47 protein-coding genes, 7 tRNA genes and 1 riboswitch (2 of these 55 cut by a window edge) are annotated in these 57,671 nt (G+C 67.3%); of the genes, 18 read left to right on the top strand and 36 right to left on the bottom strand.

What is annotated here, in order from left to right:
• A protein-coding gene (locus GH2_RS11595) for a hypothetical protein (RefSeq protein WP_066167702.1) crosses the window boundary here: on the top strand, window positions 1-1,028 show its 3' portion. 172 nt of this gene lie to the left of the window's left edge; 1,028 of the gene's 1,200 nt are visible here — the last part of the coding sequence; its start codon lies off the left edge, out of view; the stop codon is at window positions 1,026-1,028.
• Between the two features lie 19 nt (window positions 1,029-1,047).
• Here GH2_RS11595 and GH2_RS11590 read toward each other — a convergent pair whose 3' ends face one another.
• Together GH2_RS11590 and ppgK are read right to left on the bottom strand one after the other, a co-directional pair.
• Complete coding sequence (locus GH2_RS11590) at window positions 1,048-2,427, bottom strand: RNA polymerase sigma factor (RefSeq protein ID WP_066167699.1); 1,380 nt, start codon at window positions 2,425-2,427, stop codon at window positions 1,048-1,050.
• A 188-nt stretch (window positions 2,428-2,615) separates the two neighbouring features.
• Window positions 2,616-3,422: a polyphosphate--glucose phosphotransferase gene (gene ppgK, locus GH2_RS11585; protein WP_066167696.1), complete on the bottom strand. Its 807-nt coding sequence runs from the start codon at window positions 3,420-3,422 to the stop codon at window positions 2,616-2,618.
• A 71-nt stretch (window positions 3,423-3,493) separates the two neighbouring features.
• Here ppgK and GH2_RS11580 point away from each other — a divergent pair, with 71 nt between their 5' ends.
• Window positions 3,494-4,378, top strand: coding sequence for an inositol monophosphatase family protein (locus GH2_RS11580; protein ID WP_066167694.1), 885 nt, complete (start codon window positions 3,494-3,496; stop codon window positions 4,376-4,378).
• A gap of 274 nt (window positions 4,379-4,652) precedes the next feature.
• On the opposite strand, the gene GH2_RS11575 is transcribed toward GH2_RS11580, so the two are convergent.
• Together GH2_RS11575 and cei are read right to left on the bottom strand one after the other, a co-directional pair.
• Complete coding sequence (locus GH2_RS11575; RefSeq protein WP_066167691.1) at window positions 4,653-6,020, bottom strand: HNH endonuclease signature motif containing protein; 1,368 nt, start codon at window positions 6,018-6,020, stop codon at window positions 4,653-4,655.
• 847 nt (window positions 6,021-6,867) lie between these two features.
• Window positions 6,868-7,548, bottom strand: coding sequence for an envelope integrity protein Cei (cei, locus tag GH2_RS11570; protein ID WP_066167688.1), 681 nt, complete (start codon window positions 7,546-7,548; stop codon window positions 6,868-6,870).
• A 304-nt stretch (window positions 7,549-7,852) separates the two neighbouring features.
• On the opposite strand from cei, the gene GH2_RS11565 reads away from it, so the two are divergent.
• Window positions 7,853-8,152, top strand: coding sequence for a DUF4193 domain-containing protein (locus GH2_RS11565; RefSeq protein WP_066167685.1), 300 nt, complete (start codon window positions 7,853-7,855; stop codon window positions 8,150-8,152).
• A 31-nt stretch (window positions 8,153-8,183) separates the two neighbouring features.
• Here GH2_RS11565 and GH2_RS11560 read toward each other — a convergent pair whose 3' ends face one another.
• Entirely contained in the window at window positions 8,184-8,711 is a 528-nt protein-coding gene (locus GH2_RS11560; protein ID WP_066167683.1) for a DUF3093 domain-containing protein, read from the bottom strand.
• Window positions 8,712-8,753: 42 nt separating this feature from the next.
• Here GH2_RS11560 and dut point away from each other — a divergent pair, with 42 nt between their 5' ends.
• Window positions 8,754-9,239: a dUTP diphosphatase gene (gene dut, locus GH2_RS11555; RefSeq protein ID WP_066167680.1), complete on the top strand. Its 486-nt coding sequence runs from the start codon at window positions 8,754-8,756 to the stop codon at window positions 9,237-9,239.
• A gap of 6 nt (window positions 9,240-9,245) precedes the next feature.
• Entirely contained in the window at window positions 9,246-10,142 is an 897-nt protein-coding gene (locus tag GH2_RS11550; protein WP_066167677.1) for a DUF3710 domain-containing protein, read from the top strand.
• Here GH2_RS11550 and GH2_RS11545 read toward each other — a convergent pair.
• A complete protein-coding gene (locus GH2_RS11545; RefSeq protein WP_066167674.1) occupies window positions 10,116-10,829 on the bottom strand; it encodes an alpha/beta hydrolase in 714 nt (237 codons plus the stop codon). The two genes, GH2_RS11550 and GH2_RS11545, sit on opposite strands and share 27 nt — an antisense overlap.
• Before the next feature lie 71 nt (window positions 10,830-10,900).
• On the opposite strand from GH2_RS11545, the gene GH2_RS11540 reads away from it, so the two are divergent.
• Window positions 10,901-11,275 carry an OB-fold nucleic acid binding domain-containing protein gene (locus tag GH2_RS11540; protein ID WP_066167670.1) on the top strand — a complete coding sequence of 125 codons (375 nt, stop codon included), beginning with the start codon at window positions 10,901-10,903 and terminating at the stop codon, window positions 11,273-11,275.
• 15 nt (window positions 11,276-11,290) lie between these two features.
• Here the strand turns inward: GH2_RS11540 and GH2_RS11535 are convergent, their stop codons facing one another.
• The 4 genes from GH2_RS11535 to GH2_RS11520 form a co-directional block, all read right to left on the bottom strand.
• A complete protein-coding gene (locus tag GH2_RS11535; RefSeq protein ID WP_066167667.1) occupies window positions 11,291-12,454 on the bottom strand; it encodes a globin domain-containing protein in 1,164 nt (387 codons plus the stop codon).
• The gene (locus GH2_RS11530; RefSeq protein ID WP_066167664.1) at window positions 12,451-12,957 is read right to left on the bottom strand and encodes an RrF2 family transcriptional regulator; all 507 of its coding nucleotides are present in this window, start codon (window positions 12,955-12,957) and stop codon (window positions 12,451-12,453) included. The genes GH2_RS11535 and GH2_RS11530 overlap by 4 nt, the downstream gene beginning before the upstream one ends.
• Window positions 12,958-13,103: 146 nt before the next feature.
• The gene (locus GH2_RS11525; protein WP_066167661.1) at window positions 13,104-13,766 is read right to left on the bottom strand and encodes a potassium channel family protein; all 663 of its coding nucleotides are present in this window, start codon (window positions 13,764-13,766) and stop codon (window positions 13,104-13,106) included.
• Window positions 13,767-13,768: 2 nt separating this feature from the next.
• Window positions 13,769-14,431 (bottom strand): potassium channel family protein, encoded by a 663-nt coding sequence (locus tag GH2_RS11520; protein ID WP_066167658.1) that lies wholly within the window; start codon window positions 14,429-14,431, stop codon window positions 13,769-13,771.
• A gap of 88 nt (window positions 14,432-14,519) precedes the next feature.
• Between GH2_RS11520 and GH2_RS11515 the strand changes: the two genes are divergently transcribed.
• The 3 genes from GH2_RS11515 (at window position 14,520) to dxs (ending at window position 19,870) form a co-directional block, all read left to right on the top strand.
• Window positions 14,520-16,643 carry an APC family permease gene (locus tag GH2_RS11515; protein WP_239588856.1) on the top strand — a complete coding sequence of 708 codons (2,124 nt, stop codon included), beginning with the start codon at window positions 14,520-14,522 and terminating at the stop codon, window positions 16,641-16,643.
• Window positions 16,640-17,908: a class I SAM-dependent RNA methyltransferase gene (locus GH2_RS11510; RefSeq protein ID WP_066167655.1), complete on the top strand. Its 1,269-nt coding sequence runs from the start codon at window positions 16,640-16,642 to the stop codon at window positions 17,906-17,908. The genes GH2_RS11515 and GH2_RS11510 overlap by 4 nt, the downstream gene beginning before the upstream one ends.
• A gap of 69 nt (window positions 17,909-17,977) precedes the next feature.
• Window positions 17,978-19,870, top strand: coding sequence for a 1-deoxy-D-xylulose-5-phosphate synthase (gene dxs / locus GH2_RS11505; protein ID WP_066167652.1), 1,893 nt, complete (start codon window positions 17,978-17,980; stop codon window positions 19,868-19,870).
• Here dxs and GH2_RS11500 read toward each other — a convergent pair.
• Both GH2_RS11500 and GH2_RS11495 read right to left on the bottom strand, forming a co-directional pair.
• Window positions 19,845-21,059: a ribonuclease D gene (locus tag GH2_RS11500; protein ID WP_066167649.1), complete on the bottom strand. Its 1,215-nt coding sequence runs from the start codon at window positions 21,057-21,059 to the stop codon at window positions 19,845-19,847. The two genes, dxs and GH2_RS11500, sit on opposite strands and share 26 nt — an antisense overlap.
• Complete coding sequence (locus GH2_RS11495; RefSeq protein ID WP_084247454.1) at window positions 21,056-21,697, bottom strand: DUF3000 domain-containing protein; 642 nt, start codon at window positions 21,695-21,697, stop codon at window positions 21,056-21,058. The genes GH2_RS11500 and GH2_RS11495 overlap by 4 nt, the downstream gene beginning before the upstream one ends.
• A 143-nt stretch (window positions 21,698-21,840) precedes the next feature.
• Between GH2_RS11495 and hemE the strand changes: the two genes are divergently transcribed.
• Genes hemE through hemQ form a run of 3 tightly spaced genes read left to right on the top strand, consistent with a single transcriptional unit; the run spans window position 21,841 to window position 25,019 of the window.
• Window positions 21,841-22,869 carry a uroporphyrinogen decarboxylase gene (hemE, locus tag GH2_RS11490; RefSeq protein ID WP_066167644.1) on the top strand — a complete coding sequence of 343 codons (1,029 nt, stop codon included), beginning with the start codon at window positions 21,841-21,843 and terminating at the stop codon, window positions 22,867-22,869.
• Between the two features lie 27 nt (window positions 22,870-22,896).
• Entirely contained in the window at window positions 22,897-24,285 is a 1,389-nt protein-coding gene (gene hemG, locus GH2_RS11485) for a protoporphyrinogen oxidase (RefSeq protein WP_066167642.1), read from the top strand.
• A gap of 38 nt (window positions 24,286-24,323) precedes the next feature.
• On the top strand, window positions 24,324-25,019 hold the full coding sequence (hemQ, locus tag GH2_RS11480) for a hydrogen peroxide-dependent heme synthase (RefSeq protein WP_066167639.1): 696 nt from the start codon (window positions 24,324-24,326) through the stop codon (window positions 25,017-25,019).
• A gap of 16 nt (window positions 25,020-25,035) precedes the next feature.
• Here hemQ and msrB read toward each other — a convergent pair whose 3' ends face one another.
• From msrB to GH2_RS11440, 8 genes are all read right to left on the bottom strand, one after another.
• On the bottom strand, window positions 25,036-25,464 hold the full coding sequence (gene msrB / locus GH2_RS11475; RefSeq protein WP_066167635.1) for a peptide-methionine (R)-S-oxide reductase MsrB: 429 nt from the start codon (window positions 25,462-25,464) through the stop codon (window positions 25,036-25,038).
• Between the two features lie 17 nt (window positions 25,465-25,481).
• Entirely contained in the window at window positions 25,482-26,714 is a 1,233-nt protein-coding gene (locus GH2_RS11470; RefSeq protein WP_066167632.1) for a glycosyltransferase family 87 protein, read from the bottom strand.
• 13 nt (window positions 26,715-26,727) lie between these two features.
• Window positions 26,728-27,495, bottom strand: coding sequence for a (2Fe-2S) ferredoxin domain-containing protein (locus GH2_RS11465; protein ID WP_066167628.1), 768 nt, complete (start codon window positions 27,493-27,495; stop codon window positions 26,728-26,730).
• Window positions 27,492-28,310, bottom strand: a complete 819-nt coding sequence (locus tag GH2_RS11460) for an ABC transporter ATP-binding protein (RefSeq protein WP_066167626.1) — start codon at window positions 28,308-28,310, stop codon at window positions 27,492-27,494. The genes GH2_RS11465 and GH2_RS11460 overlap by 4 nt, the downstream gene beginning before the upstream one ends.
• The gene (locus tag GH2_RS11455; RefSeq protein ID WP_066167621.1) at window positions 28,307-29,350 is read right to left on the bottom strand and encodes a FecCD family ABC transporter permease; all 1,044 of its coding nucleotides are present in this window, start codon (window positions 29,348-29,350) and stop codon (window positions 28,307-28,309) included. The genes GH2_RS11460 and GH2_RS11455 overlap by 4 nt, the downstream gene beginning before the upstream one ends.
• A 7-nt stretch (window positions 29,351-29,357) precedes the next feature.
• On the bottom strand, window positions 29,358-30,365 hold the full coding sequence (locus GH2_RS11450; protein WP_084247453.1) for an ABC transporter substrate-binding protein: 1,008 nt from the start codon (window positions 30,363-30,365) through the stop codon (window positions 29,358-29,360).
• Window positions 30,366-30,393: 28 nt separating this feature from the next.
• A riboswitch (cobalamin riboswitch) is annotated at window positions 30,394-30,577 on the bottom strand.
• Window positions 30,578-30,588: 11 nt separating this feature from the next.
• Complete coding sequence (locus tag GH2_RS11445; RefSeq protein WP_066167618.1) at window positions 30,589-32,175, bottom strand: alpha/beta fold hydrolase; 1,587 nt, start codon at window positions 32,173-32,175, stop codon at window positions 30,589-30,591.
• Between the two features lie 10 nt (window positions 32,176-32,185).
• Entirely contained in the window at window positions 32,186-32,947 is a 762-nt protein-coding gene (locus GH2_RS11440) for a dihydrofolate reductase family protein (RefSeq protein WP_239588809.1), read from the bottom strand.
• Window positions 32,948-32,991: 44 nt separating this feature from the next.
• Here GH2_RS11440 and zapE point away from each other — a divergent pair, with 44 nt between their 5' ends.
• A complete protein-coding gene (gene zapE, locus GH2_RS11435) occupies window positions 32,992-34,008 on the top strand; it encodes a cell division protein ZapE (RefSeq protein WP_066167609.1) in 1,017 nt (338 codons plus the stop codon).
• Between the two features lies 1 nt (window position 34,009).
• Entirely contained in the window at window positions 34,010-34,642 is a 633-nt protein-coding gene (locus GH2_RS11430; protein ID WP_066167605.1) for a Type 1 glutamine amidotransferase-like domain-containing protein, read from the top strand.
• A 39-nt stretch (window positions 34,643-34,681) separates the two neighbouring features.
• Here GH2_RS11430 and GH2_RS11425 read toward each other — a convergent pair whose 3' ends face one another.
• Window positions 34,682-38,101, bottom strand: a complete 3,420-nt coding sequence (locus GH2_RS11425) for a DUF499 family protein (RefSeq protein ID WP_066167603.1) — start codon at window positions 38,099-38,101, stop codon at window positions 34,682-34,684.
• A 70-nt stretch (window positions 38,102-38,171) separates the two neighbouring features.
• Window positions 38,172-40,931, bottom strand: coding sequence for a DUF1156 domain-containing protein (locus tag GH2_RS11420; RefSeq protein ID WP_066168393.1), 2,760 nt, complete (start codon window positions 40,929-40,931; stop codon window positions 38,172-38,174).
• A gap of 192 nt (window positions 40,932-41,123) precedes the next feature.
• Here GH2_RS11420 and GH2_RS11415 point away from each other — a divergent pair, with 192 nt between their 5' ends.
• A complete protein-coding gene (locus tag GH2_RS11415; RefSeq protein ID WP_157086074.1) occupies window positions 41,124-42,740 on the top strand; it encodes a DUF222 domain-containing protein in 1,617 nt (538 codons plus the stop codon).
• Between the two features lie 849 nt (window positions 42,741-43,589).
• Here GH2_RS11415 and GH2_RS11410 read toward each other — a convergent pair.
• A complete protein-coding gene (locus GH2_RS11410; protein ID WP_066167593.1) occupies window positions 43,590-47,078 on the bottom strand; it encodes a helicase-related protein in 3,489 nt (1,162 codons plus the stop codon).
• A gap of 53 nt (window positions 47,079-47,131) precedes the next feature.
• A complete protein-coding gene (locus GH2_RS11405) occupies window positions 47,132-47,728 on the bottom strand; it encodes a GNAT family N-acetyltransferase (protein WP_307825395.1) in 597 nt (198 codons plus the stop codon).
• A 100-nt stretch (window positions 47,729-47,828) separates the two neighbouring features.
• Between GH2_RS11405 and GH2_RS11400 the strand changes: the two genes are divergently transcribed.
• Window positions 47,829-48,707 (top strand): DUF4261 domain-containing protein, encoded by an 879-nt coding sequence (locus tag GH2_RS11400; protein WP_066167590.1) that lies wholly within the window; start codon window positions 47,829-47,831, stop codon window positions 48,705-48,707.
• 25 nt (window positions 48,708-48,732) lie between these two features.
• Here GH2_RS11400 and GH2_RS11395 read toward each other — a convergent pair whose 3' ends face one another.
• The 7 genes from GH2_RS11395 to GH2_RS11365 form a co-directional block, all read right to left on the bottom strand.
• Window positions 48,733-49,557, bottom strand: a complete 825-nt coding sequence (locus GH2_RS11395; RefSeq protein ID WP_239588810.1) for a DUF4261 domain-containing protein — start codon at window positions 49,555-49,557, stop codon at window positions 48,733-48,735.
• Window positions 49,558-49,708: 151 nt separating this feature from the next.
• Window positions 49,709-49,780: transfer RNA gene (locus tag GH2_RS11390), tRNA-Val, on the bottom strand.
• A gap of 20 nt (window positions 49,781-49,800) precedes the next feature.
• Window positions 49,801-49,874 (bottom strand) — tRNA-Cys (locus GH2_RS11385).
• 11 nt (window positions 49,875-49,885) lie between these two features.
• Window positions 49,886-49,958: transfer RNA gene (locus tag GH2_RS11380), tRNA-Gly, on the bottom strand.
• 275 nt (window positions 49,959-50,233) lie between these two features.
• Window positions 50,234-50,308, bottom strand: a tRNA-Val gene (locus GH2_RS11375).
• 24 nt (window positions 50,309-50,332) lie between these two features.
• Window positions 50,333-50,406, bottom strand: a tRNA-Cys gene (locus GH2_RS11370).
• Between the two features lie 14 nt (window positions 50,407-50,420).
• Window positions 50,421-50,493: transfer RNA gene (locus GH2_RS11365), tRNA-Gly, on the bottom strand.
• A 279-nt stretch (window positions 50,494-50,772) separates the two neighbouring features.
• Here GH2_RS11365 and GH2_RS11360 point away from each other — a divergent pair.
• Window positions 50,773-50,844 (top strand) — tRNA-Val (locus GH2_RS11360).
• Window positions 50,845-51,235: 391 nt separating this feature from the next.
• On the opposite strand, the gene GH2_RS21620 is transcribed toward GH2_RS11360, so the two are convergent.
• The 5 genes from GH2_RS21620 to GH2_RS11345 all read right to left on the bottom strand — a co-directional run bounded on the left by GH2_RS21620 (window position 51,236) and on the right by GH2_RS11345 (window position 56,831).
• Window positions 51,236-51,856, bottom strand: a complete 621-nt coding sequence (locus GH2_RS21620; protein ID WP_157086073.1) for a hypothetical protein — start codon at window positions 51,854-51,856, stop codon at window positions 51,236-51,238.
• Window positions 51,853-52,857, bottom strand: a complete 1,005-nt coding sequence (locus GH2_RS11355; RefSeq protein WP_372434539.1) for an alpha/beta hydrolase — start codon at window positions 52,855-52,857, stop codon at window positions 51,853-51,855. Before GH2_RS11355 ends, GH2_RS21620 begins: the two co-directional genes overlap by 4 nt.
• A gap of 89 nt (window positions 52,858-52,946) precedes the next feature.
• A complete protein-coding gene (locus GH2_RS21615; RefSeq protein WP_157086072.1) occupies window positions 52,947-53,090 on the bottom strand; it encodes a hypothetical protein in 144 nt (47 codons plus the stop codon).
• A 184-nt stretch (window positions 53,091-53,274) separates the two neighbouring features.
• Window positions 53,275-55,062, bottom strand: coding sequence for an ABC transporter ATP-binding protein (locus GH2_RS11350; protein WP_066167581.1), 1,788 nt, complete (start codon window positions 55,060-55,062; stop codon window positions 53,275-53,277).
• Window positions 55,059-56,831, bottom strand: coding sequence for an ABC transporter ATP-binding protein (locus GH2_RS11345; RefSeq protein WP_066168383.1), 1,773 nt, complete (start codon window positions 56,829-56,831; stop codon window positions 55,059-55,061). Before GH2_RS11345 ends, GH2_RS11350 begins: the two co-directional genes overlap by 4 nt.
• A 129-nt stretch (window positions 56,832-56,960) precedes the next feature.
• On the opposite strand from GH2_RS11345, the gene GH2_RS11340 reads away from it, so the two are divergent.
• Window positions 56,961-57,671, top strand: partial view of a glycosyltransferase 87 family protein gene (locus tag GH2_RS11340; protein ID WP_244885369.1) — the 5' portion only. 612 nt of this gene lie beyond the right edge of the window; only the first 711 of its 1,323 coding nucleotides appear in the window; the start codon lies at window positions 56,961-56,963; its stop codon lies beyond the right edge, outside the window.

The following is a 57,671-nucleotide window of genomic DNA, read 5'->3' as shown; positions in this document are numbered from 1 at the left end:
TGGGTACCTGGGGGTGGGTGGAGTTCGGGCGCGATGACGCCGTCGTCGGGTTCGTGCTCGCCGTCGTGATGATGATCGCGGCGGGCGTGCTCCTCATGGCGACGCGCTATCGGACGCCCAGACTCGGGATCCAGCTCAATCCGACCCACGCGATGGTGGGGAACTGGCCGCGACGCACCTATCAGTTCCCGCGAACCGCCATCACGCGCGTCACCCTGAGCGAGCACCCGTGGGACGGGGAGACTCGGGGCGCGGTGCCTGATCATGATTTCCGGCGGGCCGGTCGGCACTTCGTCGAGATCGCCGTGCGCAGCGGTGAGGTGTTCTGCGTCGCCGTCGACAATCACAACAATCCGGTCCACGACCACATCATGCGCGAACTGGGTCTTGAGCAGCGCGCGACGGTCGAGGCGACCGTTCACGATTCGCCGACGCGTCCTGCACCGACGTCCGACGAGAAACTGTGGGAGGCGGCGCAACGCACCCATGACGAGCTGCTGCTCGCCTATCTCCCGTACGAGACCGAGCCGATGACAGTCATGCGCTATCCAGCGCTGAGCGACATCACGCATCCGGCGACTGCCCGCTTCCACGAGTCGCTGGGGGAGGCGAACGCGTTGCGCACCGACACCATGCCGACCGATCCGGCCTTCGCTGCGGCGTATCGCGATGCGGTGAGACGTCTCGCCGTCGACTGGGCGACGGCTGAGCGTTCTGCGAAACGCGAGGGCACCAGCTACCTGGACCCGAGCGATCGGCGCAAGCTGGACTTGGCGGCCAAACTTCTGCGGCATGCCGAGGGCACGGCCGAACCGACAGAACGTGCGGCGTATCTGCGGCAGATGAAGGCGATCATGGACGAACTCGTCGACACCGGAGCCCTGTACGCCCCACCGCGCATCGTGGCGGCGATCGACGCGGCCGCGACGCGCGCGATCGAGGCCGCCGAGCGCTACCGTGCAGAGAACCCGGGACACCGCGACGCGCGCGATGTCCCGGGTTCTTCCGACGGTGGGGCCGTCGAGTGAACCGACGGCGAAGTCCGAACTAGTCCAGGTAGTCGCGCAGGACCTGCGAGCGGCTCGGGTGGCGGAGCTTGCTCATGGTCTTCGACTCGATCTGACGGATGCGCTCGCGGGTGACGCCGTAGACCTGGCCGATCTCGTCCAGGGTGCGCGGCTGACCGTCGGTCAGGCCGAAGCGCAGCCGCACGACGCCTGCCTCACGCTCGGACAGCGTGTCGAGCACGTCCTGCAACTGGTCCTGCAGCAGGGTGAAGCTGACGGCGTCGACGGCGACGACTGCTTCGGAGTCCTCGATGAAGTCGCCGAGCTGACTGTCGCCCTCGTCGCCGATGGTCTGGTCGAGCGAAATGGGCTCGCGGGCGTACTGCTGGATCTCCAGCACCTTCTCCGGCGTGATGTCCATTTCCTTGGCGAGCTCTTCCGGGGTCGGCTCGCGGCCGAGGTCCTGGAGCAGCTCGCGCTGGATGCGGCCCAGCTTGTTGATGACCTCGACCATGTGGACCGGGATGCGGATGGTGCGCGCCTGGTCGGCCATGGCGCGGGTGATCGCCTGCCGAATCCACCAGGTGGCGTACGTCGAGAACTTGTAGCCCTTGGTGTAGTCGAACTTCTCGACCGCGCGGATCAGACCCAGGTTGCCTTCCTGGATCAGGTCGAGGAACGCCATGCCGCGGCCGGTGTACCGCTTGGCCAGCGAGACGACGAGTCGCAGGTTGGCCTCCAGCAGGTGGTTCTTGGCGCGGTTGCCGTCGCGCGAGATCCACGACAGGTCGCGACGCTGGGCCACCGACAGCTTCTCGCCGGACTCCATGACCCGGCGCAGACGCTCGGTGGCGAACAGCCCGGCCTCGATGCGCTTGGCGAGTTCCACCTCCTCCTCGGCGTTGAGGAGGGCCACTTTGCCGATCTGCTTGAGGTACGCGCGGACCGAGTCGGCGGACGCGGTGAGCTCGGCGTCCTTGCGCGCCTGACGGAGTGCTTCCGACTCGTCTTCGTCCCACACGAAGTCGGGCTTCGGCTCGTCCTTCTTCTTGGTCGACTTCGCCGCGGCCCGGCCCTTGGCCGGCGCGGGCTTCTCGTCCGCGTCGTCGTCATCATCGTCGACGACCAGGTCCTCGTCGGCGAGGTTGATCTGTGAATCGTCGACGTCGTCGAGACCCTCGCCCTGCTCGGTCTCGTCGGCATCCACCGACGGGTCGGCAGCCTTGGTGCTCGCGCGCTTGGCGGCGGTCTTCTTGGCAGCCGTCTTGCGCGCGGTCTTCTTCGCCGCGGTCTTCTTGGCGGCAGCCTTCTTCGCTGGCGCCTTCTTGGCCGGTGCCTTCTTGGCGGGCGCCTTCTTGGCGGCGACCGGCACGTCTCCGGTGGCTTCAGCTGCTACGTCGGTGGAATTGGTGGTTGCCACTTACAACCTTTCGACAGAAATCACGGGCGGCACGGCAAGGCACGTGTCGTGGGGACACGTCGCCGTGGGCGAAGGGGCTTGAGAGCTTCGGTGCGGGACCGATGTGTTCCATTGTAACGACAACGTTGCCGAGAGCACATGCGCCTACCGGTTCTGGTCCGTCAGAACAAGCCCGAATCCAGCAGAAATCAGAACGAAAGGCCCTCGTCGACGGCGATCGCCGCACCGACGATCCCCGCGGTGTTGCGCAGTTTCGCTGCGACGACCGGCGTCTGGTTGGTCAACAGCGGAATCCATTGATCACCCTTGCGGCTGATGCCGCCACCGACGATGAAGAGCTCGGGGGAGAAGATCGCCTCGTAGTGGTGCAGGACCTTCGAGACCTTCTTGCTCCATTTGGCGAGTGTCCACCCCTTGTCGTCGCGGACCTTGGCCGACGCCTGATGCTCGGCTTCCTTGCCGTCCACCTCGAGATGGCCGAACTCGGTGTTGGGAATCAGCGTGCCGTTGTAGATCAGGGCCGATCCGATGCCGGTACCGAACGTCAGCAGAATGACGGTTCCCTCAGAGGTGTCGGCGCCGCCTCCGAAGCGATGCTCGGCGATACCGGCCGCATCGGCGTCGTTGAGCACCGAGACGCGGCGGCCGCCGAGCCGTTCGCTGAACAGCGCCGTGAGGTCGGTGCCTTTCCAACTGTCGTCGATGTTGGCCGCCGAGCGCATGACGCCGTTCCGGACCACCCCGGGCACGGTGAGCCCGACCGGACCGGTCCAGCCGAAGTGCTCGACGATTTCGGCACACGCGTCGGCGACCGCGGCCGGTGTGGCGGGCTGCGGGGTGGGGATGCGGTGCCGGTCGCCGACGAACTCGCCGGTCCGCAGGTCGACCATCGCGCCTTTGACGCCCGAGCCGCCGATGTCGATGCCGAAGCCCGTGTGCGACGAAGGACTGGGGGAATGATCGGAGGCCAACACAGTGACCCGTGCGTTGGACAATGGTCCGCCTTTCTCAGCAGGTGGAAGCCGTGACGACGATCCGACTTGGAAGGTCACTCTAGACTTTAAGCGTGAGGTCTCCTGAATATTCTGCTGCGCCCACCGAACTCGCAACTATCGCCGTCCGCGTCGCCGAGCGAGCCGCCGAGCACGTTCGCGACCGACGCACTGAACTCTTCATGCCGACCGGCACCCGGACCGCCGATGACGCGGTGTCGTCGAAGTCGACTCCGACCGATCCGGTGACCGTCGCCGACACCGAGACCGAAATCCTCATCCGCGACCTGCTGCACCGGGAGCGACCGTCCGACGAGGTCCTCGGCGAAGAGGCGGGCGGATCCGTGGCAGTGCCGAGCGGGGTGCGATGGGTCGTGGACCCGATCGACGGGACGGTCAACTTCCTGTATGGGATTCCGGCCTACGCGGTATCAGTCGCAGCGCAGGTCGACGGTCGGTCAGTGGCCGGAGCGGTGGTCGACGTGGCTCGCGGCGTCACCTACTGGGCGGCGGAGGGCGAAGGCGCCTGGGCCGTCGGATTGGGCGGCGAGAAGGACGACGCCGTGCGGTTGTCGTGTAATCCGATCACCGATGTCGGCCTGGCCCTCGTCGCCACCGGCTTCGCCTACTCGCAGGAGCGACGCACCAGACAGGGCGCGTTGATCGGCGCGCTGCTGCCGCAGGTTCGGGACATCCGGCGCGTCGGCGCTGCCGCGATCGACCTCTGCATGGTGGCCTCCGGCGCGGTGGATGCGCACGTGGAACACGGCCTGAGTCCCTGGGACTGGGCAGCGGGCGGGCTGATTGCGGCGGAAGCAGGAGCGCGGGTGGTGCTACCTCCCGCGGACTCCCGCGCCGACGACGGACACGCCACGATCGCTGCGGCACCTGGCATCGCCGACGCCTTCATTGCAACGCTCGACCAGATCGGCGCCTGCGACGCGCTGCCGACGGGGTAGAGGGGGTGGCGGGTGTTTGCCCGCCTCCTCGTGTGGAGCGGCGTGAATGTTTGCGCCCGCGCGGGCAGGGACAGGGTGGTCACGTCCGCGTGGGGAGCGGCGTGAAGGGTTGCGCCCGCGCGGGGAGCGGCGGAGTGGTCACGCCGCCTCGGCAGTCCTCGCTCCTCGGCTAGCGCCTCGTCCCTGCGGAGAGCTCGGCGGTCGTGACCACTCCGCCCCTCCCCGCGCTGCTTCCTGCGTCGTGCGGGTCGACGTCGTGCGCTTGTGCGGCGGCTTACGCTGCTGCCGTGGGTGCGGCGGTCATGGTCCTTCTCGCGTTGGAGCGAATCGGTTCGCGGTGGCGGTCCGGGTGCTGCGGGTCGAGAGGCGGGCGGAACCACGGGTGGCGGTCGTGGCAGATGAACACTTCCCAGCCGGTCTGATGGATCAGGGTGTGGTGCATGCGGCAGAGCAGGACGCAGTTGTCGATCGAGGTGTCCCCGCCCTTCGACCAGGGGGTGCAGTGGTGGGCGTCGGTCCAGGAGATCGGGCGTCCGCAGCCCGGGAACGCGCAGCCGCGGTCGCGGGCTTCCAGCGCTCGGCGGAGGCCGGCAGTCACCGAGCGGTGCTCGCGGCCGACGTCCAGGGGCGCGGAATTCTGGTCGAGGAGCACGCGGCGCATCGCCGCTTCACAGAGGACCAGTCCGACGGTCGCCGGGGACACCGGGCCGGTGAAACCGAGTGACGCGACTTGGGACGAACTCTCGGGCGCCGAACCTGGTGCGCTGGTGCCGTTACCGCATTGCGTCGGGACGATCATGGTGACGTGCGGGAGAACCCCTCCCGATACGGTCGGCCGGTCCTTCCCGTTCAGGTAGGTGCGAATGACATGGGCGAGGGCATCGGATCGACGTTGCTTAGCGGTGCGTGGATCCCGTGAGCCGTCGGGCTGCGGAATCGGCTTACAGAGCGGGTCGAGCGCCTGATTGAGTTCCTCCCCGGTCAGCGCGTCCAGATCGAGCGTCCCGGTGGTGTGACCATCCTCGCCGGTCACCAACGTCATCTCATTGAGATCCTGATTCTCCGCGACCGGTATCGCGTCCGGGTCAGTGTCGTCGATCTCGGGCGCCCATTCGAGAGCGAGTTCCCGAGCTCGCTGGGACACATCCGCTGGCGTGACCTGGCAGGACAGTCGCCGCGCCAGATCCGCGCGCCGATCCTCATCCAGTGGAACCCGCTTGCCCACGAACGTGATGCCTTTTCCGATCGCATCGAGCTGTTCGATCGGAACACCGCCGGTCCTCGCGTGCACCATCACGCCCGGCATCGTGTGCGCGGCGTGCCCGGTCCGCGCGTATCGATGGGCGGCTGCCGGCGTGATCCCCAACTGTTTGAGGAGGTCGGTGCTGGTTTTGACTCGTTTCCGAGCCGGTAACCCGGCCCGGTCGGCGGCGTCGGTCAGTCCCGACATCGCCGTCCCAGCGAGATTGACCACCCGAGTCAATTGCACCATGGTCTGCCCGATGACAGCGTCATCGAAACCGACAGTGGAAGGAGTCGCGCATAAACGGGCGAGTTCTCCTCCGGGTGCAGCGAGGGTGGGTGGGCTGAGCGCTTCGATGAGCGCGTCAGCGAATTCAGTGATGACGTCGACAATAGCCATGGCAATCCCCCTTGCCTTCCTTAGCGAACACGCCCCCGATGCGGGCCGCAATCCTGGCTGAGCACGCCCCGATGGGGAACGCACCCTGAAATGTGTAGCGGAGCATCGCCTCCGGCCCGGGATCACCGAGCAGGAGAACAGACGCACCGCTGACGTTGGACAACACGCACGACACCGAACCCGACGCAAGCAGTCACCCTGTCGCCAGACCCACCCGAACCCGAGGAGACAGGGTGGTCTGGCGACGTCGCAGGACAGGCCGCCGACCCGAAGGCCCAGCACTAGATCACCCGCATCGCCCGACCCCAACCCAAGGGGCCGACTCGAGAAGCGACTCCAACCCAAGGAGCCCGACCCGAGGGGCGACTCCAACCCAAGGAGCCACCCGAGACGATTCGGCGTCGATCCGCATAACCCCTGCCGGCCGAACCCTCGAACCGACGGCGGTCCTGCTTCCGTGCGCACCCACCGACCACCCCTTAAAGCCCCGTGCTACGGAAGCAGTCCGTGTCGCCTGTGCGCGACGGCTATGAAGTTCTCAAACAACACGAGACGACCTTCCAGTCATCTCGATGAAGCTGTACATACTATGATATTCGCCACGTAAGAATAGAACAAGAGTTCGAGAAGATTGAATTCATTGTCATACCCAGCAGCTAGTGTCGGATCTGACCGACGGCACCAATCAGCAACCGTTGACGAGACCGGTGTGGTCAACGGTGAGATTGGGGAGGAATGAGCGCGCTGCGCAGGCTGTTTTCAGTGGACCGTGAAGGCTGTTGCAGTCGGCATCGCAAAGCAGAGCGCGGCGTGCTGGCAGAAAATCGGCGAAGAGAGAGGCGGAAAGCTAGCAGCTCTGACTGTGCACGGACTCGATGAGCGACCGGTCGATCGCCGTCTTCGGGTTCTTCGGATCCACCGACCGGAGGGCTTCCAGTGCTGCTTGCATGTCCTGGGTGGGACGATCGCTAGCGTAGTACTCGCCGAGCACGAGGTCGACGTCGGTGCCCTTGCGTCCGTCGTTGACCAACTGGGCGCACGGTGCCGCGAGCCAGACGGCCGCGGCCGCGGCTTGGCCCGCCTGACCGAAACGGATCTGGCCGACGCAGTCGAGGCTGCGGTCGGCGTACACGGTGTCGTCGCCGTACGCGGGCTCGCCGGGGGTGAAGCCCTCCGCGACGAGATCGTCGCTCGCCGAGCGAGCGGCACCGCGATCAGCGCCGGCGTTGAGCACGCTGACGCGGAATGTCGTCAGCCCGGCCGGCGCGACGCTGAGCATGTCCGTTTCGCTGACCGTCTTGAGTTCTGTCGGCGCCGGGGCTCCCGACGCGGTCGACGCCGCGGCGACCGGATCGCTGCAGTCGGTGGGGCGGGCGTCGTCTCCACCGTCGAACAGCACCACGGCCCAGGTGGTGATGGCGGCGACGGCGAGGACGGCGACCACGATCAGTGCGGGAACCATGCGGCGACGCCGGAACGGTCGGCCCTTCACATCGGTCGTATAGCCGGTGGCGATCTTCGAGACCACGACGCTCAAGCACCTACTCTCCGGTAACGGGGGACGAGACCGCCGGGTCGCAACCGGGCGTCGGAACCACCTTAAACGCCGCTCGTCGCTTGTGTCCGCAGGCCCGTCGGCGCGCCGACATAAGTCGACTTCGGGGCCTCTGACCGGCGCAGTTGCTCGTTGCTTGACTTGTCAGGTCGGTCCACCTAGAATTCGGTCGCCCAACATCATCGCTTGTCGATGTGAGGAGCTGAGACCGACACCACAAGTGCGGTCCCCCTTAGCAATCCGCAACGACACCTACAGAACCCAGGTTAGGCACATTATGGCAACCGATTACGACGCACCGCGTCGCAGCAACGACGACGACATCGCGGAGGATTCGCTCGAGGAGCTCAAGGCTCGTCGTAATGAAGCGAAGTCCGCCGACGTCGATGTCGACGAAGGCGATACCGCCGAGTCGTTTGAGCTGCCGGGTGCGGATCTGTCGGGCGAGGAGCTGTCCGTACGAGTGGTCCCGAAGCAGGACGACGAGTTCACGTGCACGAGCTGCTTCCTCGTCTATCACCGCAACCGTCTCGCCGAACAGCACGGCAACGAGATGATCTGCGTGGACTGCGCCTGACAGATCGGCGGCGTGCTCGCCGCGCGGAGCGTCAGCTCTGCGCGGCGTTCTTTGTCTCTGTGTCCCGTCCTGCGTCGCCGAGTCCGAGCGCAGCCAGTACCTGAGCCGGGTGCCGAGTCGATAGCAGCCAGTACGGCGTCGGGTCGTCGGGGTCGTCGAGCACCACGAGCACCATCGTCTTGATCCAGGCGTGATGGACGACATATGCCGCCGGATCGAGCTGTCGGCCCATGGCCGCACTGCGCTGCGAGGCGGCGATGACCGCACCGCGCGCGATCACCTCGGCAGGGAGCACGGCCTTGCCCGCATGCAGAGCGCCGTCGGCGTCGACGCGGATCGGGGTGCGGCCCATCGAGAACAACATCCAGCCCAGCAGAATCGCGAGAACCGGGTACGCAACCACGCTCCAGGGCTGTCGGTACGCGGCGAGCTGGATCTCGTAACCGAGGAGTCCGACGACCACCAGCGACGCGAGCCACCACCACCACGGAATGGTGAGACGTTCGTGGTAGCGGTCCGACCGCGACGAAGACGAGGACTGCGGAGCTTCTTGAGTCACGGCCCCAAGCCTAGTGCGGCAGCGGCCTAGTAGTCTGCGGGGGTGACCTCGCCTGTGACGCCTGATACGTCTCCGCCGTTGCGGATCCGACGACTGGATCCCGACCTGCCCTTGCCCGTCCGTGCGCATCCGGACGACGCCGGCATCGACCTCTACGCCGCTACCGATCTGGTGCTCGCTCCTGGTCGACGGCAGCTGGTCGGCACGGGCATCGCCATCGCACTGCCGGTCGGCACCGTGGGCCTGATCCATCCGCGGTCGGGGTTGGCCGCGCGTGCCGGACTGTCGATCGTCAACACCCCGGGCACCGTCGACGCCGGGTACCGCGGCGAGATCAAGGTCTGCCTGATCAACCTCGATCCGGAGGCGCCGATCACGATCGCACGCGGCGACCGGATCGCCCAACTGCTGGTGCAGCGTGTGGAGCTGCCGCAGGTGGTCGAGGTGGACGAGCTCGACGACACTGATCGGGGCGCGGGCGGATACGGCTCCAGCGGGGGCCACGCGATTCTGGCATCGGAGGGATGAGTAGACATGGCTGACAAGTTCACGATCGGCGACGCCGCGGGACCGTACGACATCGCCGATCTGACGACCGCGCCCGCGGAACTCGCGAACTCGCACCTGGATCTCGGCTCCGTGCTGATGCCGGTCGTCGAGGGGGGCCAGGTGACCGTCGAGATGTCCGCCACGCACGAGCCGGAGGCCGTTTACCTCGTGACCCCGGTCGGCCGCATCGGCATGCACGCGTTCGCGGCGCCACGGAGCGGCGGCCAGTGGCGCGAGGTGGTCCGTGAGCTCGCCGAATCGTTGCGCGCCGACGGCGCACAGACCTCGATCGAGGACGGGCACTGGGGCCGCGAGATCGTCGCGCGAGTGCCGGGCGGCAGTCACCGGTTCATCGGCGTTGACGGTGCGCGCTGGATGGTCCGCTGCGTTGCGAGCGGCCCGGAGGAGTCGGAGGTGCAACTGGCGCAGTTGGCCCGCGCCGTGCTCGCCGAGACTGTGGTGCGTCGCGGCAACGAGCCTTTCCCACCGCGCGAACTCCTGCCGATCACGCTGCCGCCGGTGCTGGCCGAGCAGGTGTCGGCTGCCCAGCAGCAGATGGTGGACCAGGCGGCTGCCGAGGCCGGCGTCGATGCTGAGACCGGCGGTTTCCCGTCCCAGCCGCTTTCCGCTGCGCCGTCGGAACCGTCCGCTCCCGCCGTGGAGCCGGTGCCCGGCGGTGCCGTCGCACAGAGCGCTGCGGCCACGGTGTACAGCGACGACGCGGACCTCCCGGACCAGTCCGACGTCACCGCATCGGAGCCGGAAACGGCACCCGAATCGGCCGACGCAGCTGAGGCGACCCAGCGAGCAGGCGCGACCGAAGACCAAGCGCCGCCGTCGAAGGGCTCGGCGATGTCACGGTTCCGCAGGCGTCGTCGCTGACGCCTGCCGCCACGCGTCCACGCAGGCTCGGCCCAACAGCTGCTCGTCGGGGCCGAACTCGGTGAGCGGCACCTCGCACAGTGCTCCGCGGCTGACTGCTGCCACCCAGTCGCGGCCGACGTCGATCGGATGCAGCGGGTCGTCGGGTGCGGCGGCCACGCCGAGCGGAACCGGCAGTGCGGCGATCTCGGCCAGGGTGGGCGCGCGGTAGGTCGACGCCGCCCGCAGCTGGGCGGTCAGTCCTCGGTCGGCGAGCGAGCGCCACGAGCGCGCCAATTCCGCACCGAGCCATGCCGGACTGGTCGCGATCATCGCATCGATGGTCGGCTCCACACCGTCGCGCTCGACGGCGTCGGCGGTGATGCGCGCCGACGCTGCGGCGAGGGAGTCGCCGACCTCTCCGGACCACGGCGGAAGAGCGGCCAGGACGCCGCGGCACCGGTCGGTGTACGACGAACGCAGGACCCAGTCCACGGCGATCGCGGCACCGATGGAGACCCCGCCGACGAGAAAGTCCTCACCACTGGCGGTGAGGGCGTCCAGCCGTTGTTGATAGCTGCTGACCAGGTCGGATTCGGGTTCGAGTGCCACGAGGCGGGCGTCGCACGCAGTGGCGCCGGTCCGGAAGGCGCGGGCGACGAAGTCGGCGTCGGAGCCTGTGCCCGGCATCACGATCATGAGGGTCATACCTCGATCATGCACGGGTAGTATGGTGAGTTTGCAAGGGAGTTCCACCACGTGATGCCCGGAGGATTGGGATGGCTGACTCGGGTCTGCTCAAGCGGCTCGGACGGATGCTGACCGAAGATCTCGACGAGATCGAAGACGATCGCATTCAACGAGAATGTGTTACGCCGGGCGCTCAGCGCGCCGTCGACTGCGTGCGTGGCGACGAGGCGACGATGGTGGGCGAACTCCGCTCCGTCCAGACGTGCTCGCGCAACACCAAGACCGGCGTGTCCGCGGAGTTTTTCGACGGCACCGACACCGTCGTTCTCAAGTGGATGGGGCGCAATCGCATCCCGGGCATCGAGCCGGGACGACGCCTCACCGTGCGCGGTCGAGTCGCCGACGCCGGCGGCGCGAAGATCATGTACAACCCGTACTACGAACTCCACGCCGCCGACGAGTGACGGACTCGCTGCTCGCTACTTGGTGAGCACGCCGAACGTCTCGAAGTGAATCCGCTCGTCCGGTACGTCCTTCTCGAGCAGCGCATCGCGGATGGCGCCGAGGAAGCCGGACGGACCGCAGAGCAGCGCGACGGTGTCGGGCGCGATCTCGATGTCGTCGAGATCCATCAGCCCGATCCGCGTGGCGTCATCGGTGGCCAGCCCTCGTTCGTACCACTGCACCAGCTCTGCCGACGGCAGTTGATCGACCAGCTCGGCGAGGTCGCCGCGGTGCGGCTGCCTGCTGCGCGACCGGTCCGCGTGCAGCACGGTGACGGCGCGCGTGTCGCCGGTGGTGACGAGGTGATTCAGCAGGCCGATGACGGGCGTGCAGCCGATGCCCGCCGAGGCGAGCAACAGTGGTTCGTCCCCGTCGGGCAGCGTCAGGTCGCCGAAGGGGGTGCTGATGCGAACCAGATCGCCCTCGAAGACGTTCTCATGCAGATGACTGGAGACCTCGCCGTCGAGTTTCACGCTGATGTGCCACTCGGGGTCCGACGTCGAGCCGGTCAGACTGTACTGCCGGATCTGGTTGGCGCCGTCGGCCATCTCCGCCTGGATCGAGATGTACTGACCCGGCACGAAGGCGCCGAGCGGGGCGCCGTCGACGGAGGTGAGGGTGAAGGCGACGGCGTCGGGCGAGACCTGGGTGCGACCGCTGACTCGAGCCTGCCGCCACACGTCGCCGACCTCGACGCCCGCCGCGGAATACAGCTCGGCCTCGCGCCCGATCAGCACGTGGGCCATCTCCCAGTACAGCTCGTCCCACGCGGCGGCCACCTCGGGGGTCACCGCATCGCCGAGCACGTCGACGATCGCGGCGAACAGGTGCTCGTGCACGATCGGGTACTGGTCGGGAACGATTCCGAGCGAGGCGTGCTTGTGCGCGATGCGATCGATGATGAAGCGCAACTGGCGGGGATCGGACTCCAGCTGCAGGCGCGCGAATGCGGCGATCGCACCGGCGAGCACCTGCGGCTGGCCACCGGTGACCTGGTTGGTGCGGTTGAACATGTCGCGGAGCAGCTCGGGCCGCGCGGTGAACATCCGGTTGTAGAACTTGGGCGTGATCTCCGGCAGGGCGCCTTCGACGGCGGGAAGGGTGGCTGCGAGCACCTGCTTGGTGGCGGACGAGATCATCGACTTCTCCTCATTTCATCACTGCTGACCATTGGGGCCGTCGAGTCCGCACTGCGGCGGTCGGCGGGGACTGTGGGGAGGAGCGTCAAGAGTTGCGCTCCGGTGGGGTCGGCGATCAGGTCCTGGACCGTCAGCCGATCGAGACTGGTGTAGAACGCGTCCTGCGCGGTCGCCAGGGCGTGGCGCAGTCGGCACGCCGACCGGAGCGGGCACGGGCGGTCGGCGTCGTCGCAGTCGACCACCTCGTCGTCGCCCTCCAGGTGCCGGGCGAGCCAGCCGACGCCTGCGCGGGGACCGAGTTCGGTGATGGCCAAGCCGCCCGAGCGACCGCGTCGGGAGTTCACCACGCCGAGCTCCGCCAGTCGACTCACCACCTTGGCGACGTGCGTGTAACTCAGGTGGAGGTCGTCGGCGAGCTGCCGCGAGGTGTGCGTGGCCTCCGGGTCGGCCGCCAGCGCCATGACGACGCGGAGACCGATGTCGGTGAACCGGGTGAGCTGCATGAAACGATCAGAACATAATTGGAGTCTTGGACTCCAATTAATGTGTTGGACCTCTCATGACCTGCGGAAACAGGGAAATTCAGCGGCGAGATATGGGCCTAAGTCCCTGTACTACTACGTAGTGTAGTAGTTAAATGAGAGGCTCGTCAGAGGGGAGACTTGATGGTCTGATGCAACTCGTCCTCGGACTCCTCGGGAGCGATGAAGACGAGCTCGTCGCCGCCCTCGAGCGGATCGTCGGACTGCGGCACGATGACGCGACGGCCCCGGATGATCGCGACGAGCGCGACGTCGCGGGGGAGTCGCAGGCGCCGGACTGGCTTGCCTGCCAACGGAGTGTCGTCCGGGAGCGTCAGTTCGACGAGGTTGGCCTGTCCCTGGCGGAACGTCATCAGCCGCACCAGGTCGCCGACCGTGACCGCCTCCTCGACGAGGGAGGCCAGCATGCGCGGCGTCGAGACCGCGACGTCGATGCCCCAGTCCTCGTTGAACAGCCACTCGTTGCGGGGGTCGTTGACCCGGGCGACCACGCGGCTGACGGCGAATTCGGTGGTCGCCAGGAGGCTGACGACGAGATTGGCCTTGTCGTCGCCGGTCGCGGCGATCATCACATCGAAGGTCTGCAGCCCCGCGGCCTCCAGGTCTGACAATTCGCAGGCGTCGGCGTGCACCCAGTTGGCGCCGGGGACGGCGACCGGGTCGATGTGCGTGCGGTTGCGTTCGAACAGCGTCACGTCGTGCTCGTTGACGAGCAGTTCGCGCGCGATGGCCCGTCCGACGGCCCCGGCTCCGGCGATGGCGACTTTCACAGTTACTCCCGAGGCCTCTCGGCGCCTGCGACGGCGCGTGCATGGTCGGCGTTCGCGCCCAGGACGGCGACGTAGAGCACGTCCTCGTCCTGAATCACGGTCCGCTGGTCGGGCAGCACGATCTGCCCCATCCGGGACAGGAAGGCGACCCGGGCGCCGGTGAGCTCTTGGAAATGGGCGGCGTCGGCGCCGATCCACGACTCGTGGAACTCGATCACCGCCATCACCAGTTCGCCGGAGGGGTCGTGCCAGACCGGCGTGCTCGAGGTCTCACCCAGGGCCGCGACGAATCGCTGCGTGGTCCAGGGGACGGTCGCCACGGTCGGAATGCCCAGACGTTCGAAGACGGCGGCGCGCTTGGCGTCGTAGATCCGGGCGACGACGCGCTCCACGTCGAAGGTCTCGCGGGCCACGCGCGCGGCGATGATGTTGGAGTTGTCGCCCGACGACACGGCGGCGAAGGCGTCGCAGTCGGTGATCCCCGCTTCGTTCAGGACGTCGCGGTCGAACCCCACTCCGGTGACCGTGCGGCCGCCGAAATCGTCGCCGAGGCGTCGGAACGCGGTCTCGTCACGATCGATCACCACCACGTCGTGATCGAGATTCGACATGGCCCTCGCCAACGCGGACCCGACTCGGCCGCAACCCATGATGATGACGCGCACGATGCACGACGTTACTGCAGGAGGACTCGCAAACGCACCCCGGTGGGCAGAGGGGCCCTCGGGGTCTTAGTGTTGCTGAGTGTCCACGATGTCGAAGGTATCGGTCGCGACCAAAAGGTTGCTGCTCGGAAGGCCCTTCCGTAGTGATCGGCTCGGCCATACGCTCCTGCCGAAGCGGATCGCGCTTCCGGTGTTCGCCTCCGACGCGATGTCGTCGGTGGCGTACGCGCCCCAGGAGATCTTCCTGGTGCTCTCGATCGCCGGGATCAGCGCCTATGCGCTGGCTCCGTGGGTCGCCGTCGCCGTCGCCGTGGTGATGGTCGTGGTGGTGGCCAGTTACCGGCAGAACGTGCACGCCTACCCGTCCGGCGGCGGCGATTACGAAGTCGCGACGGTCAACCTCGGGTCCAACGCCGGCCTGACCGTCGCGTCCGCACTCCTCGTCGACTACGTCCTCACCGTCGCGGTGTCGGTCACGTCGGCAGCGGAGAACATCGGTTCGGCGATTCCGCTGGTCCACTCGAACAAGGTGTGGTTCTGCGTGCTCGGCATCGCGCTGCTCGCCGCGGTGAACCTGCGGGGCATCAAGGAGTCGGGCGCGGTCTTGGCGCTCCCGACGTATGCCTTCATCGCAGGCGTCCTGCTGATGCTCGGGTGGGGAGCGATTCAGATCTTCGTCCTCGGCGATGCGGTCGAGGCCTCGACCTCCCACTACGGCATCGTCGCCGAGCACCCCGACATGATGGGGCTGGCCATGGCCTTCCTGGTCGCGAGATCGTTCTCGTCCGGGTGTGCGGCACTGACGGGTGTGGAGGCCATCAGCAACGGCGTCCCCGCGTTCCAGAAGCCGAAGTCGCGCAACGCCGCGACCACGCTGCTGCTCCTCGGCTCGTTCTCGATCGCCCTGCTGCTCGGCATCGTGATGCTGGCACAGAAGATCGGCGCCAAGTACGTCCTCGATCCGGCCAAGGACCTGACCGGGCTCCCGGACGGCTATCAGCAGAAGTCCATCCTGGCGCAGATCGCCGAGGCCGTCTTCCACGGCTTCCCGGCGGGCTTCTACTTCATCGCCACGGTCACGGCACTGATCCTGTTGCTGGCCGCGAACACCGCGTTCAACGGCTTCCCGGTCCTCGGCTCGGTCCTTGCGCAGGACCGCTACCTGCCGCGACAGCTGCACACTCGCGGCGACCGACTGGCCTTCTCGAACGGCATCGTCTTCCTCGCCCTGGCCGCCAGTGCCTTCGTCATCGGGTTCGGTGCCGAGGTCACGTCGTTGATCCAGCTGTACATCGTCGGCGTGTTCGTCTCGTTCACGCTCAGCCAGATCGGCATGGTGCGGCACTGGACGCGGCACCTGACGACCGAGACCGATCCGGACGCGCGCCGACGGATGCAGCGGTCCCGCGTCATCAACGCGATCGGCATGGTGATGACCGGAACGGTCCTCGTCGTCGTGCTGATCACCAAGTTCACGGCGGGCGCCTGGATGGCGATCCTGGCGATGGTGTGCCTGTTCGTCCTGATGAAGCTGATCCACCGCCACTACACGGCGATCGAACAGGAGTTGGAGCTCGACGACGCCGAGATCGACGACGAGGTGCTGCCGAGCCGCAGCCACGCCGTGGTCCTGGTGTCGACCCTGCACCTGCCGACCCGCCGCGCCCTCCGGTACGCGCGCGCCACCCGGCCGGACGACCTCGAGGCGATCACGGTGAACGTCGACGACCGGGACACCCGGATCCTCGTCAGCGAGTGGGAGGACAGCGACATCACGGTGCCGCTCAAGGTCCTCGCCTCGCCCTACCGGGAGATCACCCGGCCCATCATCAACTACGTCCGCCGCCTGCGCCGCGAGTCGCCGCGCGACGTCATCACCGTCTTCATCCCGGAGTACGTGGTCGGCCACTGGTGGGAGCAGATCCTGCACAACCAGTCGGCCTTCCGGCTCAAGACGCGCCTGCTGTTCGAGCCCGGCGTCATGGTCACCTCGGTCCCGTGGCAGCTGAACTCGTCGGAGAGCCGCGCCCGCCGAGCCGAGTCGAAGTACAACGCACCGGGCACCCTGCGTCGCGGATTCACCGCCGCCGCCGCCGCTCAGGCCGCCAAAGACAAGCAGGCCGCCAAGCAGCGGCAGATGCGCAACCAGGCGAACGATCAGCGACAGCCGCCGAGAACACCCCGCGAACCGAAGGACAGAGAACAGCGATGACCGCATCCGAAGGCCTCGTCGAGCTGGACGTGACCGGCTACGCGAACGGCGGCGCGGGCATCGCGCGGCGCGGCGGCCGGGTGATCTTCGTCGACGGCGCGCTTCCCGGCGAGACCGTGCAGGCGCAGATCACCGACGATTCGCACGTCGCTTACGCCAAGGCGATCGCCGCGACGATCGTCGTGCCGTCCGACCGGCGGGTGGCCCCGGGGTGCCCGGCGGCGGCCGCGGGAGCGGGCTGCTGCAATCTCAGCGCGGTGGACCCGGCATACGCGCGTGAGCTCGGCGCCACAGCCCTGGCCGACGTCCTGCGCCGGATCGGCGGATTCTCCGGGGACGCGCCGACGGCGCCTGCCGTCGAGGCCCTGGCGGAACAGTCCACGGGCTGGCGGATCCGGACGCGGCTGGCCGTCGGCCGGGACGGTCGTGCCGGTCTGCGTGGCCGGCGCTCGTCGACCATCGTCACCGAGCCCTGCGCGGCGCCGGTCGCCGGACTGCTCGACGACGTCGACGCGCTCGGCGCACGTCCGGGCACCGAGCTGGTCCTGATGGCGGGGGCCGACGGCACGCGCCATGCCGGGGAACTGGAAGCCGCGCGCGTCGCGCGCGGCGGCGGACGCCGACGGAGTGCGCAGCGGTCGCGCGGCGCGCGCAGCGGTCTGCGTGCGGTCCGGAATCTGGCGGGCGACGACCTCGTGACCCACCGGGTGGGCGCGCGGTCATGGGAGGTTCCGGTCACCGGGTTCTGGCAGGCGCACCGCAATGCACCCGAGACCTACGTCGACGCGGCGGTCACCATGCTCGCCGAGGTCGGGGTCACCGGGTCGGTGCACGCGTGGGATCTCTACGGCGGCGCAGGTGTCTTCGCGGCCTCGCTGCTCGACCGAGGCGCCGCGCACGGTTTCACCGTGACGTCGGTCGATCTCGTCGACACCGACCCCGGTGCACTCGCCGCTGCGGAGGTGACGCTCGCCGACGATCCGGTGCGGATTCACCGCGGGGCGGTCGCGGCGACGGTGGCCGGACTCGACCGCCCGCAGATCGTCGTCAGCGACCCGCCGCGCTCGGGTTCCGGTCTCGCCGTCGTCGACGCCATCACCGCCGCCGACCCGACCGCGGTGGTGCACGTCGGGTGTGATGCGGCGTCGTTCGCGCGTGATCTCGGTCGCTTCGCCGCGAACGGATACCGCGTCCGAGCTTGGCGGGCGTTCGACGCCTTCCCGATGACACACCACATCGAGGCGATCGCCGTGCTCACCCGGTGACGCCGAGTCCGTAGACTGGATCCATTGCGCGGTCGCTCGGGCCGCTGCGTGTGCGAAGGAGGACGACGGATGGGTGTGCTGGATCGAGTGGACTCGCCTGCGGACGTACGCGCCTGCACCCCGCAGGAGGCGGCCGAACTGGCCGACGACATCCGGGCGTTCTTGATCCAGAAGGTCGCCGCCACCGGCGGTCACCTCGGCCCCAATCTCGGCGTCGTCGAACTGACGCTGGCGATCCATCGCGTCTTCGAGTCGCCGACCGATCCGATCCTGTTCGATACCGGCCACCAGTGTTATGTGCACAAGATCGTCACCGGCCGCAAGGACCGTTTCGACTCGCTGCGGCAGGAGCACGGACTGTCCGGCTACCAGGACCGCGGCGAGAGCCCGCACGACTGGGTGGAGTCGTCGCATGCATCGGCCGCACTGTCGAACGCCGACGGTCTCAGCAAAGCCTTCGAGCTGCGCGGCGAGGACCGCACGGTGGTCGCGGTGGTCGGCGATGGAGCCCTCACCGGCGGCATGTGCTGGGAGGCGCTCAACAACATCGCCGAGGGCGACCGTCCGGTGGTGGTGGTCGTCAACGACAACGGGCGGTCGTACGCGCCGACGATCGGCGGCTTGGCCCGCAACTTGTCGGCGCTGCGTCTGCAGCCCGGCTACGAACGTTTCCTCAAGTCCGGTCGGCGCAGGCTCAAGAGTCTGCCGGTGGTCGGCGGCCCCGCCTACGCGGTGCTGCACGGCATGAAGAGCGGCGTCAAGGACCTCGTCTCCCCGCAGGCGATGTTCGCCGACCTCGGCATCAAGTACGTGGGACCGGTCGACGGCCACGACCTCGTCGAGATGGAGGGCGCACTGCGCCGCGCGAAGGCGTTCGGCGGCCCCGTGATCGTGCACGCGGTCACGCGCAAGGGCAACGGCTACGCGCCCGCAGAGAACGACGTCGCCGAGCAGATGCATGCCACCGGCAAGATCGATCCCGCGACCGGCAAGGCCCTCGCCGAGTCGCCGGAGGACTGGACGTCGGTGTTCTCCGCGGCGCTCGTCGACGAAGGCGGCCGGCGCGATGACGTCGTGGCGATCACCGCGGCCATGCCCGGTCCCACCGGACTGTCGGCGTTCGGTGACCGGTATCCGACGCGGATGTTCGACGTCGGGATCGCCGAACAGCACGGGATGGCGTCGGCCGCAGGCCTCGCACTCGGCGGCATGCATCCGGTGCTCGCGATCTACTCGACCTTTCTCAACCGGGCCTTCGACCAGCTCCTGATGGACGTCGCGCTGCTGAAGATGCCCGTCACCCTGGTCCTGGACCGGTCCGGCATCACCGGACCCGACGGGCCCAGCCACCACGGCATGTGGGATCTGTCGCTGCTGAACATCGTGCCCGGCATGCGAGTGGCCGCCCCGCGCGACGCCGTCCGGGTCCGCGAGGAGCTCGGCGAGGCGCTCGACGTGGCCGACGGTCCGACCGCGGTGCGTTTCGGGAAGGGGTGCGTGCCGCAGGACATTGCCGCTCTGCGGCGCCTCGACGACGGAGTCGACGTGCTGGTGGAGGATCAGGAGATGGTGGGCGGTGTGCTCATCGTCGCCGTCGGCTCCCTGGTCCAGGTCGGCATCGACACCGCGGCACTGCTGCGCGAGCGCGGCGTGGCTGCGACCGTCGTCGACCCGCGCTGGGTGCTCCCGGTGCCCGCGTCGATCGTCGCACTGGCGCGCGAGCACACCAGCGTCGTCACGATCGAGGACAACGGCGTCGAGGGCGGCGTCGGCAGCGCCGTCGAGTTGGCGCTGGACCAGGCGGGCGTCGACGTCCCCGTTCACCGCCGCGGCGTCCCGCAGCAGTTCATCTCGCACGCGTCACGCGATGCGATCCTCGATGAGTGCGGTCTGACGGCGCCGGCGATCGCCGACGCGATCGCGGGACCGGTGAGGACTACACGCCTGACAGCGCGTTCGTGATGGGAGCGACGATCAGGGCGCGCTGCCACGGGCGCGCGCCGTGTTCGGTCAGCCAGGCGTCGACCGTCTGACCGTCGGCGAGACCGTCCCAGCACAGGGTGCGGACCAGGTCGGGGGCGATCAGGTTCTCCTGCGGCAGACCGATCTCCTCGGCCACCTCGTGGATCACCGGACGGATCGCGCCGGCGCGCGCGGCGGCGTCCGGATTGCGCTGATCCCAGCGGTTGTACGGCGGCGGGCCGACGTGCGGCGCCTTCTTCGGCGGCAGCTCGGCGTCGGGGAGTTCCTGGGCGCGCGCGATGGCGCGCATCCACAGGTCGGCCTGCCGGCGTTGGCGGGGACCGCCGAAGACCGGCAGCTTGGTCAGCGCGTGCGCGTCGGTCGGGTTCGCGGTCGCCGCCGTGACGATCGCCGAGTCCGGAAGTACTCGGCCGGGAGCGATGTCGCGTCGCTGCGCGAGCTCCTCGCGCGCCGTCCACAGTTCGCGGACCACCGCGAGTTGGCGGGCGGTGCGCAAATTGTGGATCTGCGAGGTCCGACGCCAGCGGTCCGCGCGGGGAGCGGCGGGAGGTCGGGCGAGCACGGCCGCGAACTCCTCGGCGGCCCAGGTCTGACGACCCGCCCGGACCAGGGCGTCGTCGATCGCTTCGCGCAGTTCGACGAGCACTTCCACGTCGAGCGCCGCGTAGTTCAGCCAGTCGGCGGGCAACGGCCTCCGCGACCAGTCGGCGGCGCCGTGTCCTTTCGCGAGACCGAGGTTCAGAAACTCGGCGACCATCGCCGCGAGATTGACCTTCGGGAAGTTGAGCAGTCGGCCTGCGAGCTCGGTGTCGAACAGCGTCGCGGCACGGAAGCCGAGTTCACGCAGGCAGGGGAGGTCCTGATCGGCGGCGTGGAGAATCCACTCGGGGCCGTCGAGTGCGTCGATGACGGGTGCGAGGGCGTCCGGATGCTCGATCGGATCGATGAGGAAGCTGCCCGATCCGGTCCGTTTGATCTGAACGAGGTAGGCGCGCTGCGAATAGCGGTAGCCGCTGGCGCGCTCGGTGTCCAGAGCCACCGGTCCGGTGCCCGCTGCGAGCCGCTCGGCGGCGTCGGCGAATTCGTCGGGCGCAGTGAGGACCGGCGGAACACCGTCACGCGGCGCGGTGAGCGGGACGGGCGGTGCCTGTTCGGTGGATTCTGTCACGAGGACTGAACCGGGCCGAGAGCGGTGACGCCCGCGGGCGGCAGTCCGGCGGCCGACGCCAGGACCTCGCAGAACGCTTCGAGATGAGAACTGAGGTCGGAACTGCCCGCGGTCCACGATGCGCGCAATTCCAGTTGGTGGGCCTCGGGCGGCCCGGCGATGTCGCCGTACCGGACCGACGTCGTCGCGGTCACGGTGCCGCCGAGCGCCAGGACGGCGGGGACGTCGCTGCCCAGCGGAGGCTGGGACTCGGTCACACCGTCGGGGACACCGAGCGATTCCGCCAGCCAGGTCCAGGCCACCTGGGGGAGCAGCGGGTCGGCGGCCAGTGCGGCCTCCACCTCCGCTTGAATGAAGGCCACCATGCGGAAGGTGCCGTTCCAGGCCTCCTGGCCAGCGGGATCGTACAGCAGGACCAGGCGTCCGAAGGCACTGCCGGACGAGTCCGTCGGAACCAGCGAGGGGTCGTCGACCTCGGGCGGGCTCACCTCGACGCCGAGGGCGTAACTGTAGGGCGCCAGCCGCTGCGGAGGACGGATCGAACCGATCTCGATCTCGCGGCGCACGGTGGCGTCGTGAAGCGAGGCCACCGCGTCGCGGAATTCGGCAGGCTCGCTTGGAGCTCCAGATGTGGTCACGGCGCCAGACTAAGCCCGGAAATCTCCTGGACGTCGGAGGCGCGCCGCATGTTTGCCGTGGTCGGCCAGATGGCTTCTGGCCGGTGGAAGGTGGCAGAGTTGAGGCCATGACTTCGATTCGAGGCCGACGTTCGCCGTCCCGGATGCCATTGATCGCTGCCGCCACCGGCGGCACCCCGTCCCGTCGACCCGTGTGGTTCATGCGTCAGGCGGGTCGCTCGCTGCCCGAATACCGTGAGATCCGTGCCGGGCGCGGCATGCTCGAGTCGTGCTTCGAAGCCGACCTCGTCGCCGAGATCACCATGCAGCCGGTCCGCCGACACGACACCGACGCCGCGATCCTGTTCTCCGACATCGTGGTTCCGCTGCGGGCCGCGGGTATCGATCTGGACATCGTCGCCGGGACCGGCCCGGTCATCGCGTCGCCGATCCGCACGGCGGCCGACGTGGCCGCGATGCCACGGCTCGACCCGGCGTCGGTCGGTGCGGTCACCTCGGCGATCGGGATGATCATCGACGAACTTCCCGACGAGAAGGCCCTGATCGGCTTCGCCGGCGCGCCGTTCACGCTGGCGTCTTACCTCATCGAGGGCGGACCGAGCCGCACGTACGAGCGGACGAAGGCGATGATGCTCGCCGAACCCGAGACCTGGCACACGTTCATGGGGCGGATCGCCGACATCACGATCGCCTTCCTGCGCGCCCAGCTCGACGCGGGTGTGGACGCCCTGCAGCTGTTCGACTCCTGGGCTGGGGCCCTGTCCAAGGCGCAGTACGACGAGTACGTCGCACCCCACTCGGCACGGGTGATGGCCGAGGTGGCCGAGTACGGCGTGCCGCGCATCCACTTCGGGGTCGGCACCGGCGAGCTGCTGAACTCGATGACCGACGTCGGCGTCGAGGTGATCGGCGTGGACTGGAGGATTCCGCTCGACGAGGCCGCTGCCCGGGTGGGACATCGCGTCGCGGTGCAGGGCAACCTCGATCCGACCGTGCTGCTGGTGGGCGACGACGCCGTGCTGGAACGTGAGATCGACCGGGTGGTCGCCGCAGGCCAGCGCGCGATCGCCGCCGGCACCCCCGGACACATCGTGAACCTCGGACACGGCGTGATGCCGAACACCGATGCCGGGGCCATCACGCGGGCCGTCGAACTGATTCACGCCCTGTGATGGTCGTGCTGTGAGGGTCGCCCGATGATGGCGCGGGCGCCTCGGGTCGCGGTGGTCGGCGCGGGTGTCTCCGGACTGACGGCGGCGTTCCGCTTGCGGCAGTCGCTCGGCGTCGACGCGGTGATCGACGTGTACGACGTCGCCGACCGGCCGGGCGGGCTGCTGTGCACGCGGTCCGTCGGCGGCGCCGCGGTCGACATCGGCGCCGAGGCGTTCATCGTGCGCCGACCCGAGGCCCGCGATCTGATCGCAGAGTTGGGGCTCGCGGATCGGGTGGTCGCGCCCGGCGGCATGCGCCCCGCGATCTGGTCCGACGGCCGACTGCACCCGCTGCCCGCACCCGCGCTGATGGGCATTCCGCGCGGCCCGGAGCCGATGGTCGGGCTCGCCTCGGAGGTCGACCTGACGCGGATGGCCGCGGAACCCGACCGGCCCCTCACCTGGTCGGCGGGCGACGATCCCGCGATCGGCGAGCTGGTCGCGGACCGGTTCGGCCCGTCGGTGGTGGCGCGCGGCGTGGACCCGATGCTGGGCGGCGTCTACTCGGCGCTCGCGAACCAGTTGGGTCTGCGCGAGGCGGTGCCGGCGCTCGCGACCGCGCTCGATGAGGGTGCGCCGTCGTTGACGGCGGCGGTCGGCCGAGTGCTCGACGCGGGCGCGGTGGCCACCGGCCCCGTGTTCGGCGCGCTGCTCGGCGGCTATCGCGAACTCGTCGACGCGCTCGTGGCGGCCGGGGGAGCGCAGCTGCACCTCGCGAGCCGAGTGGTCGGTGTCGCCGGACGCACCGGTGACTACCAGGTGTTGCTCGAGGCGTCCGGTGAGCCGCGATCGGTGGACTACGCCGCCGTCGTGCTGGCGGTACCGGTCTGGACGGCCGCGGGGCTGCTGGATCGCGTTGCCCCCGGAGTCGCCGAGGTGTTCGGAGGCGTCGAGGCCGCGGGATCGGCGGTCGTCGCGCTCGCCGTGCCGCCGTCGACCGCATTGCCCGAGCATTCGGGTGTCCTCGTCGCCACGGACGCCGATCTCTCGATCAAGGCGATCACCCTCAGTAGTCAGAAGTGGCCGCACCTGCGGGGCGGCGACGTGCACACTCTGCGGACCTCGTTCGGTCGGCTCGGTGATCCGGTGACGCTCGCCGACGACGCGCTGGTGGCGGCGGCCGTCGCTGACGTGACTTCGGTCTTCGGGGCGGCGGGTGTGCCTGCACCGACCGTCGTCGACGCGCTGGTGCAACGCTGGCCGCAGGGCCTGCCGCACTACGGTCCCGGTCATCTGGAGCGGATGCGAGCGGCGCTCGCGACCCTGCCCGATGGAATCGGCGTCGCCGGCTCCGGCTATCGAGGGGTGGGCGTGCCCGCCTGCATCCAGACGGCGGGGAGCGTAGTGGGAGAAGTCACCGCAACCCTGGCCACCTGACGGTTCGCCGGGTTCGCCGCGGTGGCACGATGGGAGGTATGAGTCGCCTCGATTACGCCCAGTTGAATGCCACTGTTCGCTACCTGATGTTCTCGGTCTTCAAAGTCCGCGCAGGTGAGCTTCCGGAGAACCGCGAGGAGGTGGCCGCCGACACCGACCGCTTTCTGGCCGAGATCGAGGGCAAGGGCGTCGTGGTGCGCGGCATCTACGACGTCGCGGGCCTGCGCGGCGACGCCGACTTCATGATCTGGTGGCACGCCGAGCACATCGAGCAGTTGCAGGACGCCTACTCGTCATTCCGTCGCAGCACCATCGTCGGCCGCGCCAGCGACCCGGTGTGGAGCAACGCCGCCGTGCATCGGCCGGCGGAGTTCAACAAGAGTCACGTTCCCGCGTTCATCGCGGGCGAGGAGCCCGGCGCCTACGTCTGCGTGTACCCGTTCGTGCGGTCGTACGAGTGGTACCTGCTCCCGGACGACGAGCGTCGCAAGATGCTCGCCGACCACGGTATGGCGGCCCGCGGGTACAAGGAGGTCCGCGCTAACACGGTTCCGGCGTTCGCGCTCGGCGACTACGAGTGGATCCTCGCCTTCGAGGGCCCGGAGCTGCACCAGATCGTCGACCTGATGCGTGACCTGCGTGCCACCGAGGCACGACTGCACGTGCGGACGGAGATCCCGTTCTTCACCGGACCGCGCGTCGACACCGCGAAGCTGGTGTCGTCACTCCCGTGACGAGCGGTCCAGTGCCCTATTCGGCGTCGAACTGCAGGCTGATGGAGTTGATGCAGTAGCGCAGATCGGTGGGGGTGTCGTAGCCCTCACCGGCGAAGACGTGGCCGAGGTGGCTCTGGCAATTGGCGCAGAGCACCTCGGTCCTTCGCATTCCGAGGGAGTCGTCGACCCGCTCGATCACGTTGTCGCCCGCCAACGGCGAGAAGAACGACGGCCAGCCGCAGTGCGAGTGGAATTTGGTGGTGCTGCGGAACAGTTCGAAGCCGCAGGCGCGGCAGCGGTACACGCCCTCGGCCGTCGAATCGGTGTACTCGCCCGTGAACGGGCGCTCGGTGCCCGCCTGCCGCAGGACTGCGAACTCCTGCGGCGTCAGCCGGGCGCGCCACTGCTCATCGGTGAGGTTGCTCAGGTCGGCGGGAGTTTCAGACTGCTGCGATTCGGTCATATCGTCGAGGGTAGCGCTCAGGCGGCGGTCGCCGCCGGATCGGACTGGTGGGCCGGCGGAGTCGGCGCCGCCTTGTTCACCGCGCGCAGGTCGAGGTAGCGGAACAGCAGCACGCAGAACACCGCGATCATCAGCAACGACCACCCCAGCGGCACCTTGTTGTACTCCAGGTAGCGCCCGAACGGTTCCCACTTGTTCGAGGCGAAGACGTCGAAGGTCATGCAGCCGTAGACGCCGAGCCATGCCGGCCAGTTGCGCATCGTCGAGCCGGGCAGGAAGACCGTCATCAGGAGCGGGAACAGCAGCATGGAGTAGTAGCCCTGGCCCAGCGATCCGACGAGGAACGTGGTGCACAGGAGGATGCCGGTCGACGTCGCCAGCCACAGCAGCTCATCGGTGCGGCGGTAGTACTTGTACAGGAACCAGAGCGAGAAGACGGCCATCGCCGCGAAGGCGATGCGCAGCAGCCACGACAGCCACGAGTCGATGCCGAAGTACAGGGCGTTGCCGGTGATCGAACTGTTGTAGTAGTCGCGCGATTCCCCGAGATAGGGAACCGTGCGGCGAATGAAGTCCATCGGGTCGGCGGAGATCGGCCAGGCGAGCGCGTTGAGGACCACCGGGATGCCGACCGCGGTGATCAGGATCTTCCACTGCCGGTTGAGCAGCACCAGCAGCAGGACCGGCGCCAGCACGGGCTTCACGGCGAGGGTGAGTCCGATGAACACCCCGGCCCACAGGTCGTGCCGACCCAGCATCAGCATCATGAACGCGAGGAGCCCGAGGAGCACGAATCCGTTGAAGTTGGTGAAGATCAACGTGTGCGCCACGGTCTCGGTGCTGAAGAAGAAGAACAGCAGAGCGGGGAAGACCCACGAGTCGTATCGGAAACCGAACATCCGGGTCAGCAGGTAGGCGCACAGGATCAGGACGGCGACGCTGACGCCGATGAAGATCCACCGCGAGGTCTGCGGGTCGATCACCGCGAGCGGCGCCATCAGCAGGGTGCCCGACGGCGGGTACAGGTAATGCGGATCGACGGTCGAGTAGTTCTCGTTGTAGACCGGCATCCGGTTCAAGAACGCGAGCGCTGCGTTGTAGACGGGGGTGAAGTCGTCGGTGCGGTGCCCGTTGACACCGAGGATCACCGACCGCTGGAAGATCATCATGATCGAGATCGGCCAGAGGATCAGCGATACGATTCGGCCCGGTTCAACCCGTGGGAACAGGGAGCGCTCAACAACGTTCACCCGCGTGACCGTACTACATCTGTGCTGCGCATCCCGATTCTGACACGTGAGCGCCGCTGTCTGCCCGCTCACCGAGCCACGCCGTCACGGGCGCGCCGCCGCGCAGGTGCTCGTCGACGATCCGGCCGACGCGATCGGCGGTGGCTCCGTGGTACCAGACGTTGTCCGGATAGACCGCCATCACCGGGGCCTGAGCGCAGGGGAACAGGCAGCCGGTCACCGTGACGAGGACGTCGTCGTCGCCGAGCCCGTGGGCGTCCAGCTCGGCTTTGAGGGCGCTGACGCTCTCGCCCGAACCCTGGGCCGAGCACCGCGGACCGCGGCAGACGAGCACGTGGCGGGCGAACCCGGGAATCTGTTCCCACAGCGGCGACACGAGCGGCGCGGTGGTGGTCGATGCGGCGGCTCCGCCGGCGTCGACGGCCGCGGCGAGAACATCGGCGTAGGCGTCGACCTCGCAGAGCGAGGCGCCGATGCGCACGGCGGGCAGGTCTTCGTCGGCGCGGGTCCGCAGCCAGTGGCCGATGACCCGGCGAAACCAGGCGTCCATCGAGCGGTCGGCGAGGGTCTGGCCGCTGACGACCAGGACCTCGCGGGCGCCGCCGACCACGGCGTCGTCGAGGGCTTCGGTGACCGATCGACCGTCGCCGCCCAGGACGGCGGTGCGGAATTCGACGCCGGGCGTGCGTGCCGCCAGGGTGCGCAGGGCCGGCGCGAGTTCGTCCGTCGGGATCGCCCCGCGGTCGGTGGGGGCGGTGACGATCACCCAGTCGACGCTCATCGGATGTCCGCTTTCTCTCGAGGATTCGGGTTCGGGGGCGCCGCGGCGTCGATCGTCGCGCACGGGACGACGAGCGGACCGCCGGTCGCCGGGTGCACCAGCACCTGTGCTTCGATGCCGTAGACCGCGGCCAGCAGGTCGGGGGTGAGCACCTCGGTGGGAGCACCCTCCGCGCAGACTGCGCCTTCCTGCAGGACCACCAGGCGGTCGCAGAACATGGCCGCCAGGTTCAGATCGTGGATCGCGGCGACCACGGTCAACCCCAGCTGTCGGGTTAGGCCGAGCAGGTGCAGTCCCGCGGCGACGTCGAGGTGATTGGTCGGTTCATCGAGGACCAGGACGTCGGGGCGCTGCGCGAGGGCGCGGGCCACCTGCACCTTCTGACGTTCACCGCCCGAGAGGGTGTGCCACGTTCGACGGCGCAGCGATGCGAGGCCGAGTGCTTCGATCGCGTCGTCGACCTCGGTGGACGCCTCGCCGAGCGGTCGTCCCCATCCCGAGGAACGGGGAATGGTGCCGAGTTCGACGATCTGTTCGACGGTCAGCTCCAGGACGGTCGTCGACTGCTGTTCCACCTCGGCGACGCTGCGGGCGAACTCGCGTCGGCCGATGCCGCGCACGTCACGCCCGTCCAGCAGGACGCGCCCGGAGTCGGGCTGCTGCCAGCGCATGATCATCGACAGCAGCGTCGACTTGCCGGAGCCGTTGGGTCCGATGATGCCGGTGAACGCGCCGGTGGGGGCGGTGCAGCTGACATCGCGCAGGATGGCGGTGTGCTCCACCGCGAAGTCGATTCCGCTCACTTCGATGGTCATGCCGCACCCTTCTGTCGGCGTAGGAGCCAGATGAAGGCGGGGACGCCGATCGCCGACGTCACCAGACCCAGTGGCAGCTCACGCCCGGAGATCAGGGTGCGGGCGACGACGTCGGCCCACACCACGATGAGTGCGCCCAGCAGGATGGTCAGCGGGAGCAGGCGAGCGTGCAGCGGTCCCACCAGGAAGCGGACCGCGTGCGGGATCACCAGGCCGACGAAACCGATGATCCCGGAGATCGCGACCAGCACCGCGGTGCAGAGCGAGACGAGCGCGTACAGCGTCCAGCGCGTCCGGGCCACGTGCGTTCCGAGTCCGGCCGCCGCGCGCTCGCCGAACGCGAAGGCGTCGAGCGTGCGGGAGTGCAGGATCACCGCGGCGATGGTGATCGCCGTGATGACGCCGCTGAGCAGCAGACTGTTCCAGCGGACGCCGGCGACCGAGCCCAGCGACCACATCATCACCCGGTCCGCGGTGCCGTGCGGGCCGAAGTAGACCAGCCCGGAGCTGAGCGCGGCCGACAACTGGCCCACCGCGACGCCCGCCAGGATCAGCCTGCTCGGCAGCAGGGCGCCGCCGCGCGTGACGGCGATCGCGAAGACCAGCAGCAGTGCCCCCATCGATCCGATGAACGCCGCCGTCGCGACGACGGGTCCGCCGGCGAACATGCTGAATCCGAGCCCGGTGCTCAGGACGATCGATGCGCCGAACGCCGCGCCGCCGGACATGCCGAGGATGTAGGGGTCGGCGAGCGGGTTGCCGGTCAAGGACTGCAGCACTGCACCGCACACCGCCAGACCTGCCCCGACGGTGGCAGCGCCCACCACCCGCGGCAGCCGGAGATCGACGACGATGTGCTCGTCGAGGACGTCGACCCCCGATCGCAGACCGATCCGACCGAGGAGCGCGTCCACCACGGTGCCGAGTGAGAGATCGGCGGATCCGATCACGACGCCGAGGCCCATGCTCACCGCGAGGAGCGTCGCGAGTGCGACGGTCCAGAACAGGAAGCTCGGCGAGCTGCGGAGGTGTGCGCGCATGTCGCGGCTACTTCGCCAGGGCCGCCGAGAGTCGGGTCGCACCGTCGATCAGCCGCGCTCCCGGGGTGCTCTCCGAGAACGGGATCACCACGAAGGCCTGGTTCCTGACGGCGGTCAGGTCGCGGAGGGCGGGGTCGGACTCGAGGTAGGCGCGCTTGGCTTGTGCGGGATCCCAGTCGGCGTCGATCAGCACGATGACGTCGGGGTCGGCCTTGAGCACCGACTCCCACCCGGTGGTGGCCCAGTTCCCGGACAACTGCGCGAACGCATTGGTGGCGCCGACCGCGTCCATCACCAGCTGGGGTCCGCCGTCGCGGCCGCCGACGGAGGGGCTGTCGGTCTGCGCATCCCACCACATGACGGAGGTGCCCGCGCCGGCGTTCCTCGTCGCGAGCTCGGCCAGGGTGGTGCGCATGGTCGTGTTCACCTTCGTCGCTGCGTCGGCGCGACCGAAGAGCACACCGTAGTCGTCGATCTCGGCGGCGATGGCGTCCCACGATGGCGCGGGCCGCTTCGACGTGTCGGCGCACCCGAACGGGGAGACATAGGTCGCGATGTCGAGGCCGGCGAGCGACTGGCGGCTGCCGAGCGCCTTGTCGTCGAACGCCGAGGAGTACGACGCCGTCACCAGGTCGGGACGCTTCTGCAGGAGTTGTTCGCGATCGGGGTACTTGTCGGAGAGGACCTCGATGCTGCGGTAGGCGTCGGCCCACTGAGGGGCGATCGCGTCGTCGAGGTAGGCGGTGCCCACCAGCTGCTTCTGTGCGCCGATCGCGAGGGCGGACTCGGTGGCGCCCTGATTGACGGTGACTGCCGCGGTGGCCGGCTCGGCCAGGGTGACCGTTTGGCCGCAGTTCTCCAGGCTGATGGCGGCGTCGGTGCCGGTGGCCGCGTCGTTGCTGCTGCACGCGCTGAGCGCCAGGACGGCGGCCACACCGGCGACTGCGGTCAGCTTCACGGCAGTCGACTTCACGGCGGTCGACTTCACCGCGCTGAACTTCACTAGGGTACGCATCGCGGACCCCCTTTCCAGATCTCGTGGAATCACGGGGTACGTCGCGGCCGGTCTCCTGGCTCAGCAGGGCTGCCGACGTCGTGCCTTCCCGGATGACGAGCACCCAGTGGCCGGAGGCTTGCACTCCAGACGATCATCGGACCTGCTCACAGTGGCGAGTCCGCGCCGGATTCTCACCGGACTTCCCGAACACCGTGACGTATGGCGATGAGTGTATCCGCCGTCAGACGGGGCAGGTTCGTCCGCTCGGCGCGCCGAGCGGATCGGGGCCCAGGTACTCGCCGATCAGGTCGGCGGCGCAGCGGGAGTTGGCGCTCACCGCGTAGCCCAGGCCGTCCCAGGCGACGGTCGTCGGGTCGGTGTTGGCTGCGAGGAACAGCGGCGTGAGATTGTTCGCCGCGTCGGAACCGTTGATCGGATCGTTGGCGCCCACCAGGATCAGCGGGGCGACAGCGAACTGGTCAGGAGCGGCCGGGGTGTCGGTGACGCCCCAGCCGTCGCAGCGAGCGAGGTCGAGCGCGGTCGTGGTGCCGGTGAGCGGGTTCTCCTTCGACCAGTCGCGAGCCAATGACGGAATCTCGTCCCCGCCGGGGCGGCCGCGCATGTCGTTGCAGCGGGCGAGGAGTTGGCCGTCGTCGAGGCGAACGGCGCGTCCCCGGTCGGCGAGGCGTTTGAGTGCGGCGGTATCGCCGCGGTCGGCGTCGACGAGCGCCGTGCCGATCGCCTTCAACCCGTCGGCCGACGTGTCGTCGAGCGCGAGCGCCGTGGTGACGGCCATCAGCACCTCGGTGTCCGAGAGCGCGCCGTCGCGCGGGGTGGCGCCCGCGTTGACGAGCCGACCCACCACGTCGAGGCCGGTGGCGCCGAACGCGCAGCCGGCGCCTGCGCAGCGATTGACGAAGGCGGCGAGCGTCGCCTGGAGACCTTTGGCGCGGCTCGCGGCGGCGTCCTTGGCGCTGACGTTGTAGCCGACGGGGGAGTCCAGGATCAGGCGGCCCACGTTGTCGGGGTGCTCGGCGGCATACGCCAGGGCCACCGATGAGCCGCTGCCGATGCTGAGGAGAGCCAGGCGGTCGACGTCCCAGCGGGTTCGCAACTGCTCGAGGTCGGACGCCGCGTTGAGAGCCGAGTAGTCGAGCTGGTCGGGGCTCAGCGTGTCGTTGCACTGGTCGGCCGCCGATCGCGCGCTCTCGGCGAGACCGTCGGCGCGTGCTTCGGTGTCGCGGTTCGCGGTGGCGCCGTTGTCGGTGTAGGCGCTGCGTTGGCGGGTGGTCATGCAGTCGATCTGACCGGAGGTGCCGAAGCCGCGGTGGTCGACGGCCACGATCGGCTGCTTGTCGAGGAGGCTCCGCCCGTCGCGGTCGGCGTACAGAAGCAGGGCGCGCGAACTCGGCATGTCGTCGCCGGAGGTCAGGACGATCGGTACGGCGTCTTTGGGCGTGGCATCGGTGCGCGCCCGGACCACGCCGATGCGGATGGTATTGCTCGTCGGGTTGTCCGCGTTGGCCGGAACGTCGTAGCTCGCACAGTCGAGCGTCACCCCGTCTGCGATCTTCTCCGCGTACTGCTTCGCGATGCGGTCCGAGCACGATTTCCAGTTGAGCGAGTTCTTCGGTGCGGACAGCGCGGGCCCAGTCGGCTTCGCGGGGCCGGCGTCGTTCCCCTGGTCGCCGCGCACGATGTCCGGGCCGGTGTCGGGTCCGGTGGCGCAGCCGGCGAGGAGGGCTCCGGTGAGGATCGTCGCGGTGAGCGTGGCGATGAGGGCGGCGACACCGCGTCCCCGCGCACGGCGGTGTCCGGTGAACTGCATGTCCGCGAGCCTAGCGGGTGTCAGGCGACGTCCGCGGAACGGCACGCTCCCACAATTGGAACAGGAACCCGTCGTCGTCGCCGATCACGTGGCGCAAGCGCATCGACCGCAGGCCCGGCGGTCGTGCGCCGTGTGCGATGCGCGGGGCGTCGCCTCCGGTCATCTGCGGGCTGACCGTCAGCGCCAGTTCGTCGAGGAGATCGGCGGCGGTGACCGCGGCCAGGAATCGTGGCCCGCCCTCGCACAGCACATGCTGGACGCCCCGCGCGGCGAGGCCGTCGACGAGGCGGTGTGGATCGATGTCCTCGTCGCCGCAGTCGATGAGCGTCGCGCCGGCGTCGAGCACACGTCGTCGTGCCGCCTCGGGCGCCGACCGGCAGGTGGCCACCAGCACGTTCGGATCGGCGAGGGTGGTCGCCGTGGCTGCGCTGTCGGGGGAGATGCTGAGCGATCGGGTGACCAGGACCAGCAGCGGGACGGGGCGCTGGCCGCGGGCGGCGCGGGCGGCGGCGTACTCGGCAGGTGTCGACGGCGGGTGGTACCCCTCGTCGACGGCAGTCTGTGCACCGACGACGATCGCGTCGGCGAGACTGCGTTGCAGGTGGAAGATGCGATGGTCGCCGTCGCCGCCCAGACCACCGGACTTGGCGTCGACGGTGGCGGCTCCGTCGATGCTCGAGACCATGTTCGCGCGGAACACCGGCCGGTCAGCGGGGCCGAAAGAGTACGCCTGGGCGAGTCGTTCTGCTGTGACGTCAGTCGCTTTCTGCATGAGGAACATCAATCCATCATGCGGGTCATCGTTACCCTTGGTGAATGCTGGCACGACTTAGCGATCGGAATCCGGTCCTGGCTCCCGACCAACTCATCGACGACATGGTGCCGCCGATGATGTTCGACGAGGTGAGTTTCGACTCGTACATCCCGGACCCCAACGAACCCAGCCAGTCGGCGGCGGTCAACGCCTGCCGCGACTTCGTGGCTCGGGCGTCCACGGTGCGGTCCGGCGGCAAGAAGAGCTTCTTCCGCAAGGCGGCGCCCAAGCAGGGTATCGGCCTGTACCTCGACGGTGGGTTCGGTGTCGGTAAGACGCACCTGCTCGCGTCGGTCTACCACTCGATGCCCGGCCCCAAGGCCTTCGCCACGTTCGGCGAGGTCACCAACGTGGTCGGCGCACTCGGCTACATCGACGCCCTGGAGCGACTCTCCGGTCACAGCGTGCTGTGCATCGACGAGTTCGAGCTCGACGATCCGGGCGACACGATGGTCGTCTCGCGACTGCTGACCGAGCTCACTGCGCGCGGCGTGTCGATCGTCGCGACGTCCAACACGCTGCCCGGGCAGCTCGGCGAGGGGCGATTCGCAGCTCAGGACTTCTTGCGTGAGATCCAGAAGCTGTCGGCGATCTTCGAGACGCTGCGGGTCGACGGCCCCGACTACCGTCATCGCGATTTGCCGCCCGCGCCGGAGCCCTCCTCCAACGATCAGTTGGAGGAGTTCGCCGAGAACACCGTCGGCGCCACGCTCGACGAGTTCGACGACCTCGCCGGGCACCTGGCGAAGCTGCACCCGTCCAAGTACAAGGCGCTCGTCGAGGGCGTCACGATGGTCTGCATCAAGAACGTGCACCCCGCGCCCGATCAGGCGGTGGCCCTGCGCTTCGTCGCGCTGACCGACCGCTTGTACGACGCGGAGATCCCGGTCAGCATCTCGGGCGCCAAGCTCGACGAGATCTTCACGCCGGAGATGATCGCCGGCGGCTACCGCAAGAAGTACCTGCGAGCGGTGTCGCGGCTGCTTGCCTTGAGTCGATTCGCGGAGGCCAACGACTGATATGCAGGGACCGCTGATACTGCTGTCCCTGGGCGCGGGCGCTCTGCCGGAGCATCTGCCCGCCGTTCAGGGGGACCAGTACGTCCGAATCGGTTATATCGACGAGGCGCAGCGTCATCTGCTCGACGAGCCGTTCACCGGGCCGGAGCGTGAGCGGCTGGTGCGGTTCGGCTACCACGTGGTGAACATCGATCTCCGCAGGAACGGGTTCGAGGACGATCTCGCCGCCGTCGATGCCGTCTATGTCTCCGGCGGCGACACGTTCGCCCTCATGGCCGGGCTGCGTCGCAGCGGCGCCGATGTGATCATCGCCGACCGCGTCCACGCCGGTATGCCGTACGTGGGTCTGAGTGCGGGCGCGGTGGTCGCCGGGCCGGACATCGAGCCCGCCGCGCTGATGGACGATCCCGGCATGGGGCTCGATCTCGTCGATTTCCGCGGCCTCGGACTCACCGACACCGTCGTGATCCCGCATGCCGACGGACAGCTGCCGCCGTACCCGCCGGATCTCATCGACCGCACCCTCAACGAGTACGGCGACCGCTTCACCCTGCTGCCGCTCTACGACGACCAGGCGCTCATCGTCGACGCCGACGGCTCCCGCGTGGTCGACTCGACGGAACCGGCGGTCTGACCGCTCCGCCGGTTCGCGTGAGAACCACGCCCCCGATACTCAGTCGACCTCGAATCCCGACCCGTCGAAGCCAAGTGTCGTCGCATTCTCGGACACGGTGCGTCGCACGGTGTCGCTGTACCCGTCGGGGTTCTCAGCGCTGATCTCCAAGCGGATCTCGACTCGACCGCCCGCCGAGGCGAGGTGGTTGAGCACTTCCTTCTGGATGTCGCTGAATCCCTTCGCGGGCAGAACTGGGTCCAGGCTGACGGTGCCGAAGTAGCGTCGTTGGACCGGCGTGGGGTCGGTCGCCTGAGTACCGGCGCCGGTGCCGCCGGTGCCGGTACTGGTTCCAGCGACGCCGCTGACGCCGCCGGATCGGGGCGAACCCTCGGGCCCTCCGTCGCCGGTCTGCGTGTTGCCGTCGGCCTCGGCACGTCGTCGTTGATCCTCGATCTCTGCGTCGCGCTGCGCGTCGGCGATCTTCGGTTTGACGATCAACGTGCTGTCCGAGAGGTGCAGGGTCGCGTCGTCGCCCGGCAGGTGCAGCCCGATGTAGCGGTCGGCGGACTCGTCGTAGGCGTCGGCGAACGCGAAGCCGTCCTGACGCCAGCCGATCTGGTCGTCGAGCACCGAGTACAGACCGTTGATGAGGACGTCGCGGTCGCGGAGTCGAGCCAGGTAGGGGTAGGTGGCGTAGTAGCGGTAGAGGGTGCCGACCTCCAGGCGACCGGATTCCCACGCGGGAGCGAGTCGACCGGTGAGGTCCATGGTGATCAACGACGACGACCGCGCTTGCGCGATGTGGTCGGAGCTCAGCTTGGCGCCCGCGCGGGTGTACAGGTCGGACTTGGTACCGGTGATGCCGACGGTGGCGATGGAGTAGGTGGCCTCCCCGGCCTGCTGCTCGGGGCACAGGGCCCAGCCGAAGGTCTCGGCGAGTCGGTCGCCGACGATGCCGTCGTGCCTGCCGCGCTGTTCGGTCGCCTGCTTGGTCTGCTGGCCGCCGAGCCCGTAGTCGTCGGCGTTGTCGGCGACGTGTTTCCATGCGATGTAGTCGCGGACGGCGGCCTCCAGATCGCGGGCGCGGTTCTCGTCGGCCGCGAGGAAGACGAGGGCGTTCTTGAACGATCGGATCGCCGTGCCGCGATGCTCCAGCACGTCTTTAGCCCACGGCATCGCGGTGGGGTTCTTGCTGCGCGCCGAGTGCGTGTACTTCATCGGGACCACGACAAGCCTGGTCTCGGGGTCGTCGGGCACGTCCGCGGATGATTCGGGGAACACGTGGATGCCGGCGAACGTGCTGTCGGTGGTCTGCCTGCGGAGGTCAGCGAGGCGGCGTTCCACCTCGGCCCAGACGTCCTCCTGCTTCAGTCCGGCGGCGTGGTCGCGGGCTGCACGGGTGATGTTGGCCTGCGTGTCGTACCAGTAGCGCGACGTCTCGCTGTAGAGGTAGGTGGAGTTGCTCGCCAGGGCGTCGAGCGCCGAGTGGAAGTTGCCGGGGACGTCGCCCGGCAGTGCGGTGCCGAGGAAGATCCGCTGCTTCTCGGCGCCCTTGTGGGCCGAGTGGATGCCCGGCGTGGCGGCCATGAAGACCGAGCGGGCCAGCCGCTGCGCCGCACTGCGACGCCCGAGGTGCTCATTGTTCTTGTCGACCAGGTAGGGCACCGAGTCGCGGCCTGCGACGTCGGTCGACACGATGGGCTTGAAGCCGTCCTCCAGGTACTTGGTCACCTCGGAGACCACGTCGGCGTCGTCGAGCGGAACCGTGCCGGGCATGATCAGGGCGGCGCCGCTGTCCGAGCGCCACAGCGATCCGACCACGCGGTTCATCATCTGCAGCACACCGCGTGTGCGCTGGAAGCGCTCCAGCGTCGACCAGTCCTGGTACAGGCGGTCGAAGAGTTCGGGATGGATCGGGTAGCAGCGTTTGATCCGATCCTCGTACTGGGAGTCGCGGACCTCCGACGGGAACTCGTTGTGGTACTTGCGGTAGAACTCGACGACGGCCTTGGCGATGTTCGAGATCTTGGCCGACGCCGCGGCGTCGGGGGCGGAGAAGATGCGGCGGCGGACGATCTCGAAGCTCTCCTCGGCGTTGGCAGGCTGCCACTGGTCGGCGGTGCGGCCGATGACGTGTTTGAGGGCGTTGAGCGCCTCGCGGCCGTACTCGCCGCCGACTTCCTCGTCATTGACGTCGTCGTCACTGTCGTTGCTGTTCGACGATGCCGGAATCGAGATGACCACCTGGATGCCGCTGGTGGCGCGGGCGGCTTCGGTCAGGGTCTGGGCGAACGTGAACTGGGTGTCGAAGTCGCCGGCGGGGAGGTCGTTCTTGCCGACCAACTGCCGGGCGTACGCCACCCATTCGTCGATCAGGATCACGGCGGGGGAGTACAGCTCGAAGAGCTCGCGCAGGTCGGCGCCGGGATTGGTCGACGTCCGGTCGGACTCGGCGATGACGTCGTACGCCTCCTGGCCGCCGAGCTGCCAGGCCAGCTCGCCCCACATGGTGCGGATGTTGGGGCGGCCGCCGTCGGTGTTCTCGCGCGACGGCACCATCTGGTTGCCGACGAGCGCGACGCGGCGGACGCCGTCGTTGAGCTTCGTGAGCGGCTGTGCCAGCGGGGCGATCTCGTCGCCGAAGGTGTTGATGTCGGCACCGGGCGACGCCAGATGCCAGAGCGCCAGCATCGAGTGCGTCTTGCCGCCGCCGAAGTTGGTCTGCAGGTTCACGACGGGCGATGCGTTGTCGTCGCCGGTCAGCCGCGCGACGTTCCTGCCGATGAGGTCCCGGAGGCCCTCGGTCAGGTACGTGCGGCCGAAGAACTCTGCGGGGTCGGTGTACTCGGACTTGTGGCCGCCGCTCTCCATGGCGACCGTGTACAGGTCGGCGGCGAATTCGGCGGCGTTGAACTGATCGCGCTGGATGTCCGGGTGCGGGGCCAGGACCTCGCGCCACGGCGGCAGGTTGTCGGAGCCCACCTGCAGTGCGGGCACGCTCCGCGCGACGCGGTCGGCGGCCTGCCGCGTGCCGATGTCCCGGACGTCGTCGCGGAGTTTGGCGACGGTTGCTGCTTCTTTCGGCGCTCCGATCGCCAGGAGGAATCGGTAGCAGATGTCGAGGTCGAACTGCGCCTCGTCGTTGGTGAAGTTGTCGTGGTGCGCCAACCGGTTGCGCGCGTCGACGAGCTGATTCGCCCACGAGATCTGGGAGCGGCTGAGCCGCTTGCCGAGCGGGTCCCACCCGCGCTTGAACCGGAATGGAATGTTGTCGGTGAACATCTTCAAGCTGTCCGACGGGTCCAGCGGGTTGTACTTCTTGTCGGGATGGGCGTTCTGCACCGTGCGCAGAATGTCGATCCACCCTGAGGCGCCCGCGGGCAGCTCGGGACCGACCGTCTCCGTCAGGAAGCGATCGACGGCCGGTCCGAGCAGCTCGAGTGCCTGGTGGATTCGGTCCCGATTGCTTACTGCCACAACGACTCCTTTGGTACGCACACGACAGTGTGCGTAGCGAAGATTATCAGTTGGACAATCAGGACACGGGCTAGAGCAGCACTTCTTGGTGGACGGCGTCCTTCGCAGTACGGGCGATGTCGCTCCAGGCGGCGCCCAGACTGTTGAAACTGACGGCGAGTGCGGTCGCCTTGCGATCCTCCGACAGCTTGAACAGCAGGCTGGCGAGTTCCCGACACAGATCCGTGTCGACCGCGTCGGGGACCAGGCTTAGCAACGACGCCGCCGCAGGCACGCCATCCGAGTCCAGGACTCGCACGAGGTGCATCACAACCTCCCACTGACTGATGGAGCTGTCTGTCGACGGGTCGTAGTCCTCGGGCATGTCCGACGGTGCGATCAATGCCGTCTTGCCGCCGCCCTTGGTGAGGATTCCGGCGCGCTCCAATGCGTCCAGTGAGATTCCGCGTGCGTTCGCGAGCGACTCGGCGTCGCCGAATCTGCCGCTGTCGAACCCGTTCTGCCGGAACCAGGTCAGGGCGAAGCGGGTGGCCGAGTCGAAGTCGTTCTCGAGCTCGCCGAGCACCTCGTCCAGAATCGCGTTGATCCGCTGCAGTGCCGTCCGCACGGTCATCTTCGAGCCGTCGTCCTCGAGCACCGCGCTGTACTCGGAGAAGATCGCCATGCCGGGGCCGATCGCGGCTTGCGGTAGGTCGACCGGCGCGATGGCGCCCTGCTGTAGTTCACGCAGGTTGGTGGGGAGTTCCGTGCGCAGCCGCGCGAGGAAGTTGCGGCGATCGATGCGGGGTGCGTCTTCGGGGCGCGGACGGAGCGCGAGGACGATGGAGGAGGCGAGGGCGTTGGTGCCTTGGCTCAGCATCCGGTTGCTGAGTTCCGACCGCATCGGCCAAGTGGCCGTGATCTGCCAACCGGAGCGGATCATGCCCTCCAGTAGGGTCTCCCAGCCGGTCGAGGCTTGTCCGTCCTTCGACGCGTCCTGCTGTTTGAACGCGTAATAGACGGTGATGGGGAAGTCCACATAGGCGTTTTCACGGGCGCGCCGGAAGACTTCGCGGAATCCGTCCTCAAAGAATTTGTGCGCGCCCTCTTTGCCGTCGTGGCGGTATGGATTGGCAACGAGCTCTTCGGCTTTCGGGACAAGCATTGTGGACAGTAGGGAAGGATGGATATCTCTCAGACAATGACGTAACCACACGTAAAAGAAGTCCGATAGTTCCGAGTAGTCGATATTGTCGTAATATGGAGGATCTGTGGATATCAAATGAGTGCTGACTGACGATGCCGCGTCTTTTTGTGAGACACAAGCTCTATTTGCCGCAGATAATGAACTAATCGCGTCTGTCACTAGCTTCAAGTGAGCAGACCAGGATCCGATGGCCGTTCCGAGTGGATTCGGCTCAACGTAGTCCCAGGTCATGGGAATGGCTTGGCGTGCGAACGTTGACCGAATCTGCTCGTTCTTGTTGTGCCAGGTAGTAATTGAGGAGCCCTGGTCAGCACACCTGGTCAAACACAGTGCGAGGTAAGTAGCCACCGAGTCTGCATACGCCAGCGCACCTGATCCGCCACTTTGTAGGCTTTCGCCGAGTGCGAGGCCGCAGCCAATTGCATCGTTGACCACGGTTTGGTGAATTTCTCTGATAAGCGAACTAAACGTCGTGAGTGCCAGAATCTGTCGGTTCGTGAAAAGGGATGCATAGGTGGTTAAACCGTAGTTCGGCGTCTTGAAGTCGCGCGGGTTTCTCGGCAGTTTTTGGTCTGGGGCGTCGACTGGAAGGTCCACCTTACTCGCGAGTTCATGTTCTTCTGTGGGTGCCAGGTAGGTTCGGCGCCGGTCTCCTTCTGCTACTACTGCTAACAGTCTCTCGCCCATCCGGTGGGCACGACCTTCAGAACGAATGTAGGGCAGCGAGACTTTTGACTCGCAGCGGATACATTGCGCTCCTGATCGGCCAACGGTTCCGTCGGAGTCTTTGTGCGGCGCCTCATTTAGTTCGGTTCCGATTTCAAAGCTAACGACATGACCGTTCACTCGAGGCTTTACGTACGCCTCTCTTCCCTTCTTTCTTCCGAGCCACCATGATCGGACTAATGGCATGTCTATTCGACAGTCAGGGTTCGGGCACCTAACGGTTCTCGTCCACATCCATGCAGTAACGGTTGATTTTTTCTGGTTACCTGAGAGAATTTCAGGATAATGACGCCCAATCCTTTCCGCGGCGAGGTCTCGAATCTTTTGTCCGTAGAATTCGACGTCTTTGGCAAGCCCTTCGGACCCCGACCAGACTGTGAGCGCCGCTTCGAGAGCTCCCGGAGAGACCGGCGGAGACGAGTGGAACCGAGCGGGAATATCGACCAGGGCGACATTTATAAGGACGGCAACAGGATTGAGGTCAGAGGAGAATGTCGTGAGTCCAAGTCGTTGGGCTTCAAGCGGGATTGATCCACCTCCGGCGAAAGGATCGAGAATTGCCGGGGGATGTCCTCCTGTTGAGCGCAGAATTTCTTCGTGCGCTTCAATGCTCACTGACTCGATAGTTTGTGCATCTGCGTTAGCTAGGCGTTCAGTCAGTTCGAAGAGACTACGCCGTTGTGCTTCCTGTTCTGCCTCAGTTGGGTATAAGTCGGGCCTGGAAGCGGGGTCATCTACGAGTTGGGCAAATAGGATGGCTCGTGCGGCTGCGAGGGGGCGTCGAGCCCACCAATAGGCGAGGCTCCACGGATGCTTGGCGGGCCGCTTTCTTGCGGCTGCTTCGTTGATCTTCTGCAGCGGGATGCTGACCTCAATCAACTTACGTTTCTGAACACTACCGTGTGCGTCGATGGACACGAAGACCCCTTGCTGGCTCTGGGCGGACGAGAACATTGCAGTGTATATGCACACGAATGTGTGCAGGATTCGAGGTAGACGTTGCGGGCTTGCGCTCGTCATTGGCGGGTCTGTTTTGTCAGACCCCGACTCTATAATCGAACGTGAGTTCTAGATCAGGGTTGGTTGGGCTTCTTGGATGGGGAGGGTGTCATGGCAACAGCAACGATGGATCAGGTGAGCAGGTCAGGTCGAGCGGGTGCGGCGCGCGGGTCGGTGAGGATTACGGACAGGTCGATCGGAATCGACATTGAACGACCTGTCATCGGCGACGGCCCCGCCGCGGATGACGCCGCGACGTTGTGGTTTGCCGCTCTCGGGGAGTCCTTCGACGGGCTGGTGCGCTGGCATCGTTACGAGGCTGTCTACAGCCTATTGGTGAAGCGGATGGCGCAGGCCGACGCCGCCGGTTCCATGGACGTCTACACACGGGTGTATGACCCGCTGTGCCAGGTCGCGGCGTCGTACGCCACCGTCGCCGGAGTCCGCCAGTGCACCGCCGAACGCTTCGTCGAGGCCGCGCAGGCCTGCTTCGAACGCATTCCGGCGGTCGGCCGCCTGCTGCGGGACGGCGCGATCACCACTGCGTGGTTTCAGCGCGTGGTGGAGCAGACTGCGCTCGTCGACGACCCGGAGCTGCTCGCGTTCATCGACGCCGAGATCGCCCACCGGCTGACGACGATGGGCGGCCTGTCGGCGCGCCGCGTCGAGGATGCGGTCGCCGCGATTGTCGCCGAGCACGATCCAGATGCGGTGACGTTGACGCGGGAGCAGGCCAAGGCGTCGAAGAAAGTGGTGGTCAATCCCCTCAACGACGCGGCCTCCGAGGTCGTCGTCACGACTACCCCGGAGGAGGCGATCCTGTGCAAGGACTCTCTCGATGCGGTGATCGAAGGCATCTGCGCACATGATCCGCGTACGCGTGGCCAATTGCGGTCCGATGCCGCGGTCGCGCGGATGGTCGGCTCGGACTTCGTGTGCGGCTGCGGGCGGGACGATTGCACCGCGGCATTGTCGGTGCAGGAGGTGACGTCGCGGTGCGCGAAGATCGTGCTGCACGTGGTGACCCGACAGGAAACCCTCGACGGGGCGTCGGAGGAGCCCGCAGTGATGGACGGGCACGGCCCGATTTCGGCGGCCCACGTCCGCGACCTCGCCGCCCGTCCCGATGCGGTGTGCCGGCCACTCAACGTGGCCGACTTGGCGGCGCGGATGGCTCAGCCGGGGAATCCGTACCGCCCGACGGCGGCGCTGGACACGGTGGCGCGCGGCCTGTTCGGTGGGTGTTCGTGGGCGGGCTGCGACCGTCCGGCGTGGCGTTGCGATCTCGACCATGTCACCGAGTTCAACCACGCAGACCCGGCCGCCGGCGGTCCGACGTGCCTCTGCAACCTCAGTCCCAAGTGCAAGTTCCATCACGGATTGAAGTCCCATGCCGACGGCTGGCTCGACGACCAGATCGTCGACGCCAACGGCACGGTGTGGACCGAGATCACTACACCGGAAGGGGTGACCGTGCGGCAGCAGGCCGCGAACATGTGGTTGCTCCCCGAAGCCGGGTTGATTCCGTGCTCGCACCCCGATTTCGCGGTGGGTGCGACACGCCGGGGGTTCAGACACGCCGAGGACGCTCCTGAACGATCACTGTCGCGGGTGGAAGCCAAGCACCAGTACCGGATGCGGCGCCGGGCCGCGAACCGCCGCGCCCGCGAGGCGCAGGAAGCGCAGGCGGCGGCGATGGAGGCTGCGGACGGACAACCCCCGTTCTAACTTCTTGATTGTTCCTCCTCACGATGGCGTCGTCGGCAGACGTCGTCGGATCAGGTGTTGCGCCATCTCTTGACGACCGCGGATGTTCGATTTGGTGCGTACTCGGCGTGTCTGCATGTTCGGCGTGTCGATCCGGTCGGGCGGAGCGTGCGTGCAGGCGGCTCATACGACACGCCGAACAAGCGAACACGCCGAGATGTGCCGTTCTTCGATATGCCCATCGAGCGGTCGAACTGTCGTGCTCTGGTGGCAGGCACGGAATGAACAGTCCTCGGCCAGTACGACACGCCCAGGAACCCGACACGCCGGACTTGCACAGAAATCAACACAACCACGTGTGCGACAGGAGCGGGGTAGTGCAGTGCCCCGCCGCCGACGGTGTCGGCCGTGATGCGCACTTGGCCGGCCTCGGGCGTCTTCAAAAAGGGACGTACTCGGCGTGTCTGTTTGTTCGGCGTGTCGTATACGCCGGTACGCATGCTCCGTCCGACCCGGATCGACACGCGGAACAAACGGACACGCCGGGAGGCGCCGTGATTCGTTATGGCCGTCGAGCCCGTCGTTTACTTGCTCCAAAACGATGATTCCCGCGGTGCGATAGGCGAGCGCGGTGCGGTGCCCGTGACGAACGGTGTCGGCCGCGATTCTCACTCGACCCGATAGAGCCCCGTCCTCTGTGTCTTCAAAAAAAATGGACGTACTCGGCGTGTCGGAGTTTTCGGCGTGTCGAGCCGTTCGGACGGAGCATGCGTGCAGCCTCATACGACACGCCGAACAATCCGACACGCCGAGGTTGTACCAAAACGCGGTCGGGGCGTTCCCGATACGGACGCCGAAGGGGGACTGCAGTCAGTGCGGCTCCGATGCCTTACCCCACGCTTTGCGCCATTCCAGTTGTAGTCCGCTGGTGTCGGTGCCGGCGAGGTCGACGTCGTGGAAGTAGTTGGTCAGATAGCGGACTTCGTCGTGCTCGGGACCGCCGGGACTCACCGAGACCATCGCGAGGCGATGATTCACGCCCGTGTTCTTGCCGCACGCCACTTGATTCGACGACACGAAGAAGTGTTCCGCTCCTGCGACCCGGCCTTTCACTTCGATGTAGATCGACGCGGGGTGGCTGCCATCCGGCAAGGGGCCGGGGCGCGACAGTACGTCGTAGCCAGGATTGTTGTGAGCCTGCTCTTCGGGGCGGCGTCCCAGACTGTGCTCGGCCCGCAGCACGGCGTCGACCGCACGACGGTCGGTGATCGTCGAGTCCGCGGCGTACTGCCCGACGGCACCGCCGACGGCGCCTGCGGGAACCACGAGGACAGCGGTCTCGATTCGCGGCGGCCGTGCAGTCAGGACGCGCTCGTCGGCGAGCTCACGCAACCGACGGTGCAATCGGGCCTCCAGATCGCGCGCCTGCCGCTCCAAACGCTCCGGACTCACGCGCCGCTTCTTCCCTGACGCGCCCGCACGGTCTTCTTCGCGACGTCGGGCCGCTTCGGAATCGAGGTAGTTGATCTGACCCACCAACCGTGACCGCACCGCAGCTTCGGTACGAGCGTTCTCCGGCACGACGCGATCGCGGACATCGCGAAGATGCTGCGGAACCGAGGTGCCGCCCGCCCACTCACGGGCACGCTGAGTGAAACTGGCGGTGTCCAGCGAGGCGAGAGACCCGGCCGACCATGAAGTCGCGTCGTCGGGCAGCGGCTGCAGGTCCAGATGGGGCGCCGGGCCCGCGTCGGCCACCGTGCCGTCTGCGGCGACGGACACGAAGGAGAACCGTTTGCTGACAACGGTTCCGGCACCGTCGACGATCTCCGTCGTCAACGCCACGATGGCCCGCGGCGCGGTGCCGGGATCGGAGGGGTCGAGCATCACGGCACCGGTGCTCAGCGTCGCACCGTTCCGCTCGAGAACCTCGTCGATCAACGCGTCGAGCAGGGGATGACCGGGGGCGAGCAACTCGGCACGCACCGCCCCGCTCGAGACCGCCGTGGGCTCGAACGTGACGCGCTCGTACGCGCGCGTCACCGGGCGGCCGGCATGCTCGCGTCGCACATCACGATGACGCAGCGGCGCAGGCACATTCGAGATCTGAAAGCGGTGGCGTTCCCGCTTCGAGAGACGTCCGCCGAGAGTGCCGAACGCCTCGGCGAAGAATCGCTCGATGTAGTGGGGCTGGAGACGCCGTGCGACGGCCTCGTCCATCGCGCGGCGGAGCCGATCCAACTCGACCGGATCGAGAGTCTCCCGAGCCAGCGCACGTTCGGAGACCAGCGTGTCGCATCCCGTTGCCACCTCGGCGTCGACGATTCGCTCGATCTCGTCGATCCGTGCGGGATCATCGCCGTACAGGATCGCGTCCCACAGCAGGTCGCGCAGCGGACGCCCGGCGAACGCTTCGTCACCGAGCACGTCGAACAGCTTGCCGCCGTATGCGGCACGTTGCTGATCCATCTTGGCGAGCAACCGGGTGTACACCTGGCCTTCGCGGGTCTGCGCGGCGACGATGTTCCACAGTCGGCACACGTTCTTCTGGCCGATGCGGTGGATTCGACCGAAGCGCTGCTCAAGCCTGTTCGGATTCCAGGGCAGGTCGTAGTTCACCATCAGATGGGCGGCTTGCAGATTGAGGCCTTCGCCCGCGGCATCGGTGGCCACCAGCACCAGTCGCGTCGGCTCGTTGGTGAACTGCTCACGGATCGCGACGCGTTCGCCGCGACGCGTCCCGCCGTGGATGGTGAGCACGGCGTCATCGGAGCCGAGCACGTTCCGGATCTGCGCCGTCAGATAGTCGAGCGTGTCCTTGTGCTCCGTGAACACAATGAGTTTGCGCGGCTGTCCGCTGTCGTCACGCAGCAATGACTGGTCCGTCAACAGGCTCCGCAACTCCGACCACTTGCGGTCGATGCCTCGGTCGCGGACGCGGGCGGCCAACGTCACCAGGTCTTCGAGAATCGCGATCTCGGTATCGAGTTCGGCGACGGTGCGGGCCGCCGTCGCCGCGTCGACGACTTCCTCTTCCAGCCGCTCGTACTCTTCGGCACTGAACTCGTCGGGGTCGTCGAACGCGTCGGCGGGCGGCAGAGCGGGCGCATCGTCGACGGGAATGCGACCAGCGATCAGGTCGGCGCGGCGGGACGCCAACCGGTCCCGGCGACGCTGCAGACTGCGCAGGACCGCGTGGGTACTCGACGCCAGTCGACGCTGCAGGACGGTGAGGGCGAATCCGACGGTGCGCCGCTTCGGCGAATCCGGCGAGCTCTCAGCCCGATTCATCTCCACGCGGACGTACTGGGTCACCGCCTCGTAGAGCTCCGCCTCGCCGTCGGAGAGGTCGTACGGCACGGTCTCGGCGATGCGCTCCGGAAACAGCGGCTTTCCCTCGAAGGTGAGCAGCTCCTCCTTCACCATCCGCCGCATCAGGCCCGAGGTGTCGGCCACTGCGTCGGTCTGCGGACGTCCCGCGAAGCGGTCCTCGTCGAGCAGGGACAGGAACAGCTGGAAGTTGTCGTCATTGCCCGCGTGCGGAGTCGCCGTCATGAGCAGCAGATTCCGGGCGACGCCGCCGAGCACGCGACCGAGTTTGAAGCGCTCGGTCTCCTTGACCTCGCCGTCCCAACCCTGCCACGACGCCGACATGCGATGCGCTTCGTCGACCACCACCAGATCCCATTCGCTGACCTCCAGATGCGCGATGAGCTCGGGGTCGCGAGCCAGTTGATCCATCCGCGCGATCATGAGCGGATGCATCGGGAACGGATCGCCGCCCGGGCTGGCATTGATCAACTCGCGTGTGAGCAGCGTCGCGGTGATGCCGAACTTCACGATCAGCTCGTCCTGCCACTGCTCGACGAGGCCGCCGGGCGCAACGATCAGCAGGCGTGCGAGGTCGCCGCGGAGCATCAACTCCTTGGCATACAGGCCCGCCATGACGGTCTTGCCTGCGCCCGGATCGTCGGCGAGCAGGAAGCGCAGCGGGGTTCGCGGCAGCAGTTCGCCGTAGACGGCGCGGATCTGATGCGGCAACGGCGAGATGTCGCTGGTACCGATCGCCGCCATCGGATCGTGGGCTCCGGTCATCGCAATGCGCAGCGCTTCGGTGGCCAGACGGAAGCGCCGCGGATCGGCGTCGAAGCTCCATGCCTGCTCTGCGTCGTCCTCGATGTGAAGCGAGTCGAGGTCGTCGGCGAACAGCATCTCTTCGCGGACACCCAACCGGTCGTCGCGCACCACGATGGTGGCGGCGTCGGCGCCGGAGGCGATCACTGCGACGAGGTGGACAGGGTCGCGCCACCGCCCCGACAAGCGTTGCCCGGGACGAAGATCTGACAGCGACTCGATCATGTGCACACCATAGTGTGCTTATCGGACAACCGTGATCGCGCGGGCCGCTGCCCTTACGGCTGCACGGACCGGCCGAGCACGAAGTCGTGCTCGATGGCGCCGTTCATGTTGAACGATTTGGTGCCGATCTGCGTGAACCCCATCTTCGTGTAGTACTTCTTGGCGCGCTCATTGCCGGAGTGGACGCCCAGCCAGATGTAGGTGGAGCCGCGGTCGGCGGCCGCGTCGATGGCCGCCGCCATGAGGACGTGCGCCGGGCGCTGCTGGTTGTGCGCCGCGTGATGGTCGGGGAGTACGTACATCTTCGAGATCTCGGTGACGGTGTCGGCCGCGATCGCGTCGGCGCCGCCGGGCGCAGCGAGGACCGCGGCGTGGACGGCGTCGATGGTCGGGACTTCGTGCGCCAGCAGGGAATAGCCGATGATCGCGGCGTCCCGAGTCCGGGCGACGAGAACCTGCTTCACCGGATCCGTGATGTACTCCGCGAACCGCTCAGCCGACAACTGCTGGGCGATGTGCGCGGCGATGTTCTCCGGCGTCGAGTGCGGTGGGCACGCAAGGGGAAAGGTGATCGCTGCGACGTCGGCGACGGCCTCGGCCAGCGACGGGTCCGTCACGGTCTCGACGACAATGGTGGAGTCAGGAGTCACGGTCACCTCTCCATGATTCCAGGAGACGGCACTCGGCCGTCGCAAGGGCCCTGCGTACTCTCGGCAGGGAAATGGGACCTACCGAAGGATCGTCGTCGTGATGCCATTGCTCGTCTCCCTGTTCGCGTCCCGTCCCGACCCCGAACTGACGGTCGACCGAGTGTTCGGGCAGATCCAGTCGGACTGGGGCGGGTTGCTGGCCGAGGAGTTCACGACCATCCGGCCAGAGACGGCGCTGGAGACGATGAGCCGACCGACGCGTGGCGATGCGATGGGGTTCCGATTCGACGACACGCGCGTCGTCGTGGCCGCCTTCGATCTGCTGTACCAGTTCGACGCCGTGTCGGCGGCCGAGGCGAGTGCGCACTGGGACGACGCCCTGGAACTGCCTGATCTCGCCGGAACCTCGTTCGTCGCCACCGTCGTGCCGAATCTCGACGCCGGCGACGACGAGGACGACTTCTACCTCCGCGAGGACCGGGACATCATCAGCGAGGCGATCCTGATCTCCCGCGTCGTCGCCTCGGTGCAGGCGTGCACCGACACGGTGACCGCGGTGTACGCTCACCCGTCCGACATGCTGGTACCGCCGCAGGTGTATCGGCAGTCCGCGTTAGACGCTGCGCCGGGGCTGCCGCTGACGATGTGGGTCGACTTCCTCGTCGCCGACGAGAGCGGCGTCACGTCCGGCGAGACGTTCGGGATGTCCGACCTCGGCCTCTACGACATCGAGATCCCCGAGAGCCGGACGCCCGGCGAAGCCGTGGTTCGCGTGCTCGCCGACACCGCGGTCCTGCAATATCGGGAAGGCCCGGTCATCGACGACGGCATGGTCATCGAGAGCGACTACGGTGATTTCAGCGCGGGCATCGAGCCGTCGAAGTACGACCCGGAGCAGTGGGTGCTCATACTGTCCCCGCCGGTCCTGGCGAACCGTGCACAGCGCCGAGCTGCCCAACGGAAGAATCGTCGGCGCTGACGGCCGCGTGACAGCCGGCCCAGCGTCAGCGCTTGCGACCGAACCAGCGGCGCTTCTTCTGCTGACCGCCGACCGGTGCGTTTCCGGCGCCGATGAATTCCAGTGCCAAGACGATCTTGTCCTCGTCGACCTGCGACGGCGCATGCCGGGCGACCACGTCCGCGGCGTTGGTCTCGCCGATCGTGTCGCCGTCGCCGACGATGGGACCGTTCTCGATCTGGTAGATGGCCGTATTGACGATCCTGGTGAACGTGTCCTCGGCGGACTCCTGGGACTCGGCGATCTCGACGTCCATGAGGTTGAGCATGTCGAGCCCCCGGGTGTGGCCCGTCATGACCCCGTCGGGGCGCGGAGCGACGTTCAGCGCCACCCACGCGGGCAGAATCGGGTTGGGGAGCGTCTCAAGGGCCAGATCGCGGAAGATCGCCGGCAGGATGACGTGGTTCGCGCTGCCGAAGTAGACGGCGACGATGGTGTCGGACAGGGCCACGGCCGACGCGATCACCTTCGAGAGCAGGATGGCGTCGGCGATCGAGGCGACGTGCGACGGCGCCGCATTCGGGCGGAGCACGGTCACGATGGTGTGCGCGCGGTAGTCGGACGGTGCGGGGACTTCGTTGGGCCAGAGCCGGCTGTGCGCGGCGATCTCGTTGAGATCGTCGCCCACCTGCGCGGCGACCGGCATGAGAACGATCATCTGGTCGCCGTAAGAGAAGGACAGGGGAGCGTCGGGAGCCGTCGGCCGCTCGAGCTTCAGGAGCGAGGAATCCACGTCCGGAAAGTCGTTCAGGATCTGGGCGAGGAGTCGGTCGCCGTCGATCGTGGGGTCGAGGTGGCTCTGGAAAAGCATCGCGAGGCTTGGCACGTCGACAATCCTGCCATGCGCAGCGGGCCTCGGCATGGGGAGCGTCATGTCATCTAGACGGACCAACGGCGCGAGTACGAACGGATCGACAACAAAACGACGAAGCCCGCCGGACAATCGGCGGGCTTCATCTCTGTGCGCGATACAAGGATTGAACTTGTGACCTCTTCCGTGTCAGGGAAGCGCTCTCCCACTGAGCTAATCGCGCGAGTATTTGATTGTGTGAAGTGGAGGTGGCGACGGGAATCGAACCCGTGTGCACGGCTTTGCAGGCCGTTGCCTCACCACTCGGCCACGCCACCGGGGTTTTCCGAGCGGATGACGGGATTCGAACCCGCGACCCTCACCTTGGCAAGGTGATGCGCTACCAGCTGCGCTACATCCGCATGCCGGTGAACGCGTCTTGTGGACGCTGTCGCTCACCGGCGACAACAAACACTAGCGTCCAGCGAAGAGTAAATGCAAACTGGGGTTTGCCGTGCGTTCAGAAACCCGTTGCGACGTGCAGTTTTTCGCTGAATTCGAGGGATTCTGCGGGCGCGGCGATGACGGGAGCCGGCGTACGAGTGTTGCCGACGGGGTGCATTGTGGCGATGCGTCAGACCGGTCGGGGAGTGCAAGCAAACCAGGCCCGGTCGATGACCGGGCCTGGTTTGCTTCATGGTGCGCGATACAAGGATTGAACTTGTGACCTCTTCCGTGTCAGGGAAGCGCTCTCCCACTGAGCTAATCGCGCAAGTATCGAGTTGTTGAACTGCGGTGGAGGTGGCGACGGGAATCGAACCCGTGTGCACGGCTTTGCAGGCCGTTGCCTCACCACTCGGCCACGCCACCGGGAGTGTTGACAGAGCGGATGACGGGATTCGAACCCGCGACCCTCACCTTGGCAAGGTGATGCGCTACCAGCTGCGCTACATCCGCGTGCTGTGAGCAGCCTTGTGGGCTTCGCTCTCCAGCGAGAAGAACATTAGCGGGGTGGCCGTGCAGAACACAAATCGGCAGGTGAGCGACTTACATCGATGTAAGTTCGCCTGCGTAGATGGTCGGCAGCTTGGGTGGTCGGGCCAATTCGCTGAGGCACGAGGCCGACGGGGGTGAGCGAATCGTCGCGTGTGAGGTGATTTGGTTTCGCCGAGGGGGAGTGTGTACTCTGACTTCTCGTGCGAGAGCAGTCGTTCTGCCGCGCAAACAATCTCATACGGTCCCGTGGCTCAGTGGAAGAGCGTCCCGTTCACACCGGGAAGGTCGCTGGTTCGATCCCAGCCGGGACCACAAAGAAAAGCCCGCAGTCGACTGCGGGCTTTTCACTTTCTGCAGGCTTTGCGCGTGACTACTTGGTCGGACTTCCCGGCGGCCGATCGACTATCCGGGCTCAGGGAGCACCGCCATTCGACATCGTGATCGCCAGTCACCAGTGCGTCCCGACGGGCGGGCCATACTCCACCACGGTGAGGTGACTGTTCTTGTCGCCCACGGCACGGTGTTCAACTGCCAGCGCCGCCCGCGGCGACCGATCCAGCGTCGGGAGTCGGAGGGCCTGTGTAGGTCGTGCCCCCGATCCGAGGATGAGGTGCGCGTGACGCCACCACGGATCGCCAGGTGGCTGCTCCGTAGCGTGGTGGACTCAGGGCTTCGTGGCCTCCCTGGCCTTGTGAGGAGGCGTCTATTCCGGTGAGATGAGATACGAGTAGTTGGTCAGCGGTCCTATGGGATACGCCTTCTGCAAGACTGCACCGTGAGTGCGTTCGTAAGCCTCGCCGAGGGCTGCGTCTGTGGTGCTCAGAGTGATTCCGAGACCGGCGTCTGCCGCGGCCGTCCGTGCGCGCATGACGAGGCGGCCAGGCACTCCGATGCCGCGAAACTCGGGTGCTACAACGCTGAGTAGAACGTCGACGTAGTCTCCTGGGCGTCGTTCGTCAGCAAGCACTGCTCGCAGCGTCTTGAGACGGTCAACAATATCCGTTCTGGACGTCAGGATTCGTGCTGAAAGTGCTTGGATTGACGGCGGCAGCGGTGCATCAGCTCTGTCGGGAGTAAGCCAGATGAGGATTCCACCAACCGGCCCGGTGGGAGGTACCGCTGCCTCTACGCCACCCCGTGCGACGTGCGGTGCAATGAAGAACGATGCCAGCCAGCGACGGACCTCGTCGTCGTCGATATGAGCGCCAAGCAGCCAGGCGAACAGTGGAATCTCCGACATGGACCCCGCAACCAAATCGACTGCGGAGTCCACCTCGGACTCTTTGAGCGGGCGGATCTCGATGTCGTCCCGCCGGTGGCTCATGCGCCGATGCTGCGTGCCAACTGCGGCCAGGACTTGTGGAGCTGATCTTCCCAATAACGCCACGAGTGCGAGCCCGCTGCCGGTCGGTCGACGGTCGCCGGGATGCGCAGGTCGGACAGCTTGGAGGCCAGCATCTCGGTGCATACGCGGGTTGCCGCTTCGATCGAGCCGCCAACGGCGATCTGGTCGGCTAGAACCGAGGGGTCAGGCACGTACGCGGAGGTGTCGTACTTGCCTGGGAGCCCGGTGGCAGCGCTGAGATAGAGCGAGACACCGCGCAACTTCGATGCGTTGAGAATCGGGTCGTGCTTCTTCCAGCCGGCACCCTCGTAGGGGCCCCACATGTTCTCCGGATCGGCGCCGCCACGACTCTCGACCACCATGCGGATATAGAGAATGCCCATGTCGGTCGACGTACTGGCGCATCCGCTGTAGCCGGCGACCGACTTGTAGAGACCGCGGTGTTCGATGGCGAGATTCAAGACCGAGGTGGCGGACGACGAGATGCCTGCGATCGAGTTCTTGCCGTTCGTATTGTAAGTAGCGTCAACGACCTGCGGGAGTTCCTTGCCCAGGAATGTCGACCACTTGTTGACACCGAGCTTCTCGTCCGGCTTCTCCCAGTCGGTGTAGTAGGTGAAGGCGCCCTGCATCGGGGTGATGACGTACACGTTCTTATTGGCGAAGAACGACGCGATGTCCGTCTTGACCTGCCACGAGGCCGAGTCTTCACCGCCGCCCGCGCCATTGAGTAGGTACAGGACACCCGCCGGCTTGGATCGATCCTTCGGCATCAGGACACTCAACGGAATGTCTCGGTTCATCGAAGCGGAATGCACGACGACGTCTGCGGACTGCGGCCCGGTCGGTGTTGACGAGACGACGGTGCTGGACGGCGCGGCGACGGCGTCGGTCGGGACCAGGGTGGAGGCGAGGAGTACGCCTGCCGAAGCGACGGACAGGACGGCGGCGGTAGTGAGTCGGCGGTACCAAGGAGTCACGATGTCATCAATTCTGATCAGAGGCGGCGGGACGGCATGCAGCCCCGCCAGTCATTCGACCGGCGGGGCGGCATGAGGAGAGACAGTTATCAGCTTCCGAACGAAGTGCCGCCACCGGTGCTGTCGCCAGCGCCGCCACCGTTGCCGGTCGAGCCGCCGAGGCCGATGGATGATCCCTGCACGTTGCCGAACTTGATCAGCGCGTCGAGTCCGCTGAGGTCGATGTTTGCCATGTGGCCTTCTTTCGTTGAAAGAGGATCCCGCCGCCTCCGGATGGCCTGCGGTGATTGCCGCTATATCGTGTCATGACCGTGATGGGAATTTCATTCCACGACACGATTTGACACACCCCACAGCCAGATATTGACCTGAACGGAGGACACTTCGATCGGAAAACCGTCCACTTGCGCACACCATTCAGCCGTACAGCCGCGCGAACTCGCCTCCCGCCGCGAGCAACTCCTCCGCCGTCCCGTGCTCGATGATGCGGCCGTCCGCGAGCACGGCAACGCTGTCGGCGGTCGCGAGCGTGGAGTAACGGTGGGTCACGATCAGGGTCGTGGTGCGGTGCCGTAGCGCTTCCAGCCCGCGGCTGATGACGAGCTCGGTGCGCGGGTCGGCCGCGCTTGTGGCTTCGTCGAGGATGAGGATGTCGGGATCGCCCGCGAGGGCACGTGCCACCGTCAGCAGCTGCTTCTCGCCCGCGCTGATCACGTCGTTGTCGCCGGAGACGACGGTGTCGCGGCCGCTGGGCAGACCTGCCAGCAGCAGGTCGATCATCCATTCGTCCGGGACCCGGCCATCCTTGGTGCCGTAGTCGATGTTCTCGCCGGCCGAACCGGTGAACAGCCACGGATCCTGCGTGACGACAGCCAGCTGTGCCCGGATCTGACCGCGCGTCAGATCCGCGATGTTCTCTCCATCGAGCGTGATGGTGCCGGAGGACGGTTCGACGAAGCGCTGCAGCAGACTGGTCAGCGTGGTCTTTCCGGACCCGGTCGCGCCGACCAGGGCAGTGGTCCGTCCGGGGGCGAGCTCCAGGTTGACACCGCGCAGGACCGGAGTGGCGTCGTAGGCGAAATGGACGTCAGAGAAGACGATGTGGGGCGGCAACCGGTGCCGTGACGGCGGCGGGGAGACCGGATCGTCGACGGCGGGCCCGGATTCCTCCGGCTCGGCGAGGAACGCACGCACCCGGCCGAAGGAGATGAATCCTGACTGCAGGCGGGGAAGCGTGCTGGTCAACTCGGAGATCGGACTCGACAACTGCTGTGCATACAGCAGCACCGCCTGCAGTACACCGAGCGTGACGGAACCGTCGAGCATCCGGAGTGCGCCGAGCACCGCGATCACGACGAACACGATCGCATTGAGGAAGGTCAAGACCGGAGCCAGCGTGGCGCTCCACGTCTGGCCCGTCTGCCCGGCCTTCTGCAACCGCGAGTTCAGCGCATCGAACTCCCGCGCCGTCTGCTGCGTTCCGTTGTAGGCGGAGACCATGTCGCGGGCGCTGTAGACGTCTTCGACGTGTGCGGTGATCGCCGCCGTGGTCTGCCATTGGCGTTCCATGTGCGGCTTCGCCAACCGCAACACGACGACCGCGAGGATCGTGGTGATCGGAATGGTGGCGAAGACGATCATGGCGAAGAACGGCGAGATCGCGATCAGTGCGACCACGACCGCGACGATCGTCAGAATCAGCACCGGCAACTGAACGAAGATCGGGCCGATGACCGACGAGAAGTTGTCGATGTCGACGGTCATCGCGTTCAGCACCTCGCCGCGCCGCTTGCCCTCGAGCGCGCCGACCGGAACGCGGTGGACCTTGGCCTCGACCCGTTCGCGGATCCGTCGAATGGCCGCTTGAACGGCGTTGTTGACGAGCAGTCCGCCGCCGATGCGGGTGCTCGTCAACACGATGAGCGCAATGCCCACCGCGCCGGCGGCCGCCCACAGTCGCGGCCAGTCGACGCCTACACCGGGTACGGCGCCCAGGCGATCGGCGATGTTCTCCAGGTCGGTGGCGCCATCCGCCAACTGCGAACCGACCACACCGGCGAAGATGAGGTCGGTGATCCGAGCCAGCAGCAACGGGATCACGACCGAGGTGGCCGCGGCGATGAGCGCCAGCACCAGTGCGACGCTGAGCCGACGATCGGACCCGAGGAAGGCGCGCACCTCACGGACCGCGTGCAGAATCGTCATCGCGAATCCGCCTGCGTGCGTGCCGTCGGCGCCTGGGCGTCGGCGAACTCTCGGTACGCCGGACACCGTGCCGCCAACTCGCGGTGGGTGCCGACGTCGACGATGCGCCGCCCGTCGAGGACCGCGATGCGGTCGGCGTAGCGGACGTTCTCCACCTGTTGGTCGGCGATCAGGATCGTCGCCGTCGGCAGGGCGCCGCGCACTCCGCGCAGCACCGTGTCTGCGGTGTGACGGTCCATCGCCGAGAACGCGGCATCGAGACAGAGCACGCGCGGCGCGCGGACCAGTGCTCGCGCGATCGCCAGACGTTGCCGCTGGCCACCGGAGAAGTTGGCGCCGCCCTGCGTGACCTCGGCATCGAGTCCGCCGCGCTCCACGACGGTCTCGGCGATCGCCGCGACGGTCAAGGCCCGCCAGAGCGCGGCGTCGTCCGCGTCGAGCGTGCCGAGCCGTAGATTCGATGCGACGGTGCCCGCGATCAGCGAGCGACCCTGGCCGACGTGAGCGACCGTCGACCGCAGGTCGGACAGCGGCCAGGCGGTCGTTGCAACGCGACCGAGTTCCACCGACCCAGCGGACGGATCGAGCAGCCGCGGGACGAGGGACAGCAGCGACGACTTTCCGCTGGACGTACTGCCGATGATCGCGCACGTCGAGCCGGCTGGGCAGTGCAGCGACACCGACTCGACGGCAGCGTGCGCGGCACCCGGATACTGCACGCGCACGTCGCGGAAGTCGAGGGAGAGCGGACCAGCGAGGACGAGTCCGCCGTCGTCGGGGAGTCCAGACGGCTTGTCGAGGACCTCAGCGAGGCGGCCGGCGCTGACACGCGCCCGCGGGAAGACGGCCGCCAGCGTGATGAGCAGCGTGATCCCGACGACGATTTGGGTCAGGTACCCGGTGAATGCGGTCAATCCGCCGATCGTGAGGTCGCCGTTCTCGATGAGTCGGGCGCCGAACAGGCTGGTCGCCGCGGTGGCGGCGTTCGCGATCAGCAGGACGCCGGGCAGCAGCATCAACTGGAGGGCGCCGACGCGCCGCGCGAGACCGGTCAGGTCGCGGTTGGCCTCGTCGAAGCGAGTGCTCGCGGCGGGTTCCTGACGGAACGCGCGGATGATCCGCGTCCCGGCGAGTTGTTCACGCAACACGCGGTTCACGGTGTCGACGGCCTGCTGCAACCGCGACACCAGCGGTGTCAAGAACGTGACGAACACTCCCACAAGCACACCGAGGACCACTGCGGCGACGACGATCACCGGGGCCAACTGCACCGACGCCTGCAACGACAGCACCACTGCTCCGACCGTGATGATCGGCGCGGTGACCGCGACGCTGGTGGTGAGAAAGACCGCCTGGGTGACGACGCCCGTGTCCAACGACGTTCGGGTCAGCATCGTCGGCGTGCCGAGTTCGTGATATGCCGCGGTCGAGAAGTCGGTGGCCCGTCGGTAGACGCGACTGCGCAGGTCGGCGGCGGCACCCGTCGACAGTGCGGAACCGCAGGCGATCGCGGCGAGTGAGGCGATCAATCCGCAGACCGCGACGCCGAGCATCACCGCACCCATCCGCTGGATGTATCCGACGTCGCCTGCGATCACGCCGTCGTCGATGATCCGGGCATTGAGGGTCGGCTGAGCCAGCGCGGCCGCCATCGCGATCACCTGAGCCACCACCACCCCGACCACCAGGCGTCCGCGGCCTTGTACGGCGATGACGGCGAGCCGCCGAAGCGCGCGCTCCTTCGGTGCGCGATGCGAATGGCGCTTCACCGGGCGCACTCCCTTCGAAAGGAATCGGTCACGGACAAGGCCGACATGGCACTCATCTGAAGGATATTCATCTGCGCGCCGTCGTCGTGCCGTCGGTGTGCGCCCGGGTCGAGGCCGTACCATCGCTGAGTGAAGTTCAGCAGAGCGTCGAATCGCTCGGTGACGTGGCCGATGGTGGCTCTGGCCGCAGTGGGAGCCCTGCTGATTCTGGCATGGCAGATCTGGGTGGTTCCGCTGAATCATCCGACGTACGGCCTGTTCAATATGGGTATCGACACCCGCGTGTACCGGGGCGGCGCGCTCGCCGTCTGGGACGGGCGCCCGCTCTACGACCTCCCTGTCTACAAGGTGTGGCAGTTCACGTACACCCCGTTCGCCGCCGTCGTGCTGGTTCCGCTGGTGTGGGTCCCCGAACACACTGCCCTGTTCCTATGGAATGTCGGGAACGTCGCGTGTCTGCTGGCGCTGATCGCGGTGTCGCTGCGGGCGCTCAGATTTCGGATCGACGGACGCTTCGTCGCGTTCACGGCGCTGTTCGGGTTTGCGGTGATCGGCTTGGAACCGGTGCACACCACGTTCTGGAATGGGCAGATCAACCTGGTGCTAGCACTGCTGGTGATCGGCGACCAGCTACGTCGCAGTGATCGCCTTCGAGGCGTTGGCATCGGCCTCGCCTCGGGCATCAAACTCACACCGATCTTCTTCGCCGCCTACCTGGTCATCACCAAGCAGTGGCGGGCGGCGATCACCGCCGTCGCCGTCTTCGCCGCGACGATCGTTCTCGGGCTGGTCGTGCTCGGCGACGAAGCCTGGCGGTTCTGGACGACGTCGCTGACCGAG

Origin of the sequence: Gordonia hydrophobica NBRC 16057, from assembly GCF_001592365.1 — a bacterium.
GTDB lineage: Bacteria > Actinomycetota > Actinomycetes > Mycobacteriales > Mycobacteriaceae > Gordonia > Gordonia hydrophobica.
The sequence above is the reverse complement of the archived record's forward strand: the minus strand, read 5'-3'. Positions and strand labels throughout refer to the sequence as shown.

What these genes read in the sequence shown, in the direction of transcription:
- hemG (WP_066167642.1), top strand. Translation starts at nt 22,897, where the DNA reads ATGGCGCGGGCGCCTCGGGTCGCGGTGGTCGGCGCGGGTGTCTCCGGA.
- GH2_RS21620 (WP_157086073.1), bottom strand. Translation starts at nt 51,856, where the DNA reads ATGAGCCACCGGCGGGACGACATCGAGATCCGCCCGCTCAAAGAGTCC.
- GH2_RS11410 (WP_066167593.1), bottom strand. Translation starts at nt 47,078, where the DNA reads ATGATCGAGTCGCTGTCAGATCTTCGTCCCGGGCAACGCTTGTCGGGG.
- GH2_RS11445 (WP_066167618.1), bottom strand. Translation starts at nt 32,175, where the DNA reads ATGCAGTTCACCGGACACCGCCGTGCGCGGGGACGCGGTGTCGCCGCC.
- zapE (WP_066167609.1), top strand. Translation starts at nt 32,992, where the DNA reads ATGCTGGCACGACTTAGCGATCGGAATCCGGTCCTGGCTCCCGACCAA.
- GH2_RS11510 (WP_066167655.1), top strand. Translation starts at nt 16,640, where the DNA reads ATGACCGCATCCGAAGGCCTCGTCGAGCTGGACGTGACCGGCTACGCG.
- GH2_RS11395 (WP_239588810.1), bottom strand. Translation starts at nt 49,557, where the DNA reads ATGCTTTTCCAGAGCCACCTCGACCCCACGATCGACGGCGACCGACTC.
- GH2_RS11455 (WP_066167621.1), bottom strand. Translation starts at nt 29,350, where the DNA reads ATGCGCGCACACCTCCGCAGCTCGCCGAGCTTCCTGTTCTGGACCGTC.
- GH2_RS11440 (WP_239588809.1), bottom strand. Translation starts at nt 32,947, where the DNA reads ATGCAGAAAGCGACTGACGTCACAGCAGAACGACTCGCCCAGGCGTAC.
- GH2_RS11515 (WP_239588856.1), top strand. Translation starts at nt 14,520, where the DNA reads ATGTCGAAGGTATCGGTCGCGACCAAAAGGTTGCTGCTCGGAAGGCCC.
- GH2_RS11545 (WP_066167674.1), bottom strand. Translation starts at nt 10,829, where the DNA reads ATGACCCTCATGATCGTGATGCCGGGCACAGGCTCCGACGCCGACTTC.
- msrB (WP_066167635.1), bottom strand. Translation starts at nt 25,464, where the DNA reads ATGACCGAATCGCAGCAGTCTGAAACTCCCGCCGACCTGAGCAACCTC.
- hemQ (WP_066167639.1), top strand. Translation starts at nt 24,324, where the DNA reads ATGAGTCGCCTCGATTACGCCCAGTTGAATGCCACTGTTCGCTACCTG.
- GH2_RS11450 (WP_084247453.1), bottom strand. Translation starts at nt 30,365, where the DNA reads ATGCGTACCCTAGTGAAGTTCAGCGCGGTGAAGTCGACCGCCGTGAAG.
- dxs (WP_066167652.1), top strand. Translation starts at nt 17,978, where the DNA reads ATGGGTGTGCTGGATCGAGTGGACTCGCCTGCGGACGTACGCGCCTGC.
- GH2_RS11400 (WP_066167590.1), top strand. Translation starts at nt 47,829, where the DNA reads ATGCCATTGCTCGTCTCCCTGTTCGCGTCCCGTCCCGACCCCGAACTG.
- GH2_RS11535 (WP_066167667.1), bottom strand. Translation starts at nt 12,454, where the DNA reads ATGATCTCGTCCGCCACCAAGCAGGTGCTCGCAGCCACCCTTCCCGCC.
- GH2_RS21615 (WP_157086072.1), bottom strand. Translation starts at nt 53,090, where the DNA reads ATGGCAAACATCGACCTCAGCGGACTCGACGCGCTGATCAAGTTCGGC.
- GH2_RS11465 (WP_066167628.1), bottom strand. Translation starts at nt 27,495, where the DNA reads ATGAGCGTCGACTGGGTGATCGTCACCGCCCCCACCGACCGCGGGGCG.
- GH2_RS11430 (WP_066167605.1), top strand. Translation starts at nt 34,010, where the DNA reads ATGCAGGGACCGCTGATACTGCTGTCCCTGGGCGCGGGCGCTCTGCCG.
- GH2_RS11540 (WP_066167670.1), top strand. Translation starts at nt 10,901, where the DNA reads ATGGCTGACTCGGGTCTGCTCAAGCGGCTCGGACGGATGCTGACCGAA.
- GH2_RS11575 (WP_066167691.1), bottom strand. Translation starts at nt 6,020, where the DNA reads ATGGCTATTGTCGACGTCATCACTGAATTCGCTGACGCGCTCATCGAA.
- GH2_RS11350 (WP_066167581.1), bottom strand. Translation starts at nt 55,062, where the DNA reads ATGACGATTCTGCACGCGGTCCGTGAGGTGCGCGCCTTCCTCGGGTCC.
- GH2_RS11550 (WP_066167677.1), top strand. Translation starts at nt 9,246, where the DNA reads ATGGCTGACAAGTTCACGATCGGCGACGCCGCGGGACCGTACGACATC.
- GH2_RS11460 (WP_066167626.1), bottom strand. Translation starts at nt 28,310, where the DNA reads ATGACCATCGAAGTGAGCGGAATCGACTTCGCGGTGGAGCACACCGCC.
- GH2_RS11415 (WP_157086074.1), top strand. Translation starts at nt 41,124, where the DNA reads ATGGCAACAGCAACGATGGATCAGGTGAGCAGGTCAGGTCGAGCGGGT.
- hemE (WP_066167644.1), top strand. Translation starts at nt 21,841, where the DNA reads ATGCCATTGATCGCTGCCGCCACCGGCGGCACCCCGTCCCGTCGACCC.
- GH2_RS11565 (WP_066167685.1), top strand. Translation starts at nt 7,853, where the DNA reads ATGGCAACCGATTACGACGCACCGCGTCGCAGCAACGACGACGACATC.
- GH2_RS11530 (WP_066167664.1), bottom strand. Translation starts at nt 12,957, where the DNA reads ATGCAGCTCACCCGGTTCACCGACATCGGTCTCCGCGTCGTCATGGCG.